Genomic DNA, 57032 nt, shown 5'->3' on the forward strand with positions numbered 1-57032 from the left:
TGGGTCGTTTCCGCGGCAGCGGACGTCATTAGCTGGTTTGAGATCTACCGGTTCGACTTCGTAGCGGCGCGACGATGGCAGGACTGGGCAGCCCCCTATCATCAGCGGACGAGCGGGCCGTTCAGCGTGATGTACGGATACTGCTGTGTCGGGATCGCAGCGAGAGAACAACTCGATATCGCGGCAGCCGAGGAAAACTTTCAGAAAGCACTTCACCTCGCCAGGGAATACGGCGGCAGCCATTCGTACGCGGTGAGGTTGGCGGGTGCATTCCTCGGCGAGTTGTTGTACGAGCGAAACGACGTTACCGCCGCCGAGCGGCTGCTGGACGAAAGCTACCAACTCGGATCCGAGGGCGGCGTAGTTGATTTCATGCTCGCCACGTATGCAATTGGGGCGCGAATCAAGGCGCTACGCGGCGATCTCGAATCCGCGGTGCGACGTCTGCACGACGGAGCAAGGACGGCTGAAGTTCTCGCGCTCCCGCGGTTGGCCGCCAGAATCAGGAACGAGGAGATAAGGTGGGGACTGTCCGCAACATCCGAAACCGATGCGAACCCTCGAACCTCACAGGATGTGCGCGGTGCTGACGCTGAACTGCGCCGACAACGAGACGGCATTCTGACGGTAACCGCCGAACTCCGCGAAGACTCGGCGATAAGGATACTTGTGGCGACAGACGAGCCCAACCGACTCGATCAGGCATGCGCACGAGCAGCGGCGCTGGTGAACTACCTCGAGGGCCAGGGCCGGCCGCGGGCGTTGCTACAGGCGCATCTTCTGCTTACAGGATGCCTTGCGGCGGCAAAGAGGATCGTGCAAGCCAAGAGAACGTTGGCCCCGATCGCGGCCCAGTGCGCCGATCTCGGCCTCGTCCGTCTCCTGTCCGATGAAGGTCCACACATACTCTCCATCATCGCAGCCCTCCAAGACGATCAACGCAGCGGTAACTGGCCACCGGAGTGGTCACCAATTCCAGTCTCGTTTCTGACAGAGGTCCTGACCGCCGAGCACGGATCTTGAAACTACTATTCTAGTGGCGAATCCCGTCGTGGGCATGGATGGTGCAGCAGGTGCCTGTAGGGCGGCGAGCAGCGTAACCGTGGCAGCGAGTGACTATTAGACAGACGCGCTGTATCCGGCATCGTCAACGCCCCTGGTGATTGGTGCGACGAGCACACGACCCGTCGTGCTCGTCGACCGCATCAAGAAGGTCACCACAGTGAGCATTGAGACGATGAAGGTGATCGATGCTCTCCGAACGGCATCGTCAACTTGAGTGATAGTCGCAGTGGTGCAGCCGGTTTGGCTTACTTCTGGTCCGGAAAGTGTTGGCTGGGTGCGTTGTTCAGGCCGCGGTGGAGGTCGCGGTGATGTCGTTCCACGCCGCGAAGCGTGCGGTCATCTCGCGTCGCCAGTCGGATGCCGACAACATGTGCCGCCGCAGCTGGAAGTGCCCCGTGATGCCGGAGAACGCGGACAGGAACCGTTGCGCCTGCCCGGGTGAGGCGAACCGCTTCATCCGGCGCTCCGTTGCCGAGTCCGAGTCGGCTGATGCGAGTTTTCGGCTCGATTGCTCAGATACTTCGACCGGCGATGCTCGACCGAGGGGGCTCGATCGGCCTGCGGGTCTTGGAGGTGACGGTGTCGTATTAGCTGGTGACGTAGGCGTCGGGCTGTTCGGGTGACTGCTATGAGTTGCCCGTTCTCGGTGATCGGGACCGTCGCGATGACCGCGCGGGTGGTGGTGTCGAGGGCGGTGGCGGCCGTTGGTGGGGGTGCTGTGCGATGTAAGCGGTTTGTCCGTCAGGTGCGGCGGCGATGCCGCCCGCGGATGCGGCCCCAGGGATGGTCGCGCTGACTGCGCGAGTAGTGGTGTCGATGATCGACCCCGAACCAGCGGTGAGCCCGTCCGTCTCGGTGACCTACGGCGTGCGGCCGTTGTCGGTGAAGTCGATCGCAAGAGGTGATGACCAGCAGCTGGTCGTGAGTCGAACACGGTTGTTGCGTTCTCTACGGCTCTCTAGCGGGCACGACACGGGGCTGCTCTCCGCGGCGTTCGTCGGTGTGGGCGTGGCACCAGGATGTTTGCCGGCCAGGTGGCTAGCCTCGGGGAGGTGAGCGGGAGCGAGCGGGTGGTGATGGTCGACATCGACGGCGGTGTGGCGGACCTGTCGGCATTCACTCACCTCCTGACCGCCGCTAACTCGGATGGGAGCCGCCGGCAGGCGTGGCAGCGGTTCTTCGACAATGTCGGACAGGCGGCAGTGGTCGAGGCGGGCCGGGATGTGGTGGAGGCGGTGGCCGGGCTGGGGTTCGTGGTGGTGTATTCGACGACCAGGCCCGTCTCGTACGCGGAGCAGACCCGGATGTGGCTCGGGGAGAACGGCTTTCCACCGGGGCGAGCACTGTTGTGTCGGGCTCGTGGCGATCACCGTACGGCCGTCGAGGTCAAGGCCGGCCATTGCCGGGCCGTCGGGCGATGGTTGTCGGCGTTCGTCGACGACGAACCGGAGACCGTAGACGCATTGCGGTCCCGCGGGGTGCGGGCGCACTCCTTCGAGGAGCTGTCCGGGCTGCGGGTGCAAAAGCTGCGCGCCACGCTGACCGCCGGGGCAGGTGGGAGACCGACCGGTCACAGGATGCACCGACCACGCGGTCAGGGCCACACGGTGCGCCGCACCGCAGGCGCGGCACGCTGACACAGGGAGAGGACTGAGCCGTCCTGCGGACCGGTGGGCCGCGAGCGGAGCGGAACCACGCGGGCGCTGGTCGCCGTGTCACCGGCCCCAGCGGCGCGACGGGTAGAGGGGCCCGCGCTGAGCTGTTGTGGCGTCCTTTACTGCCTGGAACTGCGGGTATAAGACTACTTATCAAGGAGGTGTGGGTTATGACGATCATGGTGGACCGGGACCGGTTGTTCTCGAGCATGGCCGAGAACCGGGCGCGTGAGGTGGTCGCGCATATCGGGTTCCTGCGTAACCTGCGGCAACTGTACGAGGGCGGGGTCACCCAGACACGGTTGGCGCAGGTCAACGGCGTCAGCCAACCGGCGATCAGCCAGATGCTGCAGCGGGCCCGAGTCGAGGCACCGGATGTCCGTCCGGGCACCCACGGCGGCACCGCGTATGAGGTTGCCGCGCGGTGCGCGGCCGGCGAGATCGATCCGGCGACGATGCGCGCCGAGCTGATCGGCTGGGAGTACGACAAGCCCTGGTTGACACACGGGGTGTGCAGTTTCAGGCCGCGTGTGCGGTCTGATGGAGCGTCTCATATTCGACGGGTGTCAGTCGACCGAGACCGCGTTGCCGGCGCCGCCGGTGGTAGGTCGTCTCGATCCACCCGACGATCGCCAACCGTAGTTCCTCACGGCTGCTCCAGCGGCGACGGTCGAGAACATTGCGTTGCAGCAACGCGAAGAACGATTCCATCGCGGCATTGTCACCACATTGACCGGCTAATCGCGGCCCAGTTTGTGCCGATCGAGGTCAGAATGGTTCATCGTCGGGGCGGTGGATTGCGGCGAAGGCGGCGCAGTTGTTCTTCGTGTTTGGTGACGGTGGCGGCGAGCGCCTCGACCACGGTGCGAAGGTGCGCGACCTCGGTGGCGAGACCGGTCAGGGTGCGGGCGTCGGTTTGTCGGGTGCGGTGTTCATCGACGACGGCGCGCAGTTGCTTGTCCCGGTAGAGCGTCGCCCGGCCGATCTGGGCCTGTTCGGCGACGGCGGTGAAGGTGATCGGCTGTCCCGTGGTGGCGAGTTCGGCGCAGATCCGTTCAACCCTGACCAGGGCGTTCTCGCTCATGCGGTGTCCGATTGCGCGATGAGCGCGTCGAGTCGGGACACGAGGGTGTGATGCCGCTTCGCCTCGTCGATCCATCCGCGCTTTTCCGCATCTTCGGCGAGATCGTGAGCATCCACGCGTTGTGCAGCGAGTACTCCGAGGTGGGTGGAGTCGGTGTGGAAGCTCGGGCAGTGCTCGCAGATGTTTGCGTAAGGGCAAGAGCCTTGCGCGGGTGCCCGCAGGCAGTAGCCGCCGGCCAGGCGCGATTTGATCGCCGGTGCGTCCTTCCACCCGCCGTCGGTGATGTCGGTGATCGGGAGCTGGGTTCGGCCGGTGGGCATCGGCCCGATGTGGCTTTTCGCCAGGTTCAAGGCGCGTTCGTATTCGGTGCGCACGGTGCTGTCGAAGAGATGCGCGTAACGCAGACTCATTTGGCTCGAGACGTGTCCGAGAAGTGCCATCAGCGCTTGCAGTGATACCCCGGCGTTAATGAGCGCGGTGGCGTAGGTGTGCCGGAGTTGGTGCGGCGTGACGTGCCCAAGGCCTGCCGTCTCGGCTGCTCGGTCCAGTTCTGCTCGCACCGCGTTCTGCGAGAGCCGCTTTCCGTGGTGCGTGAACAGGAAATCCGCGGGCGCCCCGGTGCGGGGATGGCGCATGGGTCGGCCGGGTGAGCGGGTGGCGGTGATGCGATCGACGAGGGTGAGGACCTCCTCGTCGAGCGGAACCATCCGTTCGGAGTCGAGTTTGCCGAGGGGGACCTTCAGCCAGGATCCCTGGCCGGGTATTTCGTGGATGCAGTCGAGTTCGAGGTCGAGGAGTTCACCGATCCGCAGCCCGCATGCCCGCTGCACCAACAGTGCATCGGCTGCCAGTCTGTAGGGCGAGTCCGACAGTGCTGCAGCAAGTTTGCGGTCAGCATCAACGGGTAGGTATCGAGGGAGGAAACGTTGCGGACGGGGCAGATCGGTGCGGAAGATCAGCCGCCGCGCGGGTACGTCGTCCCAGCCCCATTCGGTGATCTCGGCGAGAAAATTGCCGACCGCATGCACGCGCCGGATCCGGTCCGCGACGGTGATCGGCTCACCGGTGACGGTGTTGACGGTGGTGGTCAGTGAGGTGATGAACGGTTCGATGTGTCGGCGCCGGTCCAGCGCGGACAGCGAGGCGATGTCGGGGTCGATGGCGGCGAGGTACCTGCCAAAGTGCGCCAAGCGGGTGGCGAGACTGCTGACCGTCTTGGCCACGCAGGTGGCGCGTTTGCGGTGCAGGTAGGCCACGAACGCCGGACGCAGCGCCGCGGGGACGTCGGCCATCCGCTCGTCGAGGGTGAGCGGCGTGACTGCCGGTCGGGCTTCACTGTCGAGGATCCCGAGGTGAAAGAGAATCTGCCGCGCGCTGTGGGTGGTGCTCCGGTAGTGCCTCGCACCTCGGCCGGTGCGCATCTGGCGAATATCGCACGCGTCCAGCAGGTCCTGCACATCGCTCTCGCGTAGATCGGCCAGGGGACGTTCGGTTTGAATCAGCAGCCTCGCGATGATTTGCGACCCGATGGCCGATGCGACGCGCTGGGTGAATCCCAATTCCAATGCTGCGGAGATGAACTGATTCAGGTCCGGTGCGAGGCAACTGTCGGTCAGTTCGTGCCAGAGGCTCGCGAGTTTGCGGGAGACGAGGTAGTCGTAGCCCGGTTGCAGCCTTCGGCTGACCATCAGGAAGGTGATGAACGGACGGGTCGAGCAGTTCGCAGCCAACCGTGTGTCGAGGGGCAGGTCGGCCCACCGCTGGACCTGCGGCCAGCGCCGCAGGAACGAGCGAGCGGCTTGGGTGTAGGCGGTGTTGCCGCGACGGCGCCGCTCGAGGTGGACCAGGTAGGCGGCGTAGATATCCGCCGGACTCTCAGGTGCGGGCGCGTAGTCGTGTGCGGGCTGCATCGTATTCCGCCTTGACATGTGTTGGTGCCAAATGGATGTAGCGGGCTGTGCTGTCGACGTGCGCGTGCCCGAGCAGTGCTTGCATCACTGCCAGATCCACACCGGCTTCGGCCATCGCGGTGCCGAAGGTATGACGGAGTGCGTGCGGGTGCCCGGCGGGCACTCCGGCTTTGAGCCGGTGATACCGGAAGATGGTGCGCAGCCCGGCCGCCGTCAACGGCTTACCTCTGTTCGGGCCTTTGGCGACGAGGAACAAGCGAGTGCTCGACGATTCGGGCCGCTCGGTGAGCAGATACGTTTGGATCAGCCCTGCGACCTCCACATCGAGTGGCACCCGGCGTTCCTTCGCGCCTTTGCCCACTACTCGTATCCAGCGGGCGCCGATGTCAACGTCGGTAACTTCGAGGGTCAACAGTTCTCCGGATCTCAACCCGGACAGCAACATCAGACCGGCGAGGGATCGGTCCCGCCACGTCCGCAGGCTGGAGAGCAGGTCGGCTGTTTCCCGGCGATCCAGGGACCGTGGTAGTCGCCGCGGCTCCCGCAGGCGTAGAACCGATCGGCGTTTCGGTCGCACCAGGTGTCCGAGTAGACCGCTGCGCTCCTCGGCGCTGACTCTGCGGGCTTCCCGTCCGCTGGGCATCGGGTTGCGCAGGTCGGGTTCGCGCAGCGTGCGGAAGGTGAACAGCCCGGTCAGGGCGGCGAGCCGGTGATTGATGGTGGTCGCCGAATAATGGTCGAGGCGCTTGCCGGTCATCGACAGCACGTTCGCGGGGCGTCCCACGATCGAGGTCTCGCGGCAATGCCGCATGAAGTCCAATACCGTGTTGGTGGTGACCGATTCGAGGTCGTAGTTCCGGGATTCGAGCCAGCGGCAGAATGCGAGCAGATCGTAGCCGTAGGCGCGCAGGGTACGTGGTGAATAGTTTCGGTCGGCGAGGTAGCCGAGGTATTGGTTGACCAGCGGGTAGTTGTCGGCATTGGGCCCGGACAACATCCAGGCGACGTCGGTGCCGGCCTCCAGACGCAGCGTGTGCTGATTCGTCATGAGACAGGTGTAACGCCACCGTCGATGGGGGTCAAGTATTTCCGTGGACGGCGTGTCGATTCATGGGTAACGATCCGGTGGATTAGCCGGTTAACAGGCATGCCCCCACCTTCCCCATAGAACCTTGTAAACCATTGCAGGCCAACAATTCTACGAAGATTCCGGAACGGAACTGGCTGCCGCGATCGGAATGTACGACGGTGCCGTCCGGGTTGCGGAGCGCAATGGCATTTCGCAGCGCCGAACATGCCAGGTCTGCGGTCATCCGGTCGGCGATCGAATAGCCGACGATCCGGGTGGAGAAGCAGTCCTTGATCGCGCAGAGGTAGAGCTTGCCCTCATCGGTCCAGTGCTCGGTGATGTCGGTCAACCACACCCGGTCGGGCTGCTGGGCGGTGAACTGCCGCCTGACCAGGTCGTCATGGACCGGTGGCCCGGATCGACGAGCAAGGCCGCGCTTCTTCGCGAACACCGAGAAGATCCGGTGCTGCGAACACAGCCGGTGGACGCGGTTCTCGCCGGCGACGATGCCGTGGGTGGGTAGTTCGTCGGCGATGAACCGGTATCCGAACTCCGGGTCGCCGGCGTGGATATCGAGTGCGGCGTTGATCAGATGGGCATCGTCCCAGTCCCGTCGGGACACGGGATCGGTGTTCCACTTGTAGAACGCTTGCCGGGAGAATCCCAGCACCCGGCAGGTCACCGCGACGGCGATACCATCGGCGGCAAGTTCACGGACCAGCGGGAACATCATTTTGGGTTGACATCGCGCGATAGGTAGGCCACCGCCCGACGCATCACCTCCGCCTCCTGTTCGAGCAGCCGGATACGTTTGCGGGCCTCGCGGAGCTCGTCGGATTCGTCCCGTGTGAGGCCGGGTCGGGTGCCGTCCTCGATGTCGGCCTTGCGCAGCCAGTTCTTCAGACAGGTCTCGGAGATCCCGAAATCCTTCGCGATCTGCTCCAGCGGGGCTTCGCGTTTGCGGGCCACGGCGACGACGTCGCGGCGGAACTCCTCCGGGTACGGCTTCGGCATGTCGATCATCCTTCCACCGTGAGGGCGGATCCCTCACAGGTCAGGTGTCAACCAGAGCCGGGGCAGTCCCATTCGACCTGCTTCTTGCTCCGACGCAGTGAACTCGGCTAGCTCACCGCTTCGGGCTTTGCACCACCGAACCGCCCTCTCGAACAGTTCTTCGTAGAAATTCGCAGTTCAGGGGTGCTCTCAAAGGTGGGCGATGTCGTCGCCTCCAAGCCGATACCCGTGAAGTGCTCCGGCCCTGTGGCTTGCGCCCACCGTTCGTTCCATTGTTCGGCGAGCCGAGTCCGGTCGACCGATGCCACTACAGCGGGAACCGCCGGCGTGAGAGGAGGCAGATTCGGTTTCACTATGCCGCCGATATCTGCCGCGTCACGGATGTACAGCATGACGGCTAGACCGAGGGGGTCAGCGATCCACGCCCTCCAACTCACACTCTCAGCGAAGTGCACCAACCAAGTGTGCTCCCACGTTGCAGATCGTGTCGATCTCATCCAACCTCAGGTTCGGTGTGGACCAGTACGCGATCCGTTTGCGGAACGTATACGCCAGGTACGCCGTTAGCCTGATGCGATGACGCAATGGGGGATCGTCGGGGTCGACCATCACCAGTTCGTGATGGGATCGCGGCAAGCTGACACCCTCGACGTTCAACAGCGCGGAAGTCTGCTCGAGGTCGGCCCCGGATTCGCCACGGTGCACACCGGTATCGCCTTCGGACCGGTGCGAGTCGGGGTCGAGGTCCTGGAGTCGGCGCCGCACGCTGAGGCATTCCTGGAGTGGGAAGTTATCGAGGAGGCCGACCTCGAGGTGACGACGGGACTCGTCGTCATGACCCTCACCGGTGAGCTCGCTGACGGACTCAAGGCGATACCGCAGCTTTCACCCGCCCGGTATCGGCTTCGCGCGCATGCACGGGGACGGGACGCCAATTGGGATATGGATGTCAGCGAACCGTCAGAGGAGTACTGGCTGCAACTGTGGCCTGCCACCGGCGAAAGCAACTTCGCCCAACTCAAGAAGGAGGACTCGGTCTGGAGTGACGGCGACGAACCCACGGCGAAGAATTCGATGCCCGATCCGGCTGCTGATGCCACACTTGCGTCCGCCGGCCCCGCTAGGGCGGTGCTGTCCGATCCCCATCGGAGTCTCGCTGAGAAGTTTGCCGAATGGGGTGGTCGCCCGCCCCCCGAACGATTCCGGCTATTCGACGATCGCGCCATCCGTGAGGCGGCGAAGCGACTCGCTCAACTCGACCGGGACCTCTTCGATCAACTGATCGAACTCCCGGAATCTCAGCAGGATGCCATTGCTCGTTGGGCAGCGAAAAGTGCATACGAGCGGGCCGGCCTCGCTGATATGGGTTGGGTCGCACCCGCCCTGACCGCACTCGACAAACACGAGCCACTTCCACCGCCCTTCGACAACGAAGCGCGTGCCCTCGAACGCCTCTCCAGAGACCCGGAGGCCCCGCAACAGATGTCCCTCCACGCGGACGGGCATGAGTACGTGCAATGGATCTATGCCGCCTCCTCGATCTTCCGGGCGCTCGAGACGAAGGAACTGGCGATGCTGCAACCCCTCATGCTCGCCGCTCTCACCTACGGAACCGACCATTACCAGGAACTTTTCGACGAGTTACGGCGAGCATTCGACCTTTGATCACACCCGCTAGCCGAACCTGCACCGGAACGAAGTGGCGTCCCAGCGCATGCCCGGCGGCAGTCGGCCCTCGTTCCGTAAGCGGATCGGCTACCGGTCGGAGGCGTCGTTCAGCTCGGTGTACTTCGCGAGGACTTGTGCCCGCTCGACACCGAAGGGGTAGCCGGCAACGAAAGTGGCCCCTATCCGAAGACCAGCTTCGCGTAAAGCACGGTAGAGAGTGTCTTCGATGGTTCCTGCGTCGCCTTCGCCTCGGATTCCGATAGATATCACCACGTCGGGACGCTGATGGCCTGTTTCCGTCCCTCCCGCAGTGGCGTCGTCGTCCAGGTCGAGTGGTCTGGGGCCAATAATCTGCCACTTGGCTCGGCCGGCGAGAAGTTCGGAAAGAGTGGCTCTGAGGACGCCGATGAATGCGGTGGCCTCTGTCGCGTTGGTCTCAAGCTGGAATTCGATGATCTCGGAATCTTGGATCGGCCAACGATCGAAGGCTGGTTCGCGAGGCATGCCATGAAGCGTAGGTAGGCCGGGCTTCTCAAGCGTGGGAATTCCGGAGTAGCTAGCGCAGCCTCCGATTTTGGCCAGTTGCTGGTCGACCGGAAGCGGAACCTGCACCGGGACGAGTTCGGCGATGTCGGATGCCGGCAGCAGTCGGTGCTCGTTCCGTACGCCGATCCGCCGTTGGGACACCAGTCGGCAGCGTAAGCGCGACAATGGGTGAATGACCGAGCTGCAGATCCGCGAGGCGACGTCGGACGATGCCCAGATGTGTGGGCGCGTCCTGTTCGACGCCTTCGAGGGGCTCGCCACGCGCCATAACTTTCCGATCGAAGCGGGCACGCCCGAATTCGCCGACTTCCAGATCAAGGCGATGCTGGCCACCGACGGCATCTACGGTCTGGTTGCCGAGCGCGACGGTCACATCGTCGGCAGCGCCTTACAGGACGAGCGCGGCAAGATCGTCGGCATAGGGCCCGTGGCCGTTGACCCGGCGGTGCCGGACGCGAGGGTGGGGCGTGCGTTGATGAATGCGCTGCTCGAGCGATCGCGCGAGCGCGACGTCGCCGGTGTGAGGCTGGTACAGACGGCGTACAACTACCGGTCCTTCTCCCTGTACGCCAAGCTCGGCTTCGCCGTGCGTGAGCTGTTGTCCGTCTTCCAGGGAACGCCACGCGGGTCCGCGATTCCCGGCGCAGTCGTGCGTCCGGCGACACCGGACGAGATCGCCGCCTGCGACGAGATCTGCCGGCAGGTGCACGGCCACGACCGCCACGGCGAGCTGCAGCACTGGGTCAATATCGGCACCGCCCGCGTGGTCGAGCGTGGCGGCCAGATCACCGGCTATGCGACGGGTTTCGGTTACACCGGGCATGCGGTCGGCAAGGCCGACGACGACGTCATCGCGCTGCTGGCCAGCGCCGACGAGTTCACCGGCCTCGGGTTCCTCGTGCCGTCACGCAATACCCGCCTCATGGCCTGGTGCTTCGATGCTGGGCTGAAGATCGTCCAGCAGTCGACGCTGATGACGAGCGGGCTCTACAACGAGCCGCAGGGCGCGTGGCTGCCGTCGATCGGCTACTAGTCTTAAATGCGTGGCATTTCCTCTGGCGAAGGGCTTCCAGCGCATCATCCACGAATTCGGTGCCAACTCCGAAACCCTGCGCAGCCGCCAAACGGGCTGAACCTATCCTAGCGATGGAGAAACGGCTCGGCTTCGCGGTCTATCTCCCTGAAGCCCCGGGATGACTGTCACAATCTGGTGAGACCCCGAAGAATCCTCGCAAATGGGATGCTCGCCGCCACGCCCTTTCGCAGGCTCGGTTGCAGCGTGCTGAGGTTGCAAACGACGATGTAGCGCACTCCGTGGTCACGCCATTCTGCTGCTTGCTCGATAACTTCGTCGGGTGTCCCGGTCAAGAGGCATTCTTTCAACAGTGACGCCGGAACTTTCGCTGTGTAGGCCAGCGCCGTCTGCTCGTCCATGGTTTGCGGGATCAGATCCTGTGCGCCGGAGAAGTCCGCTCCGAGCGGATGCTGTACGCCATGGCGCGCCCAGTCCTTGGCGGATACGTTAAACGCGAACGATTTCGCGACGTCGGAGTTCAGCGCTTCGTCTACGTCGTCGCGGGTGCGGCCGGTGAACACGAACAGCCAGATGGCCGGCGTGATGGACATGGGGTCCCGACCAGCGTCGGAGGCCGACGTCCGCACGGCCCCTAGACGTTGTTCATACTCATGTGGTCGCTGCGGAAAGGCCGGGAACCAGGCGTCGGCGTAGCGTCCAGTGGCTCGCAGCATGCGCGGCCCATGGGCGGCGATCCAGATTTCAGGCCATTTCCCGCGGTAAGGCGGAAGGTCGAACACGGCGCCGTGCAGCGGGAAGTAAGGCGAGTGGCGCGAGATGAGCTCGCCGCCGGAGTCCCACAGCGCGCGGATCGTGGCAATGGCTTCTTCGAACCGGGCCACCGGCTTGTCCCAGTCCACCCCGTAGGGTTCATTGCCTTCACGTTCGCCGACGCCGATGCCGAGTATCGCCCGCCCGCGGGTCATCAGATGCAGGGTTGCGGCCGCCTGCGCGGTCACCGCTGGATTGCGACGGCCGGCATCAGTGACGCCCACGCCGAGCCGCAGCCGCCCGATCCGGTTGCGGGCGGCAAGGTGGCCGAGCATCGTCCACGGTTCGAGGGAGGCGTCGATCTTTGGTATCAGTTTCGCGGCGCCGAGGTGCTGCGGCGTTGCGATCGTCCGCGGCATCAAGGCATTCAGATGGTCGGGCACCCAAAACGAGTCAATACGGCTCGCGACAGCGGTCAGATAGTTGGCTCGCACCAATACAGTCGGGGAATGGCGAGCGTTCAGGAGCTGGTCTGCGAGACCGACTTTGAATCGAGAGATCCTTCTCACGACCTTTCATCGGCGTGTTCTTGTCTAGTACAAGCGATCTAGGAGTCCTCCTCCGCAGCGTTCGGCCCCCCGTACTTGGGCACGGATCGGCGCAAGGCGACCATCATGAAGGGTATTCCTACCTCGGTGAGAGCGCGCTCGAAACATGGGTTCCTGCCCTGAATCGGAGGGAATTCACCACAATCATCACGCTCGGCCGGGTCCCAACCGTCACGACACGCCGCGTCGACGGAGGTGCCCCAGAAATGGTGGTTCGCGGGAGCTGGCCTCATGAAACACCGCAAGGGGATCGGCGTACGGAACGAGCACCGACTGCTGCCGGCATCCGACATCGCCGAACTCGTCCCGGTGCAGGTTCGGTTATCGGTGACGATTTACGCCCCTCCGCCCCCAGCTCCTCCGCCGCTGCTATTGAAGGGAAAAATATCGGTATGCGTGCCGTCCATACGGCGAGGAGAGAGTGATGAGTATGGGCTCGGTTCTCGATCATGCATTAACCCCCGCAGGACCAACCGCAGCCCTCGGAGCATCCTCTGGAGCCAGTTTCCCGAATGGACCGGCGCTGCCGAGGACCCGTACGGAATTGGCTCCCTACGAACGTAGTGCTCCATATGCCCAGCGTAGTCAGCACCTGATACACACGTGCCCGACTGCTCCGCGTGCAACAACACCGTGATCAATGTCCTCTGGGGCATCCGCTATCGGTGACCGTCAATCGCTCCCGACAGGGCGGTCGGCCACCCCGCCCATTCCGTCGGCGATTCCTTCGCCGGGTCGCTCAAGCGGCACGGATACTGACTGTGTGGAGCGGGACGAGGCGATCGCGACGAATCGGATACAGCGCGGTACGCCGGTGGCCTACAGGGGGGAGGACACCGACCGCGACACAATCCGGCGTCGCGACCTGCCCTGCTATTTCATGGACATCCAGGGCGAATCACCGACCCGACGCTGCAACACGTCCAGGTGGATTGGGTGGGTCTCGAGGATGAGCCAGCGAGCTTCGCCGTCGGATTCTGCCCGGCCACCGTCGACGGTGGATGGGCCGGTCCTACGGTGCCGGGGTTGGCAGAGATTTCGGAGGACGAGTTCAGGGTGCGGAAGCAACGAATTGAGAGCGGCCAGCGCCCCCTGCCGTGACCCGCTCCAGGCGGTGTCCGGTCATGGATCGTCATTCGGTGCTCCGATAGGCGTTCCTGTTGCCGAGCGTGTCTCGACAGCCACGCTGCCGGTTGATCAGGATTTGATGAAATGAGCGTTGATCACGACGTGGGTGGCGAGGCGCGAGCCCTTTTTCGTGTAGGTCAGGCCCCAGCTGCAGCGGTCGAGGTGTACTTCGGCGGTGACCGTCGCGGAGTCACCGGGGTAGGGTCATCGGTGTAGTGGACGGCACACAACCCGGGTCGGGACTGCGCTTCGACGTGCTCGGCCCGGTGCAGATGACGATCGACGGGATCGCCCCACCGCTGGGTGGGCCGAAGCAGCGTGCCGTCCTCGCCGCCTTGATCATCAACCGCAACCACCCGGTGTCCGCCGACGCCCTCGCCGACCGGGTGTGGAATCATCGGCCGCCGCCCGAGGCCCGGGCGAGCCTGCAGGTGTTTATCTCGAATCTGCGCCGAATGATGCGCCACGCCGGGATCGATGCCCGGGCGGTGCTGGCCAGCGCGCCGCCGGGGTACCGGCTGATCGTGCCGGACCAGGGTTGTGATCTGGGACGATTCCTCGCCGAGAAGCGGGCCGGAATCCAGGCCGCCGCTGCGCGTCGATTCGAGGACGCGAGCGGGCACCTGGCCGCCGCGCTCGCCGAGTGGAAGGGCACGGCTCTCGCCGATCTCCGGGATCTGGAGTTCGCCGAGACGTTTGCCGCCGCGCTCGAGGAGGAGAGGGTGTCGGCCCTCGCGGCCCGCGCGGAAGCCGAGATCGCGTGCGGGCGCGCCGAGGCGGTGATTCCCGAGTTGGTGTCCCTCGCGTCCGTTCATCCGCTTCGTGAGCCGGTGTGGGGTCAACTGATCACCGCACTGTACGTGTGTGGTCGACAGTCCGACGCCCTCGAGGCGTGTCGCCGGCTGCGCTCGAACCTGGCCGAGGAACTCGGCATCGATCCGGGCCGTGACCTGCTGGAACTGGAGGGCCGCATCCTGCGGCAGGAACCGTTGGCGGTGGTCGAGACCGCGTGGGCGACCGCCGCCCATACGGTCACCGTCCTCGAGACGCTCGAACGCGCCCTGGCCGCGCAGCTGCGTGATCGTGAGGGCCGGGCCTTTCGAATCGGATCGGCGGGGGTCAGGATCGGCCGGATGCCCGACAACGACATCGTGCTCGCCCAGAGCAAGGTCAGTCGGCACCACGCGATCATCGTGGACACCGGGATGAACTTCGTGTTGCGGGACCTGCGGTCCTCGAACGGTGTGTATGTGCGCGGCAACCGCGTCGTCGAGAGCGTCTGGCTCACCGACGGTGACATCATTCGGCTCGGCGACACCGAGCTCGAATTCCAGATCGTGGTCGAATAGCGCCGCACCTCCCCACCCCCGACGGGTGCAGGGTCATGACACCCGATCGGTACCCCCGCCTCGTCGGCATTCGCCGCCGCAAACGCTCCGGGTGCCGGTCGCGGCAGCCACCGTTGGGGGAGAGCACCGAGGGGCACACCCCGCCGAACCGGTTTCGCCCCGGGTGCGGCACCCACTCACCCGGGGCGTGCGGTCGGCGGCATCAGATCGGGAGCGCGTAGGTGTACTGCGGGCAGTACACCGTCACGGCGTCGGCGATGATGAAGCCCACCTGGTACGGCGAGTAGGAGGAGGACTCACTCAGGACATCCAGTCCGATGTCGTAGAAGCCGTAGCCGCTCTCGAAGTCCCCGCAGACCGCGTAGGCGGCCGCCACCATGTAGTAGGCCGAGCCGTAGGGGATGCCCTCCTGGTCGAGGGCGGTGAGGTAGACCTCTTCCGGCGCGCGATGGCTGGTGGCGTTGGCGACCCCGAGCCCTCCCACGGCGGCGACGCCGAGCACGGCGGTGACGGCGGCGACGCGAGCGGCGGACTTGACGGTCTTGGGGAACATGGCGGGTCCTTTTCTGGGAGTGCTTGGCGGGTACGAAAAGGATCTGGGATGTCGCTTGTCGGATTCTGAACGAAAACTTGTGATGGTCTCCGCGAACTCGACGCGGCCTGGCGCCGGTCACAGCGGGAGGACCGCCGCGTCGATGTGATGCCGCGTCGCCTCGGCGCCGTGGTCTCGTCGGATCCTGAGCCGAATTGTCCCGGGTCGGATGTGCCGCGCGGCCGGGTCGATCCATTCAGCCGTGCTTTGGATACGCGATGCGCGCCAAGCCCGGTCTCACCGTGCGCCGGACGATGCCGGGGAACCGAGCTGGGTAAGCGGCCACGCCGGGGTCGAGTTCTGGTTCAGGGCGAAGGGGTCGTGGCGCTGGTGGAACGCCGTGGGCCGGCGGATGCACCCGGCTCTGCCGCTACGGCCGAGGTGAACGATGTGGGCGACCGACTCTGCCGCCCCGTGAGTCTGCGGAGTCCTACACTCCGAGTGGCTCACAGACAGCGCAGCGGTCCGACCGAAGGCGGTGGTGCCGATGGGTGGTGCGGAACTCGAGCCGGGTGACGTGTTCGCCGGCTACACCATCCAACGGGTGTTGGGTGTCGGCGGGATGGGCGCCGTGTACCTCGCTCGCGATCCTCACCTGCCCCGGAACACCGCCCTCAAATTGCTGGACCGGAGCCTGACCACCGACGACTGTTTCCGCTCCCGCTTCGAGCTCGAGGCCGACCACGCGGCACGCCTGGAACACCCGAACATCGTGTCCGTCTTCGACCGCGGGCAGGAAGGAAATCAACACTGGATTGCGATGCAATACGTCGCCGGAACCGATGCCGCGGTGGCGCTGCATGAGGGTCCGATGGACCTAACGCGTGCCGTGCACATCATCGCTGAAACGGCCAAGGCCCTGGACTATGCTCACGAGAACGGCGTGCTGCACCGCGACGTCAAACCGGCGAACATTCTGTTGGGCACCTCGGGCACCGGGCAACCCGAGCGGGTCCTGCTCACCGACTTCGGTATCGCCAAGGCCCTCGACGAGACCCAGCACCTGACCAGAACCGGGTCGCTGGTGGCCACCCTGCAGTACTCGGCGCCGGAAGTCTTCGCAGGCATTCCACTCGACGGTCGCGCAGACGTGTACTCGCTGGGATGCACACTATTTTGCCTGCTCACCGGCCGCCCGCCGTTCACCGGAAGCACGCAGGAAGTCATGCGCGGTCATCTCAATTCACTCGCGCCGCGGATCAGTGCTGTGCGCTGTGATCTTCCGCCGGCCATCGACGACATCGTCGCCGCAGCGTTGACGAAACGCCGCGAAGACCGGCTGCCGACCTGCCGCGCACTCGCGGCAGGCGTTCAGCTCGCCCTGTCGAACGTGCAGTCCTCGCATACGGCCCAGTCCACCAGTTGGCCAACGCAGACGACGAACGTGCACGGCACACCTCATGCCCAGACGACTCGGCGGCCGACCTCACCACAGCATGGACCACCACCGCCCCGGCCGACACCGCAACCACCCCCACCGCAGACGGTCAGCGTTCCACAGCGGCGAAATCGGGTGCGCGTTCTGCTTGCGCTGGCCGTCCTCACACTCGTGGCCGTCGGTGCCGCAGTTGCGTTCATCTACTGGGGAAACCGGTCACCGACGCAGACCACGCTGCCGTTCAACGGCCTCAACTCGCCCGTCGGCGTGGCCGTCAACACCGCCGGAGATCTCTTCGTCGCCGACACCAACAACAATCGAATCCTCAAACTGGCCGCGAACTCCGACGACCAGGACGTACTCCCGTTCACCGATCTCGACCACCCCTCGGGGGTCGCGACCACTGCCGCCGGCGACGTCTTCGTCGCCGACACAAAGAACAATCGGGTGCTGAAACTCGATGCCGGAGCCGAAACCCAGACGGTGCTCCCGTTCACCGACCTGGCCGGACCCGCCGGAGTGGCGGTCAGCGACGCCGGACACCTTTTCGTCGCCGACAACAACAACAACAGGATTGTCGCGCTACCCGCCGGCGCCGCGAACCAACAAGTGCTGCCGTTCACGGACCTTCACGGTCCGGTCGGGGTGGCGGTCAACACCACTGGAGACGTATTCGTCACCGATACCGACAACCACCGCGTGGTCTTTCTTCCCGCCGGCGGAACCGACCAGACCGTGCTGCCGTTCACAACGCTGGCCTCCCCTACCGGTGTGGCGGTTGATTCCACGGGTGATGTGTTCGTCGCCGACTACCAGAACCGTCGTATCGTCGAACTTCCAGCGGGTGCCGACACCCCGACGGTGGTGCCGTTCACCGGTCTGCACCGCCCGATCTGGGTCGCGGTCAGGGCCACCGGTGATCTCTACGTCACCGATGGCAACACGGTGTTGCGACTGCCGAACGACCGTTGATGTCGTCCTTCCGACCGGTCACGGTCAGCCGCCACCATCTACTTGGAACGAACCTGGCCAGCTTCCATAGCCCACGGACGTGACGCCGTTCGATGTCGAACCTTCGTACGAGCTGAGACCCGGCGAAATCTGGATTATCACTATTCCGCCTGCCTGCTGGGAAATCACTCCCGCATGCACACCGGCCGTGCACACGCTGGAGTCATCCGTGTAGGTGCCCGAGCCCCACACGGTGCCGAAAGCTCCACCCGGCGGGCACTCGAACGACGCTCGTCCTCCGTCCTGGCCCCGGAAAGCCTCGGCCGTCATACTCCAGTCAGCTGATGGCGGAGGCTGCGTGACCGGCGGCTCCACGGTCGTCCTCGGTGGTGGGGGCGGCTGCGTCCGCTGGGGTGGCGGCGCGACCGTCGTCCGCGGTGGGGGCGGCTGCGTCTGTTGAGGCGGCGGCGCGACCGTCGCCCGCGGTGGGAGTGGCGGCACTGTGGTCCGCGACGTCGTCGGTTGCTGCTGCGGTGTCCCGCTGCCGACGTTGATCACCACAGGTGCCCCCGTCACTATGTTGATGACCGTGAGCTGGGTGACCGGCGCGGGTGCGGGCTGCACGACGATGATCTTGTCCGGCGCGAAACCCGGCCACCGCTGCCCGGTGTATGTCGGGGCTGCTGTGGTGGGCTGCGGCGGCAACAGCGGGTTCCCGCACTGGCACCGAACCCGTGGCACACCGCGGTCGTCGACGAGAACTGCCGTCCCGGCCTGCAGCACGGACTGCAGTGCGGTCGGTCGGTCATTCTCGTACCCGTGGTTCGTCACCCGGGTGTCGGAACCGAGAATCACGGGCGTGAGCGACTCGACATAGGCGCGGATGTCGGTGACAGTCAACACTTCGCCGAACGCGTTCCGCTGTCCCGGATTCTGCTCGAGGAATCCGATCAGTTTCAGCTTGTCGCAGACCGACAACTCGAGGGAGCCACCGTAGATTCCGGTTCGGTCGCCCGGCACGGCAATCAACCCGGGCCGGCCCGGATCCGGCGCACCGGCAGCCACCGTCGGCATCGACTCCGGCAGCGTGGTCGGCGCATCGGGGGGCACCACCGGCGGCGTCCACGGAAACGGCCCCTCGGATGCCGCCGCCTCGAGCAACACCTCACCCTCATCCGCGTCGCCCCTCACGAACAGCAGATAGCCGCCGACGAGCACTCCGATCAGCACGGCGGCGAGCAACCCGAACAACAGAGGCCACCGGCCACCACCCCGCGAACGACGAGGTGGCGGTGGGGGACCCGGGGGACCCGGGGGCTGCCCACCGGCGGGCGGCCATTGCTGGGCGTGCGGTTGCCACTGCTGGGCGTGCGAGTGCCACTGTTGGCCCTGAGGTTGCCACTCGGGCCCACGGGGTTGCCAGTGCGGACCGCCTGGCATACCCGGATCGTCGCTCATGGTGCACCGCCGTCGACCATGCCGCCGTATTTTCGCCAACGATACCCCCGAAAACCGGGTCCCACGAGACCCGGTGTCGATGGGCGCAGGGTGGCTCTCCGGCGTGCGCGGGCGGTAACTAGCAACCCTGTCAATGAGTCCACGGACCCGTTGACCGCGCCTAATTCCCGATTCCTGCGGCAGCGACGCCGGCGGGTGAGGCGTGCACCGGACTTTGCGGCGAGGTATTCGTCGCTGGAAAACGCCTCCCGACCAACCGTCGCTGCGGGCGGACAGTCGGTCAGGCAAGGACATCGTGTTCGGCGAAGGAGGCGTCGGCGGGATATGGGTGACCGGACTGCCCACCAGAATCCGGTGACGCCACCTCAGGTGACCGTGACCGTTTGGGCGACGGCTCCGCTGCTGTCGCACACCACAGTCACGGTCTGGTCGCCGGGAGGAGTGCCGAAATACAGAGTGAGAGAGCCGGTGTCATCCGCCACTCCGTCGAGGAAGAGTGCCTCGTTCGCGTCGGTGGTGGCTATGCATGTCTCCCCGGGCGCAGCGCCGGTAATGAATATGTCGGCACCGCCGGGGCCGCCATAGATGTTGGCGTAGTAGCCCTGGGTGGGTCCGGGTCCGGGCGCGGGTGCTGGTCCCGGACCGGGGCCGGTGGGTGCGACCGTGACCCATTGGCCGTAGCCCCCGCTGCTGTCGCACGCCAGAGTCACCTGGTGGTCGCCGGGCTCGGCTGGAATAAAGATGGCCAGAAACCCCGCGTCATCCACCACGTCGCCAAAGGTGTAGCCGTTGTCGGTGACCAGGCAGTTCTCCCCGGGCGTACCGTCGGTTACATACACTTCAACTTCGTCGGCACCCCCATAGACCTCAACGGTTGCGGCCGAGGATATCCCGTGACCGAGCAGCACCAGGGGAACCGTGGCGCCGACACACACCGCGGCGCGAAGGCCGGTGTGTTTCATGATCGAACCGGCGATTCGGGGAGCCGGTGTGGCGGTGGCGACGCGAGCGGCGGACTTGACGGTCTTGGGGAACATGGCGGGTCCTTTTCTGTGAGTTGCCTTTGGCGGGTACGAAAAGGATCTGGGATGTCGCTTGTCGGATTCTGAAGGAAACCTTGTGATGGTCTCCGCGAGCTCGACGCGGACCCGGTGCCCGGTCCAAGCGGGTGGCCGGCGGCGTCGACGGGCTCGGGTTCGATGCCGCCTCGCATCGGCGCCGTGGACCGGAAGGTCTCGGCGGAGATCCTTGACGCGGCACGTGCCAGCGTCACCACATCCCGTGCCCGCGTTACGATCAGCGCGCAGACCCGTCGACCCCACCGATCGAACGGTGCGCCCCGTGTTGTCGCCGCCTCACCGAACGCGTGCCGACCGAGCTGGCACCGAGCCGAGTCCTCGGCATCGAGGAGACTCGCCGCGAAAGCCCGGTGCGAGCACCGCACCCAGGCCGGGCGGTGAGGGCGGGGTGACCGGTGGGACACAGGGTTCGTCGATCTCGACGTGCATCCTGGGGTTGCTGGGGCAACCGACCCGCCGCACCGGGGCCGCCGCCGCCGGCTGGCTGCCCGAACGGCGGTCCCGAGTGCGCGACCCGATCGAGTTCGCGGCCGTATACTTCACGCAATGCCGCACACCGACCATAGAGTTTGGGCGGATCCACGAAAACCTTTCGAGACCCCGCCGCCCTCCGCCGGCACGGCAGGTAACCCGCCACCGAAGAGGTTTTCGTGACTCGCCCACCGCACGGTCACCAACAGTGGCCACCCGGCGACGCCCCGCGGCCCGGGCCGAGGGGCCCATTGCCGCGCACGGTGAGGGTGGTCGGACTCGCCGTGGTCGTCGGACTCGGACTCGCCGTGGTCGTCGTCTCGGTCGGCATCGTCGTGCTCGTTGCCTTCTTCTCGACGCCAGGCGAGGTGAGGCCCGTCCTCGCCATTGGCGACTGCATCCGGATCCTGAAGATTTCCGATAATACCGTGTCGGAGATCGAATCCGGCGAACGCGACTGCTCCGATGTGGAGGCGACGTTCGAAATCGTGGACAAGCTTCCCGGATCTGCGTATTGCGGTACGGGGTACGCCAACCAACCCCTCCAGGAGTACACCACCGAGTTCTTCGATTCATATCATCTAGTCGGAACGTTGTGTCTGATGCCGAATCTACGGGCGGATACCTGCTACGACATCGAACGCGAGGTTCGCTACTTTCCCGCGCCGTGCGGATCGTCGCCCACCGTGGTGAAAGTTGCGAGCCGCGCCGACGGCACGGCCGATCAGTCCGAATGTGTCGGGATCGAGACCATCAAAGTTGCTGTCTACGAGAAGGATCCGAAGAGAACTTACTGCCTCGTCGACGCGCACGGTTGATCGGTGCTCGTCTCGCACCCCGCCGCCGCGCAACTGTGATGTCTGTGGACGTTGCAGTTGTCGAGAACGTGACGAGCGGGGCGGGTGTGGCCGCTCCTGCCGGTGGGGTGTTCCCGGCGGATGGGGTGTTCGTCGAGGTGCGTGAGGGTGAGGCGTGGACGGCGGGCTGGCTGGTCGCGGACCGCACCGACGTGGCGGCGTTGTCGGTGAACGGTGTCGCCGAGGCCAAGCGCCTGGTGTCGGTGGCGTTGGTGCCGCTCTCGCCGGATGCGCCGGTGTGGCAGGGGCGGGTGCGCCCGGATCAGGTGGTGGTCGCGTCGTTGCAGCGCCCGGTGCCGGTGTGGTGGGAGCGGATCGCCGCGTCGTTGGCGGACGCGATGCGCGATCGCCGGGAGGTGGCGTGGTTGCGTGAGCACCTGCAGGCCAACCAGAAAGCACACGCGGACTGGGTGGAGCACATCGCGAAGGACGCGGGCACCTGGGCGGACGAGAACAAACCTGTGCAGTGAATTCGATCGGTTCATGGAGGAGCACGGGCTGCCGCCGCGCAGCCGGGAGTTCACTGTCGAGGCTTTGGTAACGATCACCACGAAGGTGTCGGTGTCGGTGTCGGCCCGGTCCGAGGAGGTCGCCGAGGACGAGGTGCTGGCGCGGGCTTTGGGTCGCCGGATCGGTGGGTTCCGCCGTCACGGCCTGGACCTGCGGGAGTACACGGTGACGGAGGTGCAGGGATGAGCGCGCCCGCCAGCACGGTGACCGCGCAGGCGGTGCGGATCGGTGTGGACGGGCGTCTCGAGGTGATCGACCTCGGGGTGTGGGAGAGCACCGGGGCGGCGATCCGGTCCGCGATCGGGTGCCGTTGGTTCGACCGGCTGGGCCGGGAGCTGGATATGTGGGTCGACGACGAGGGCGCTATGCAGGCCGATGCCCAGGTGAATCTGATGGCGACGGCGATTGCGCGCGCCCACGGGGCGATCTGGCAGCCGTTCTGCGGGGCCGTGGTGTTCGGGCGGCCCATGACGGCAACGGGGCCACGGTGGGCATGTCTGACGCCCAGAAGGATGCCCTGCTGACCGGTGCGGTGTTCGCGCCCACCGTGAACCACTGACCTGGGAAGGAAACCCCACGATGACAACGACGACGAACACGAATATCCCGACCCCTGCCGAGGTCTACATGTCGCAGGGCGAGCGCGCCCTCAATCGCGGCACCCACTTCATCGAGGAATCGATCTGGGTCTACCTGATGCGGACTGGGACGGCATCGATCGGTGGGTGCTCGATCCGGTGACGGTGGACGGCTGCGCGCTGGACTTCGGCCTCGAGGACGGTGCCCGCAACAGTGAGTGCGCCGGGTCGGCCTCGAGGCGGCGGAAGGTGCGGGTGACCTTCGCGGCGGTGACGGTAGATTGACGGCGACGGTGCTCTTTCCGACGCACCTATCAATGTCCGTTTTGCCTGTAGTTCACCGCGGTGAACTACAGGCAAAACGGACAGCATTCTATGTTGGCTGCATGCGCAGTCGGACGCGTATGTTTTCGACTCTCCGGGTAGTGGTGATGGGGTACCGGCGGATGAAGGACTGTCCGGCTCGCTAGCTATCAGGGCGGTGGTGCTGCCGCGAAAACCTGGGGTCGGTGATCATCCAAGGTGATCGCCGGCAGGGGTAGACCTTCCTGAATTGTTTGGCGACTGCCGCGTCGCAGCCGAACCCCGCGATGATTTGCCAGAGCCTTTCCGTGAACAGCGTCGGCGGTATCCCGAATCGGATGAAGACTTCCTCCTCCGGTGCGCCGCCGAATGGTGCCCAGACGTGGGCAATTCGAGGATGTCTTCCGCGTCCTTGCTCGGCCGCGGCCGCCCGCTTCGATGTGACTCGGCCCCTCGCCGGTCGCGCCATCGTCGGTACCTGCGGAGATCCGATTCGAAGGACCCGGCGTCGTGGGGGCAGGCGCCGGAGTCTCGCGGAACCTCGCGCTCCACCCGGTAGGGTCCCCTGACTGGCTGTTCGAGCATGTGATCACCATTGTTCATCCGGATAGTGAAGGGACGTCAACGTGTTGCGGCCCCGTTGCGGGTCCCGGCCGCCTGGTAGGTCACGCCGCGGGTGCGTTCGGAGATCTTCTGTCCCTCGTGCGGTCGGTTCGCTCTCCGGTCCGGCGAGAATTGACGCTCCGTACCCCTGTCGAGGTGAGCGAGGCCCCCTCGGCGCGCTTGGGCCGAGGGAAGCGCACCGCATCGGGGAGTCGATGTCGGGGTTCGCCGTCGCCGAATTCGGTGAGGATCTTCCGTGTGGGCGACCCGCCGAGTGGGGCCGCACCGTCGCACGGTCGGGTATGTCGTCGTCGGCGTGATGCTGCGACACAACCTGTCTCCCCTTCTCGTGGCAGGGCGGGATCTACGCGCTGGTGATCTGGTCCCAGCCGTCGACGGATTCGGGGGTGCGGGGTGCGGGTCCGGTGTAGATGGCGGCGGGGCGGACGAGCTTGCCGAGACGTTTCTGCTCGAGGATGTGGGCGCACCAGCCGGCGGTGCGGCCGCAGGTGAACATCGCGGGCATCATGTGCGCGGGGACCTCGGCGAAGTCGAGGATGACCGCGGCCCAGAATTCGACGTTGGTTTCGATGGCCCGGTCGGGGCGGCGTTCACGCAGTTCGGCGAGGGCGGCCTGCTCGAGGGCGGCGGCGGCCTCGTAGCGGGGGGCGTTCAGGCGTTTGGCGGTGGCGCGCAGCACCCGGGCGCGGGGGTCTTCGGCGCGGTAGACGCGGTGCCCGAAGCCCATCAGCTTTTCCTTGCGGTCGAGGATGCCCTTGACCAGGGCGCGGGCGTCGCCGGACTTTTCGGTGTCCTCGATCATCGGCAGGACGCGGGCGGGGGCGCCGCCGTGCAGGGGGCCGGACATCGCGCCGATCGCCCCGGACAGGGAGGCGGCGACGTCGGCGCCGGTGGAGGCGATGACGCGGGCGGTGAAGGTGGAGGCGTTCATGCCGTGTTCGGCGGCGGAGACCCAGTAGGCGTCGATGGCGGCGACGTGGGCGGGGTCGGGGTCGCCTTTCCAGCGGACCATGAACCGTTCGGTGACGGTCTTGGCCTCGTCGATCCGTTTCTGCGGGACGGCGGGCTGGTAGATGCCGCGGGCGGACTGGGCGACGTAGGACAGGGCCATGACGGAGGCGCGGGCGAGTTGTTCGCGGGCGGTGTCGTCGTCGATGTCGAGGAGGGGTTGGTATCCCCAGATGGGGGCGAGCATGGCGAGGCCGGCCTGGACGTCGACGCGGACGTCGCCGGTGTGCACGGGCAGGGGGAACGGTTCGGCCGGGGGTAGTCCGGGGCCGAAGCGGCCGTCGACGAGCAGGGCCCACACGTTGCCGAACGTGACGTGCCCCTCGACGAGTTCTTCGATGTCGACGCCGCGGTAGCGCAGGGCGCCGCCGTCCTTGTCGGGTTCGGCGATGTCGCTGGTGAACGCGACCACACCTTCCAGACCGGGGTTGAAATGCTCAGGTACTTCGGGAGTTCGATTGGTGAAAATCGATGGTGCGCTCATCATGGTATTTCTTTCACTCGTGGTGGCTTGGGCGACTGCTTTGCGCCACTGGAAACAGAGCAATAGCTGCGACTCGTGTCGTGATCTCTGCCCGTTGCGGCACCGGGGTCTCGTGAGTCGAAGCAGTCGGCGGTGCGATGACACTGTTGATGCCAGCCTGCAAGGGCTGGCATCCGAATGGAGGGCGCTGAGAAGTCATGCTGGACACACGCTCTGGGTTTGTCAGCGTGGCGACATGCGGATTGCGCCGTCGAGTCGGATGGTTTCACCGTTGAGCATCGGGTTGGAGACGATATGCGCCGCGAGTGCTCCGTACTCGGAGGGATCTCCCAGGCGCGCCGGGTGAGGGACCTGCGCTCCGAGCGACCTTTGCGCCTCCAGCGGTAGTGAGGCAAGGAGTGGGGTCTTGAACAATCCCGGGGCGATGGTGACAACGCGGATCATCAACGATGCTAGGTCGCGCGCGACGGGCAAGGTCATGCCGGCGACTCCTCCTTTGGAGGCGGAATACGCGGCTTGACCGATCTGGCCGTCGAAAGCGGCAACTGATGCGGTGTTGATGATGACGCCGCGTTCGCCGTCGATGGGTTCGGTCTGGGCGATGCGCTCGGCGGCGAGACGCAGGACGTTGAATGTGCCGATGAGGTTTACCGAGATAACTTTTGAGAAGTCGGCGAGCGGAAAGGGACCGGACTTGCCGACGGTCTTGATGGTGTTGGTGATGCCGGCGCAGTTGATTGCCACGCGTACCGGGCCTAAGGTCTCCGCCACATCGAGGGCGGAGGAGATTGCTTGTTCGTCGGTGACATCTGCGGCTACGAATCTGACTCGCTCACCGAGTCCTTCGGCTATAGACACGCCGTGTGAGGTGGGAAGGTCGACGATGACCACTGCTGCGCCTTCGTGGAGAAGTGACTTCGCCGCGGCCAGGCCGAGGCCCGAAGCACCGCCGGTGATCACACAGACACTGTCCGGAATGAGCATTGTTGCGACTCCTGTTATGGGATCTGATCGGTGCGCCATCGGTTCCGAAGAACAGGTGACGGATGGGCCCGAGCAAGGTGAAGGATCGGTCGGATCGGGCTGGATCGACGTGCTGGTTCAAGCGATCGACATACCGCCGTCGACGGCGATTGTCTGCCCGGTGACGTATCCCGCAGCGGGAGAGGCCAACCACACCACGGTCGCGGCAAGTTCGTCGGGAGTCCCGATGCGCCCGAGGAGCATCCGCGGCTGCAGACTGTCCAGGTACCCGGGCTTGTATTGTGCGGTCATTTCGGATTCGAAGAATCCTGGGGCGACGGCGTTGACACGGATACCCTTCCGTGTGCCCCACTGTTGCGCGAGGTCGCGGGTGAGACCGATGACGCCGGCTTTGCTGGAGCTGTAGGCAGCCTGTGGAAGCGCAGCCGTTGTCAGGCCTAGGATGCTCGTGATGTTGATGATGGCGCTACCTGGCTCCATGACGGATGCCGCTGCTTGCGCGGCCCAGTACGTCCCGTGGAGATTGATTTCCATCACTGAGGTGAACTGTTCGGGTGTTTCCCGCAGCGCTGGCACCGCGGTTCCGATACCGGCATTGTTGATCAGCACGTCCACGCGGCCGAAGGTGTCGATCGCGGCGTCGATCATGGCCGTGCAGTCCTGCGGTGAGGTCACGTCGGTGACCACGGCGTGTGCTCGTTGTCCCGTCTCTTCGACCATGGTTGCGGTGGTAGCCAGTTTGTCGGCGCGGCGTGCGGCGAGGACCAGATCAGCGCCTGCCTCGGCGAACGCCCGCGCGAACGCGACACCTAGTCCCGAGGATGCTCCGGTGACGACGACTACCTTGTCGTCGAAGCGAAATTGCTCCAAGATCGGCATTGACGATTTCCTTTGTAGCGGTTTGCGGGTGGAAGCGCGTCTAATCACGAAAGCTTTGTGTAAAGCAGGCCTTCGGCAGTTCGTCAGGATGGAAGTTCGAAGGTGATGGTGCCGTCCGAGATCGACGATGTGCCGTCGGTGTCCTGGACGTCGAAGGCAACGGAGTCCTCTGACAGGGCCGCCGTGCTGACCGTGAGCGTGGCGCCGGGAAATACCGGTCCGGTGAACCGGCAGCCGATGCCGGTGATCACTGCCCCGGCTGGGAGAGCGCGGGCGCGAGAAATGGCGGAGACCGCCCGCGCGAGGGTCTCGGTACCGTGCAGGACGGTGTCGGGAAGTCCCGCAGCGCGCGCCACGCGGATGTCGGTGTGGATGGGATTCCAAATCCTCGCGCACTCGGTGTAGATGACCGCGTTGGTTGTGTCGACCGTGAACTTCGCGATGGGGGCGAGGTCGGTGCCGGGTCGTCGGGTGATTTCATGCGGATGGCCGGGTGTCTTGGAACCTTCGAGGCGTACGCCCCGGTAGAGCATGTGGAGGAGCGTCGTGACGAGCAACTCGCCATCTGAGGAGTAGGTCCGAAACCTGGTGGCGATGAGGGTCGCGTCGGTGCGCGCCTCTGCCAGGTACAGCTCGGCCTCGGTTCGTACCCGTTGCGCCGGACGCAGGGGAGCGTGCAACCGCATCTGATGGGACACATGCAGGCCCAACCTCAAAGTGTTGACGGTCAGTTCTATTCCCGGCGCGCCGTGTTCGACGAGCGGCCACTCGATGCAGACAGGAAAGACCGGATGGCCAACGATTCCGCCGGTGTGCTCGAGGTCGAAGAACTCGGGCCGGGTCTCGCCGACCGACGCCGCGAAGGCTCGAAGCCACCGGTCGTCGATCTCGTGCTCGACCGTTCGAACGAGGCCGGGGGTGTCCGCAGGTAGCACGCGGATGACGCGATCCTCGGTGATCACAGCACGACGCCCCTGTCAGCGGGTCCAAGGGGTTGAACGAGGCATGCCGTCGAGCATCGGAGCCGGGTGCCGTGGGTCGGGGCGTCGCGCCTGCAGCAGGCGAGTACCTGATGGGAAGTGCGTTTGCTCATGGTTCCCCCGGTTGTCAGGTGGTGAGTTGGCGTAGCCCGCGGGCTACGAGGACACGGACGGCTTCGTCGAGGCTCAGCGAGCTACGCTCCGCCATGTGCCCGTCGGTGAATCGGGCGTCGACTCCCGCGAGGATCACCGCGAGCTTCATCGCGCCCATCGCGAGGTAGAAGTTCAGATTGTCGAGATTGCGGCCACTGACCGTGGAGTAGTGCTCGGCGATGTCAGCGGCGGACATGAACCCGGGGTGTGCAGTGACTCCGAGGGCGACCGGGATGAGCGCGCGCTCTTGGTCGTCGAGATCGTGCCAATAGGTCAATGCCAGTCCAAGATCGGCGAGTGGATCGCCGAGGGTCGACAGTTCCCAATCCACGATCGCGTTGATGTGTGGATCTCGCTGGCCGAGGTCGACGATCATGTTGTCGAGGCGGTAATCGCCATGAACAATGGCGACGTCATTCGTCGAAGGGATCTGGCCGCCGAGATTAGTGAGGAGCTTGTCCATGTCGGGCAGTTCCTGTCGACTCGATTGCTGCCACTGAAGTCCCCATCGCCGCACCTGACGCTCGTTGAATCCATTGGGGCGGCCGAAGCCGCCGAGACCGACTTCGTCCGGAACCAGGGCGTGCAGATCCGAAAACGCGTTGACGAGAGCTGCGCAAAGACGCTGACGTTGCGGCGCCGCCAGTGCCCCGGTGTCCTCCTGAGTTCGAAGCACCGCGCCGGCGACGTCGGACATCACGTAGAAGGTACCGCCGAGAACGGAATCGTCACAGCACAGGGCGAGGGGTTCGGGAACGGGCACGTGCGTGTGATGTAGGGCGGCGAGCAGTGTCCATTCGCGCTGCATGTCGTGGGCGCTGGGCAGCACGCCGCCCAGCGGCGGTCGCCGCAGGATGACCGATTGGCCCTGGAACCGCAGTCGGTAGGTCAGGTTGGACAGGCCTCCGGAGATGGGTTCGGCGTACCAGCCTGCGAGATCGAATCTGTCCCCGACGGCGGATCTCAGCCAGCGGTCCACCGACGCCCGCGGAAGCCCGACGACTTCCTCTCGGTGTTCTTTCATGTTCTCGGCTACCCTTCTGTCACGACTGAATGATCGGTACACTAAGCCGCGACGACGAAACTCGTCAAGGTTCGAATGTTAGGGACAATAATTACTGTACGATCGGTACAGTCACGCGAACGTGAGGAAACCAACGTGAAAGCAATACAGATCTCGACGCTGGATGGCCCCGGTGCGGTGGAGTTCGTCGATCTCGACGAGCCTGTCGCGGCGGTCGACGAAATTGTCATCGACGTGAAGGCTGTAGGTGTGAGTTTCGTCGACGCCTTGATGACGCGCGGCAAATATCAGGTTCGTCCCGAACTGCCGTTCGTTCCGGGAGTGGAAGTCGCGGGTCTGGTGCGTTCCGCCCCGGACGGTGCGTCCGTCAAGGCCGGTGACCGATGTGCCGCGTACATCCCTCGCGGGGGATATGCCGAGGTTGTGGTGGCCAAGCCGTCGGTGACGTTTCCGCTGCCGGACGAGTTGTCGTTCCACCAGGGCGCGGCATTCGCGATGAACTTCCAAACCGTGCACTTCGCGCTGGTTCGGCGGGGGCGTCTGAAGGCGGGGGAGCATGTGCTCGTGCACGGAGCCGCCGGAGGTGTGGGCACCGCGGCCATTCAGGTCGCGAAAGGTCTGGGAGCGACGGTGACCGCTGTCGTCGATTCTGATGCCAATGTCGTGGTTGCCGAGTCCGCGGGGGCCGACGCCGTGGTGGTCGCTGGCGACGGGTGGGCCGAGTCCGTGCGGGCCTGTGCTCCAGGAGGCGTCGACGTGACGGTGGACCCGGTGGGAGGTGACTTCTTCGCTGACTCGATCCGACTCCTGCGTCGGGAAGGCCGCCACTTGGTAATCGGATTCGCTGCCGGCGGCATCCCCGAGATCGCAGTCAATCGGCTGCTGCTGAAGAATATCGATGTCGTGGGCGTGTACTGGGGCGGCTTCATCGAGCAGGACGAGTCCATCGCGGCAGAGTCCGCCGCCGAACTCACGCGGTTGGCGCGTGAGGGATTCATCCGACCTGTCGTGGGAAACGTGTACCCGCTAGCCGACGCTGCGCAGGCGCTCAGCGCGATGGAGCAACGTACCGCTTCCGGAAAGGTGGTTCTCGCGGTCGACGTGGTGGACTAGTCGATCACCGTGCTGAACTACTCCGAGTGATGAGGGCTCGCGGCCCGATATAGACAAGCGAAGGGACCATCAAAATGTCTGATGTCAAGCTGGGTAGTTCGACGCGTCGAACTACCCGCATCGGCGTGGAATCCCGGCAGCGCATCATGGACGCCGCGGCCAAACTCTTCGCCGAGAACGGCTATCACGGCACCGGTGTCGAGGAGATCTCGAAGGAAACCCAGCTGGGCAAGGGTGCGTTGTATCACCACATCGGGAACAAAGAAGCTGTGTTGTTCGAGATCTGTCACACGCGGATGTCGGATCTGCTGACCCAGTCGGGCCGAGTTCTGGCGATGGACAGCACCTACCAGGAGCGGTTTCGGGTACTGATGCGTGTGGCGTTGCGCAACATCGCCGACAACGTGGTGGAGTGGACGGTGTCGTTTCAGGAGTTCAAGGCTCTGACTGGGCAGCGACGCGTCGTGATCCAGGAGGCCCGCGAACGATACGAGAGCATGGTGGTCGAGGTGTTGGAGGGCGGTGTCAGGGCGGGGGAGTTCCGGGCACTGGACCCCCTGGTCACGAAGGGTATTCTCGGTCTCTATAACTACTCGTACTCGTGGATCCGCCCCGACGGTGACCGGACCCCAGAGGAAATCGCGGACCTGTTCAGCGATGCATTGCTGGAGGGAGTGCTCGAGCGTTGACCTTCGAGAAGACGGTGATCCGCTCGCAAATGTAGCCACTGCACACAGTCGATGAGAGGCCCCGGGCACGTCGCCCGGGGCCTCTCATTCGTCATCGGCTATCTGGTCTGCGGCACAGGCACATACGCATCACCACACGGTTTCGAGCAGCTCGTACACCACCGTCTCGTCCACCAGCCGAGGCGACTCCCGCACCACGATGTCGCCCAGCGTGGCCCGCGCCACTCCGTCCATCTTCTCGCGCCCGACCCCGAAGTCGGAGACCCGACGAGGAACCCCGAGCTCGTCGAGGATCCGTTCGAGCCTGTCGGCCGCCGGAAGGTCCTCGCCGTCACCTTGAACCTGTGCGAGCGATTGGGCCATGCGTGCCTGTTCGGCGGACGTCACCGGCTCGAGGAAGCGCATCACGTGGGGCAGCATGATGCACGAGGTCACTCCGTGCGGGATACCCACGGCACCGAGCTGATGACCGATCGCGTGGGACAGACCCAGTGACACGTTGTGGACGCCGATGATCGACATCCACGCTGCCTCGAGACATTTCAGCGCGGCGTCGTAGTCGTGCGGATCCTTCACCGACCGAGGCAGATTTTCGGCCAGCATCGTCAGGGCCCCATTCGCCAACGCCGTGGTGAAGGGGTGCGCGTTCTTGGCATAGGCAGTCTCCACCGCGTGGTCGAGCGCGCGAACTCCGGTGGTCGCCCAGAGGTCGCGGGGGGTGTGAGCGCAGAATTCGGGATCGAGGAAGACCACCTGAGGCGTCGCTTCGAGGTAGACGGTCAGGTCCTTGGTGTCGCGGGTGTGGTCGACCGAGCCGGCGAAGCCGTCCCATTCCGCCGCGGACAGCGTCGTCGGCACCGCGAAGACGGGCATCGGTTTTCCGGTGAGGGGCCGCTGTCGAATCGTGTTCGGGTACTCGAATACCAGGTAGTTACGAGCAAGGTCCTCGACCGACTCCGAACCTTCGCAGAGCCCGATCGCCGCCAGCTTCGCGGCATCGACCGGCGACCCGCCGCCCACGGCGACGAATGCCTCTGCCTGCGCGGACTTCGCCGCGGTGATCAGGTCGACGATGAGTTCGACGGGATTGTGTGCCTTGACCTGGTTGTATGTCCCGACCACGCGGTCGCCGAGGTCGGCCGCCAGTGCTGCGAAGGCCTCACTCGATCCCACCGAGTGGCCTGTCACCAGAAACACACGCTTGAGGTCGCGGCGGTCGAGTTCGGCGCCGATTTCGCGCACCGCGCCAACCCCTTGCACGACCGTCTCCACTCGCGGCATTTCGAATTTCACAATCTCCGGCATGACCAAACACTCCAAGTCTCTGTGCGTGAACGCATGGTTGCGTGACCAAAAATGTACCGTTCATTCAAGGGAGAGTCTATGGTATCTGCCGAAAAACTGTGACTCTTGACACGGGACCCGGTTCATGCGACCGTACTGATCGGTCCACTCGCAAGGGTGGCCTTGAGCGGGGGCTAGCGGCCAACTGGAGGAAATGACGTGTTCAAGAGAGCGGCTCTCGTGGGAGCCATCGCCATAGTGTTCGGAACGGTGGGATGCGGTTCCGATGGTGGTGCGACGAGCTCGGGCGCGGGCGATAGCGAGTCTGCGAGGGCCTTCCTCACACACGCTGAACAGGTGGCGAAAGCCGCGTCGGGCGAGATTGCTCTGACTGTGCCGACAAGTGGACCTCCCGCAGTCAAGGACAAGACGATCGTCACTATCCCGTGTTCTGCTGCTGCGCAGGGCTGCAAATTCGCGGTCGATCAGTTCGCAGAAGCCGCCCAGGCCATCGGCTGGAAGACGATCATGATCGACCCGGCCGGCGACCCCGCCAAGATGGCCGATGCTGTCAATCGGGCAGTCAGCATGAAGGCGGATGGAATCTTCACGGTCGCGATCGACTCCTCCACGATTCAGGCTCCACTCAAGGCGGCGAACGAGGCCGGTATCGATACCATCTGTTTCTCGTGCATCGACGAGCCGGAACTGTTGGTCGACGAACTTCCCGCAGCCACCCAGCACGAACAGGACGGTTACGCGCTCGCTGCGCAGGCCTTCATCGACAGTGGCGCGAACCTGAAGGCAATCCTGCTGCAAGACAGCGAATTCGGAAATACCATCCGCCGCCAGCAGGGTGTTGTGAAATTCATCGACGAGTGCAAGGCTGCGGGTGCCAGCTGTGAACTGGTCGGACAGCAGAACTTCCTCGTCCAAGACATCAGTACGTCACTGCCCAAGCAGACCGTCGCCCTGCTTCGGAAGAACCCGGGATGGAACGCGCTGTTCGCGCCGTACGACGCGCCCCTGACGTTCGTACTTCCTGAACTGCGGTCGGCAGGACTGGTGCAGGATGGCCAACGCGCATACGGCTTCGATCCTATCGACCTCAATGTCAAGTGGATCCGCGACGGGGACGTCGAGGCCGGTACGGTGGCCTCGCCGTACAAGTGGATCGCCTACGCGGGCGTCGATCAATTCAACCGCGTGTTCGCCGGCGAACAACCCGTCGACCAGGGCGTCAAGGACAAGCTCGTGATCAAGAGCAATGCACCCGGCGAGGGCGAGACCTATCTCGGAGACAGCGACCCCGCCGCCGCGTTCACCCAACTCTGGGGCGTCTCATGACCTCGGACCCGGCAGTAGGCGGAGTGCACGCTGTCGAGATCCGCTCATTCTCGAAGACCTTCCCCGGCCAGCGGGCGCTCACCGACTTCGCTCTTGTGCTCGAGCCCGGCGAGATTCACGCACTCGTCGGTGAGAACGGATGCGGAAAGTCCACCTTCATCAAGTGCCTGTCCGGCTACCAAGCCCCGGACGGAGGCGCCGAATTGATTGTCCGCGGTGAAGGACTTGCGGTCCCGTACACCGCAGCCCAGGCCGTGGAACGAGGACTGGTCTTCGTACACCAAGACTTCGGGATTGTGCCGACCCTCAGCGTCATGGAGAACATGGCACTCGGTGCCGGGTTCGCAACCAGGGGCGGTCGGATCCAGTGGCGCACGCAAGCGAACAAGACAACGGAGGCGCTGGCGATACTCGGACGAGAGGACATCCCACCCCACGCGCTGGCCTCGACACTGTCAGCGAGCGAGCACGCGACCATCGCAATCGCACGTGCACTGGCGAGCGCGAAGGACGGCGCAAGTCTCATTGTGCTGGACGAGCCCACGGCCGCTCTGCCCCAATCGGAGGTGGACGCCCTGTTCCAGGTGATCCGACGTCTCGCAGAGCAGGGAACGGCCGTCCTCTTCGTGTCCCACCGCCTGCAGGAAGTCTTCGATGTCGCCCATCGCGTAACGGTGCTCCGCGACTCCAAGAAGATCGGCACGTTCGACATCGCCGACCTCGACGAACGCACACTGGTACAAAAGATCGTCGGTCGTGACCTGGTCACGCTGTACCCCGAATCCGCACCGAAGGCCCGTCAGAGCGTGGTGCTCGAGGTCGAGGGACTGACCGCAACCCGGGTCTCGGACGTCTCGTTCACGGCGCACCGAGGCGAGATCCTCGGAATCGCCGGCCTGCAAGGATCGGGTCGCAGTGAAATCATCCGGTTGCTCTTCGGCGCGCAGCAACGCCGAAGCGGACGCATTCGACTCCACGGCCAGGACGTGGACTTCCGCCATCCCGCGAGCGCCATCCAGGCTGGAATCGCCCACGTCCCCGAGGACAGGATCCACCACGGTGTGTTCGGGCGCATGACGGTCGCGGAGAACCTCTCACTGCTCACGGTCGGCCGCTACTGGAAGTACGGGCGGATCCAAGTGGGACCCGAGACGAAGCGCGTTCGAGAGCTCATCGGGTCGTACGACATTCGCCCGGGCAACGCCGCGCAGATGATGGGCCGACTCTCCGGTGGCAACCAACAAAAGGGTGTCCTGGCCAAGTGGATCGAAATCAGCCCCACCATTCTCCTGCTCGATGAGCCCGCACAAGGCGTCGATGTCGGGTCCAAGAGCGACATTTACCACCTGATCGAACAGTGGGTCGCCGAGCACGGCTCCACTGTCATCATGGTCAGTTCGGATTTCGAGGACCTGAACGCACTCTGTCATCGAGTGCTGGTTCTGCGGGACGGGCAGTTGGTGGCAGAACTCGAAAACGAATCGAAGACGGTCGATCGAATGGTCGAACTCGCATACTTGAAGGACGCGGGATGAACACACCACAGACGGAAACCAAGACGTCACCGGTTTCGGCCGCCTCCACGGTCGAACCGCGTCCGCTCGCGCGCACTGCGCCGACCCCGACGAGTGTTCGCGCCGCCCAATGGGCACTACCTGTGATCTTGCTGGCGTTCATCGCTCTGTTTTCCATGCTGCAACCGGCAACCTTCGCGACCCAGGGGAACTTCACAACCCTCCTCGGATCCGAGGCGGTGCTCATTCTGGTCGCGCTGGGGGCGATGCTTCCGCTCATCGTGGGCCAGTACGACCTGTCGGTCGGTGCCAACATGGGCATGGCGTCGATTGCGGTTGCGATGGCGACGAGTGAACTGGGTTTCTCGACCGGCGGAGGTATTGCGGTCGCGATTGTCCTGTCGACCCTGCTCGGGTTCGTCAACGGGTTCCTGGTCGCCAAGATCGGCATCAGCTCATTCGTGGCGACCCTCGCGGTCAGCTCCCTACTGTCAGGAATCGTCATCTGGAGCACCGACGGAACGGTCATCGTGGACAACATCCCGAGCGCACTGACCGACATCGGGCGTAGTTCCATCTTGTACATCCCGATCCCGTTCCTCCTGGTGATCGTGATCGCGCTCGTGACGGGGTACGTCCTTCGGATGACCCCGACGGGACGGTATCTGTACGCGGTCGGCGGCTCGAGCGAGGCGTCAAGGCTATCCGGGTTGAGCGTGGATCGCCTGACCATCATGACGTTCGCCGCATCGGGATTGCTGTGCGGTATCGGCGGCGTCCTGCTGGTCTCCAAGTTGGGATCGGCCAACCCCACCACCGGGCCCGAGTTCCTGCTACCGGCTTTCGCAGCCTGCTTCCTCGGCGCCACATCGATCCGACCCGGCAGCTTCAACGTCACCGGCACAATCCTCGCGGTCCTTGTGCTGGCCGTGGGCTCGACCGGATTGCAGCTGATCGGTGTGCCGTTCTACATCGAACCGATCTTCGCCGGCGTCGTACTGCTCATCGCAGCCCTCGTTACTCGCTTTCTTCGAAAGGAACAGTCGTGACTACGGATCCGCGAATCCCCCCTCGCGACAGACTCGTCCTGCGGTACCTGCTCGAGCGTCGCGCAAGTGAAGATCCGGACAAGGTGTTCGTCATCTTCGACGGGGGTCCGACCTGGACCAGGGCGGAGTTGCTGCAGAACGTACGACAGACAGCGGCCTCACTGGAGTCCATCGGTGTCCGTCAGGGTGACAACGTCGTGTGTTGGTTGCCCAACGGTCCCGACGTCCTGCGCTTCTGGTTCGCAATCAACTATCTCGGTGCGGTGTTCGTGCCGATCAACACCGCTTACCGGGGCGGCGTGCTCTCGCATGTGCTCACCAACTCCGATGCGGAAATCGTCGTCGCCGACGCGGAACTGTTGCCGCGCCTGAACGAGATCGACGAACGCGGCAGAATCCGCCTCGCAGTACAGGTCGGCGGCGATCGCACCACCATCGGCGGAATCACGATCGTGACCGCCGACGAGCTTGCGGACGTCGGCGGCGAGCCGTCGGAACCGATCACGCCGATCGAGCCCTGGCATACCCAGGCAATCTTGTACACATCCGGCACCACGGGCCCGTCCAAGGGCGTCCTGTCCTCCTACATGCAGGCGTACGCCATGTTCGGACCGGAAACGATGCCCATCATGACGGCCGATGACCGTTTTCTGATCAACATGCCGGCCTTCCACGTCGGTGGGGCGACGCTGCTCTACGCGATGCTGATCAACGGCGGGTCGGTCGCGGTCGTCGACAGGTTCAGCGGCGAGCGCTTCTGGAGCCAGATCCGCGACACGCACAGCACCATGGTGTTTCTGCTCGGCGTCATGGCCAACTTCGTCGATCGCCGGCCACCCCGAGACGACGACGCCGACAATCCGCTCACCAAGGTGTTCATCGTCCCCCTCCTCGACGACATCGCGGCCTTCTCGGCACGATTCGGTGTCGACGTCTACACGATCTACAACATGACCGAGCTCTCGGCGCCGATCATTTCCGGCCCCAACCCCACCCAACACGGAACCTGCGGCAAGGCACGCCCCGGCGTCGAGATCAGGCTGGTCGACGACGCCGACCGGGAGGTGCCCATCGGTGAAGTCGGCGAAATCATCATCCGGACCGATGCCCCCTGGGCGATGAACCACGGGTACTTCCAGATGCCGGAGGCAACAGCCAAGGCCTGGCGCAACGGGTGGTTCCACACCGGTGACACCGCGCGACGGGATGCCGAAGGAAACTACTACTTCGCCGACCGGCTCAAGGACGCGATCCGGCGACGCGGGGAAAACATCTCCTCGATGGAAGTCGAAGCCGAAATCATGGCACATCCGCACGTCCGCGAGGCGGCCGTGATCGCGGTCGCCAGCGAAATCTCCGAGGACGAAGTGATGGCAGTCGTAGCGCCAGTCCCCGGCACCACACTCGACCCCGTCGCCCTGATCCGATTCCTCGAACCGAGAATGGCGTACTATATGATCCCCCGATACATCCGGCTGGTGGACGAGCTACCGAAAACTCCCACCGCCAAAATACAAAAGACCTCCCTTCGCGAGTGGGGCATCACCCCCGACACATGGGACCGGGAAGCCGCGGGCATCAAGATCGCGAGATGAGTCGGGAGACCGAATCCCACACCCTGCGGAGCCGCAGAGGTCGACGGCATAGTCAACGCCTCGACGAACACCCCCGAACTACTCGCACCACCGGGCAGGAGCTCACATGTCGCTTTTCGAATTCTCGGACCGTACGAAGAAGTATCAATCCGACCTGCTCGAATTCATGGACTCGCACATCTACCCCGCCGAGACCATCTACGACCTGCAGATGCGCGAATCGGGAGATCCCCATTTCCAACCACCGATCCTCGAGGAACTCAAAGCCGAGGCACGAGTACGTGGGCTGTGGAACCTCTTCCACCCGCACCCCGGCACAGGCCCCGGGCTGAGCAACCTGGAATACGCACCGCTCGCAGAGATCATGGGTCGCAGCCACCTTGCATCAGAGGCGTGCAACTGCAACGCACCCGACACCGGAAACATCGAGGTGCTCGAGCTATTCGGAACCGACGAGCACAGAGAAAGATACCTGAAGCCGCTCCTGGACGGAACCATGGCATCGGCGTTCGCGATGACCGAACCGGCAGTGGCGAGTTCCGATGCCACCAACATCGAACTGACCATGGAACGCGACAACGACGAATATGTACTGAACGGCCGTAAATGGTTCGCTTCCAACGCGTTGCACAAGAACTGCAAAGTGATGATCGTGATGGGAAAGACGGACCCCACCGCGCCCAAACACCGGCAGCAAACGATGATGGTCGTCCCCCTCGACACCCCCGGGGTCACCGTCCTCCGCGGACTCCCCGTCTTCGGCTATCAGGATCGGGAAGGCCACGCCGAGATCGACTTCACAGACGTGCGAGTTCCCGCGAAAGATGTCCTCAAAGGTGAGGGCGAGGGCTTCGCGATCAGTCAAGCCCGGCTCGGACCTGGACGCATCCACCACTGCATGCGGTCGATCGGTATGGCAGAGCGCGCACTCGAGCTGATGTGCACCCGTGCCCAATCCCGAACCACCTTCGGGCAACCACTGAGCGAACGTAGCAACATCCAGGACTGGATCGCCGAGGCCCGCATCGACATCGAGATGATCCGGTTGCTCACGCTCAAGGCCGCGCACCTCATGGACACCGTAGGAAACAAGGCAGCTCGCACCGAGATCGCGGCAATCAAGGTCGCTGCACCTCACATCGCCCTGAAGATCGTCGACCGAGCAATCCAAATACACGGCGGAGGAGGCGTCACCGACGACTTCCCGTTAGCCATGGCGTACGCGCACCTACGCATCCTGCGCCTCGCGGACGGTCCCGACGAGGTGCACAAGCGCGCAATAGCCAACTTCGAATTGCGCAAGTATCACAGTCCACGTGCCATCGCCGCGGAGACCGATGTCCTGCCGACGACCAACCGCAAGGTAGCGGTTGGCTGAATATGGTGACCCGGAGTCGGCCGGGCTTCCCCGAGGCAAACACACCCCGGAAGCGGGTGTCCGACGCCCGCGTCTCACTCCCACGTTATTGATTGTTATCGACTCAAGGAGCACAAGGATGAAAGCCGTCATCTACACACGGACAGGCGGCCCCGAAGTTCTGCAGCTGGTGGACAAAGCGATGCCGCAGATACCTGACGGCCATGTCCGCGTCCGCCTTGTCGTGTCAGGGGTCAACCCGACAGATTGGCGCAGCCGATCGGGCCAGTCGGCAGGAATGAAATTCGACGAGCAGGTACCGAACCAGGACGGAGCCGGATTCATTGACGCACTCGCCGACGACGTCGAAGGATTCAGTGTTGGGCAACGAGTGTGGCTGTGGGATGTGGCCTATGGGCGGCCATCAGGCACCGCCCAGGAATACGTGGTCATTCCCGCCCGCCACGCAGTAGCACTCCCCGATACCGCCAGCTTCGACATCGGTGCGTCGCTCGGCATCCCCGCTTTGACCGCGTACCGCACACTCACTTCAGCGGAAAGCGGCCCCAGCCAACTCCATCCGGGCGCACTCTCAGGCAACAGTGTCCTGGTGCACGGCGGAGCCGGCGCCGTCGGGCACGCCGCAATTCAACTTGCCGTGTGGGCAGGCGCAACCGTCATCACGACCGTGAGCAGTGCGGAAAAAGCGCAGCTCGCCCGCAACACTGGCGCTCACCACATCATCAACTACCGCACAGAGGACGTCGCCTCACGCATCGCCGCGCTGGCACCCAACGGCGTGCAACGAATAGTCGAGGTCGATCTGGCAGCCAATCTCGAAGTTGATGTCAACGTGATCGCACCGAACGGGACCATCAGCGTCTACACATTCGTCAACGGCGAAACACTGCGGACACCCTCACTTGGGCTACTCGTCAAGAACGTGCACATCAGCTTCACATACACCTATACGACAAGAGCCAACCAGAAGGAACTCGCAGTGGCCGGCGTGAACGCTGCCGTCGCTGACGGCGCAATGAAGGTCGGTACCGAGCACGGCCTACCACTCGAACGCTATGACCTCGACCGGACCGCGGAAGCTCATGCCTCAGTCGAACGAGGCACCATCGGCAAGGTACTCATCGACATAGGCTCGCACTAGTTCCGCCTCAGAGGATCGAGGCCCCCTACCGACAGATCTCCGAACCGCTCAAGAGTTCACTGATCCCAAACCGCCATCAGCCCTGGAATTGCCATGAATACAGCTCGACCCTCACAGAATCGACCCTCATCCACCACTGGGGTGGACCGGAACCCGATAATTATCGATCAGGTGCGTTTCCATCGATCGACTCGCTATCGAAGGCTCAGGCAGAAAAAGGCTAAGGAACGACACCGCCAGAGTGAGGCACAAGAAATCATCCGCTTCGCCCAGATCTGGATTCCCTTCGGCGGAGCCCCCACCGTCGAGATATTCCAAACATTTGGAATGTCTAGACAGCGATTCATCCAAAAGCTCTGGCAAAGCGTCCAAGACTTGGAATGCGACCCAACGTGCAGCGGCCAACTCGCGGAAACCTACCCCGTAGAGATCGCTCATCACCGAGAAGCCGAACGCTCCGATGTCCACCGGTAACCCCGAGCACGGCGAACTGCTGCAACGTGCGTATCGAGGTGCAGCGTGTAATAGCGTCATACGCCCCGAATTCGTTCCATCGAGAGCGTTCCCCGCTCACGGCGGTTCCGTAGAACATCAGGTCCGAAGCGGCCATTCAACGATGACTCGACCGGCCCGCTGGAACCTGCCACCCTCGACGAGAGCTTGCAGGTGCCGCCGTCCGCGCAACGAATGCGCAAGAACCGAGTCCGCGAGCCGCCGGATACCCGTAGAGGTGGCCTGGAGATGTCTACGGTGAGGAAATGCATGGTCGGTAACCTCCCGCACGAGTTGACCAGTTTCGTCGGACGCCGCCGCGAACTGGCGCAGACAAAAACGTCTGTTGTCAGTCACGCGACTGGTCACCATCACAGGGACCGGTGGAATAGGCAAAACCCGGTTAGCGTGTCGCGTCGCAGCGGAGGTGTCACGCGCCTTCGACGACGGTGTCTGGCTGGTTGACCTCAGTGAAGTTCCCGATGGCTCGTCGGTTGTTGCTGCAGTCTCCGTCCTCGTCGGCAAGCCTGCCGAATTCAACGAGCACACCGCCCTGAAACTTGCGGAGTATCTCGCGCCCAAGACCGCGTTGCTCGTGCTCGACTGCTGTGATCACTTCGTCGCATCGACCGCCACCCTGTGTGCCTTCCTGCTGCGAAGTTGTCAAGGACTACGGATACTCGCCACCAGCAGGCAAGCTCTCGGTATCGGTGGGGAGGCCGTATTCCGCGTCCCGCCCATGACAGTGCCGAGGGACGAACTGCAGCTACCGGTGCGGGGCATCTCACAGTTCGAGGCGATCACCCTATTCAGGGAACGGGCGGCAACTGTTGTCCCCGAGTTCGGACTCACTGATACCAATCTCGCTGCTATATACGAGATTTGCCGTCGCCTCGACGGGATCCCACTAGCGATCGAACTGGCCGCGATTCGGTTGCGGACAATGTCCGTCGAACAGATCCTGCAGAAGCTACCCGACTCCCACAGCCTGCTGTCGGTAGGCACGAGGGGTGCGCCCGCACGCCAACAGACACTACGGCAGTCTATCGATTGGACTCGCGACCTGTGTTCCGCCGAGGAACGGGCGCTCTGGGCACGATTGTCAGTCTTCGAGAAAAGCTTCGACCTTGACGCAGCCGAGGGGATCTGCGCCGGCAACCTCGCCGCGGACGAGGTCCTCGACCTCCTCACGTCGCTCATCGACAAGTCCATCCTCATCAGAGTGGACCACGGTGCCACAGCGCGGTATCGCCTACTGGGAACCCTGCGCGACTACGGAAGAGAACAGCTGCAGGACAACACTGAATATCTATCACTGCGCCGGCTGCACCGTGACTGGTATGCCCGACTGGTAACACAAGCAAACAGTGAGTGGATCAGTCGACACCAAGGTGACTGGATCGTTCGGTTGGAGGCGGAACAACCGAATCTGAGAGCCGCACTCGAACACTGTGTCGCCGAACAGGACGACGTCGGACGGAGCGCAGGTTTGCAAATTGCCGTTGCGTTATACCCCTTCTGGTGCGCTCAGGGCATGCTGGGGGAGGGGCGGCAATGGTTCGCAAGGGTGTTGGACGGAGCACATGGCCGTCCAAGCGCTGACCGGATCGAAGGGCTCTATGCTGCAGGTGTCCTCGCCGCCCTGCAGGGCGACATACCGGCAGCGAGAGCACTCATTGATGATGGAATCAAGCACACTGCCCACGCAGCTGACAAGCACGTGGTCTTGCTCGACTTCTATGCCGAAGGACGTCACGCAATCCTTCGAGGCCATTTCACCCGAGCGAAAATGTGCTTCGGCAACGCCGTATCGGTCAGCCGGAACCACGGGACCCCCTTGCAGCAAGTTTGCGCGTGGCTCGGACTTGCGCTCGCGAGCGGACTGTCGGGCGACACAGTACGTGTGCAGCTGTGCCTACGCAGCATCTCCGAAATTGGCGACAGTCGAGGAACGGAGACCTATCGTGGGTGGATTCAATGGATATCAGCGCTGACGGCCTTCCAACACGGCGACCTCGAGCAAGCGGGCAGCATGGTCAAAGACTGCTTGCGGTCCGCCTCGCGGGTTAACGACCGTCTGGGTATCACTGGTTGTCTTGAGATTTCAGCGTGGATAGCGGTTCGGAAACGAGACGCTCGCCGAACGGCTGTCCTCCTTGGAGCGGCACACGCCGTCGGCGAATCATGTAGCGTCTTCCCACAGCTACTCACGTACCACGCGCATTGCGAGCAGCAGGCAAGACGTGCACTCGACGATCGAGCTTTCGAGGTAGCGTATTCCAACGGATCGGATACATGTGTCGACGACGTTGTCGCGTTCGTTCTCGGAGAGACACAAACGACCAACCCGAGCCGCTCAGGTTCTGACACGACGCTGACACGACGAGAACGGCAGGTCGCGCACCTGGTTTCGAAGGGGATGACCAACAGGGCAATCGCTTCCGAACTGGTGATCTCTCAACGCACCGCTCAAGGCCACGTCGAACACATTCTTGCCAAGCTTGGATTCAACTCCCGAAGCCAGATCGCGGCCTGGATAGCAGAGCAGGGATACCGATCCGAGGCGCCGAATCAAGCGCTCCTCACCCGCCGGGCTGGATTCGAAGACTGCGAAAAGAGAGTTTCGTAGGGGACTGTCGCTTGCTCCTCTAATGAGGGCTATCGACTCCATCGTCAGGCATGGTGGATTCGGTAGTCGCCGGTGCGTGAGCACCCAGCTCCTCTGGGCCGTGTTCGAGCTCTATTGACAAATCGTGCCCCTGGCCGGTGGCAGGGCCGAGGTTCGGGACCGTCGTGAAGGGTTCGAGTCCGCAGATTCCGCGATTCTATATCGCCTAGTTGGCATAATATCACTTATCGGTAGTGCGAAAGTGCCTTTCTTGCAGTCTATTTGGCGCTCCTGTGCAGTTTGAGTTCTACGGGTGATTCGCCGCAATTCTGATCCGGTTGCCTGCGGGGTCGGTGATCGTCGCTGTCCCGTCGATGATCGTTTCCGGGATGATGTCGTGGTGCTCGAGGTCGGCGAGGACACCGTCCATGCCGTCTACGGCGAGCGCCACAATGGAGCTGCCGGCGCCGTACGGATCGAGTACCAGTTGCAGGGCCGCGTCACCGGTGAACCGCCATTCGGCGAGATCGGGCAAGTGACGGTCGGCAGGTCGGCCGAAAAACGTCGTGTACCAGGCAACGTTGGCCTCGACGTCGACGACGGAGACTACTGCGTTTACACGGCTGGGTTTCATGGACGGTCATTCTCCCAAGTGGACCCGGATGCATCGATTCGACCCTCGACGCCGGTCAGCGTCATCGGTACTCCGAACTCGCCGACATGCTGCTGGGATACTGCGATTTGCTCCCTACCATCGGATGCGTGCGCGCGTCTCGATCGGGGGTGGATGGAGGGTTTTGATAGAACAGGGGGTGATACCGATGGTGAGCCTTGAGGGGGCGCGTGCGTTTCAAAGATGAGCACCCAGAACTGTTTCGCCAGCTACATCCGACCCGCAATACTGGGTTCGATCTTGATTCGATCACGAACTCGTCCCACGAGATGCTGTGTTGGCGATGCCCCGTCGGTCACGAGTGGCGAGATACGCCGTTGCAGCGGCGATCGCACGCGACGTGGAAGAATGGGAATCTCACCGCCTGCCTGTACTGCGTAGCTCCCGGCTGCATTGTTCACAGTTGCGGTCACCGCAGGCTCCGGCCCAGCGAGTCCACCTTCCGTGTGCTCGTCTACCCGTGCGACAAGTGCGAGCTCAAAGAGCACACCCGCCTGATCCTCGACGCGCTTGACGATTCTGCCGCCGCCGCGATCCGCCTCCTCGATGACAGCCCCCTCTACGCCCTATTCTGCGGCAAGGCGGCCGAGACAGTCGAGTGGTGGGACGAGATCTTTCCGCTGGTGGAGGCGTACTTCGTGCGGATGGTCAGCGTGTACGTCGCGATCGCGACCGTCGAGCATCGTCCCACTTTGAGCTACCCGACATCGAGCGTGCTCGGCGCGTGCATGCTGCGCATCCTCGACGCATTGCCACCGGGGGTGTTCACCTATGGCGAGCAATGATACGGGCCTTGGTAGCTCCGCGAACTGACTGTCGGGTAATCACACTTAGGAGGGGCTTCCGATCACACCTGATTCCGCTTGCTGCGACACCTTCGCGCACTACCGCACTACCTGCGAACGGTGGTGATCGCTGCAGATCGTCCTCGTGGGCGCAGTGCGTCTTGAAGTCGCATTTTCACCGGGTTCTCAATCCGACCAGCAGTGCCGCGGATGCGAAAACGCTCCCCAGCGAGAGGGAGTGCGTCACCAAGTCCGGATGCCGGACCTGTGCGCGTAGTCCGGCGGTGTGGCTGTTCGACCGACCTTGTCGAGGGAAGCCGTAGAAATGGTGACCTACCTCCAAGCGGGGCGCAGTCCGACCTCCGTATCGTTGTCGCGGCTGCCCCACCGGCCCCATTCCGTATTGTTCTCGCTTGACTCTCCTGAGCCGCCGATGAGGCGCGCTGGCGGGGGGAGTGGACTGCCTCACCGTTCGTGTCCCGAGATTCAAAGTCTTGGGTTGAATATAGGCCTGCAAGGTGGCCGCTCATGACAACTTCGTCGGGATCGTCTTCCGTCTGACTACTAACGGGCACGGGCACTACACGATATTAGTGGCCCGCAGTCCATCGATGACGGCTGCGGTGTAGCCGAGTTCGCGCAACACCGACGTGGTGTGCACGCCGAGTGCGGGAACTGGATCGAATCGTGGTTCGATGCCTGAGAGGTTCGCCGGCGGGAGTAGCGCCCTGACCGGGCCACCGGGCGTGTCGACCTCCCGCCAGCGATTGCGGCCGGCGAGGGAGGGGTGAGCGAGGAAGTCAGAAACCGAGCCGAGCCGGCCGTTGGCGATTCCGACTTTCTCGAGCAGCGCGAGCGCTTCCTCTGTGGTCATCTGGCGAGTACGTTCGGAAATCCGTGCATTGCACTCCTTTCGATGCGCGACCCGCGCGGAGTTGCGGCAGAAGCGCGGATCGTTCTCAAGCGCCGGGTCGTCGAGCAGTTCGGAGCAGAAAACTGACCACTCCCGCTCGTTCTGGACCGACAACAGCACCGTGCCATCGGATGTGGGGAATGCACCATAGGGGGCGATGGTTGCGTGTTCGGCACCCACCCGACTCGGTTGCCGGCCGCCGTACTCGGTGTAATAGGCGGGAGAGCCCATCCACTCACCCAGTGCCTCGAACAGAGCTACCTCGACTGCACGCGCCGTTCCGGTCGTTTCCCGGGTGAACAACGCGGCCAGGATACCGCTGTAGGCGTACATTCCGGCGGCGATGTCGGCGATCGAGATGCCGACGCGGGACGGGCACGATTCCGGTCCGGTCAGGGCCATAACCCCGGACTCGCCTTGCACCAGCATGTCGTAGGCCTTACGTTCCGACCACGGACCCATATTGCCGTACCCCGATACATCACATGGAATGAGTGAGGGATACCGCTGTTGCAGCGATTGAGCGTCGAGGTCCATCCGGGCCGCGGCGCCGGGAGCGAGATTTTGCACGAAGACATCGGCTGTCGCTAACAACTTCTCTAGGATTTCGCGACCCGCTGCCGACTTGAGGTCGAGGGTCACCGACTCTTTGGACCGGTTGAGCCACACGAAGTAACTCGATTGTCCATTGACGGATTCGTCGTAACGACGTGCGAAGTCGCCGGTGCCGGGACGCTCGATCTTGATTACCCTTGCCCCGAGGTCGGCGAGTTGGCGCGTCGCGAACGGCGCCGCGACGGCCTGCTCGATACTCACGACGGTAATGCCCGCGAGGGGCAGTGCGGTGTGGGTTGTCATGCTTTCACTCTCCTAAAGAGGCTCGGCCGCTCCGCTTTCCGCGGTGCCGATAACTAGCTTGAGTGGAATGCGCACTTCCGGTGGAATATGTTCTCGGCACACTCGAATGTGGTATCTGCGTATGCAGCGAGGCGTTGGTTCGGTAATCGAATGCACCTCCACCGCCGGGTGACCACCCTCGAGCCGGCACCGTGGCAGGGGTCTTCTCATCTCGGTGTCAAAAGATATGGAGCGGAGAGTCGTTGTCCGCGAAAGGCGTGGTGGGTGAGTCGCTCACCCCTGTCGCGGGCTCATTCGGTAGTCCTTCCGAGCAGTTCGTCGGAGATGATGCGCATCTGGATTTCGCTGGTGCCCTCGAAGATCTTCGTCAGCCGCGCGTCCCGCCAATGCCGTTCCACCTGGAAATCGGTGGTGTACCCGGCGCCGCCGTGGATCTGCACCGCCTCACTGGTCACCCGCTCCGCCATCTCCGTCGCCACCAGCTTGCACATCGACGCCTCCAACGAACACCGCCGACCGGTATCGATATCGGTGGCCACCGAATACATCACCATCATTCGGTGATGGGGTGGAGTCCGGACGCGCAGCTTCTCGAGAAGGCCGGTGCGCAGGTTCAACGGCTGGGCGGCTGCTGCGGGTTGGCCGGCAACTTCGGCGTGGAGAAGGGGCATTACGAGGTGTCGGTGGCTGTCGCCGAACAGCAATTGCTGCCCGCCGTGGCCGGGGCCGATGCGGACACGACGATCCTGGCCGACGGCTACTCCTGCCGGACCCAGTTGTCGGATCTGACCGATCGTCGCGGTGACCACTTGGCGCAGTTGCTCACCGCTCAGCTCGACGCCGATCCTGCACGGCACTGTCACGTTGATTGAGAAGTGTAGCGGGCACAGTTGGCTTTGGAGCGCTGCTATGGAACGCTGGCGGATTGCTCTCTTTCAGGCGGCAACGTCGGTGGCGGTGACCTCCCGCCAGACCGCGAAGCGGTCGGCCATCTCGGTACGCCATTCGGAGAGCCGGTGCCGGCCGGGCCGGAAGTGCGGTGAGATGCCGCTGAACGCGGACAGGAACCGTTGCGCGCGCCCGGGTGATGTGAACCGCTTCATCGCCCGCTCGCGCTGCCGGGTCGGTTGGTCGCTAGGGGAGTCGGATGACAGCGCTGCAGCGGCGCCGGAGAAGCGACGATAGATCACAGTCCGACGGCGGGGGCTCGTCTCTGATCGGCCGACGCCGTGAGTTTCTCCGTACAATACGCTCGGAGGTACTGCCTCGCCGGAAACTCCAGTTCCGTGACGAATCGCTGTTCCAGCAATGCCAGCACTCGCCGGTAGAACATTTCCGGCGTGAGCCCGAACTCGGTGAAGATGTCCTCGTCCCCACCTCCGAAGTTGCACCACCTCGTGGTGTAGTCGAGCAACGCCTTGTCGTATGAATCCATTGTCCCTCTCCGTCACAAACTCGGGTGCGATGGTGCGCAGTTGTTGGGCGCCGCCGGCGGGTGGTCCGCCCGCTGCTCCCCGACAAGCGCGGGCGAGACCACCACCCGTGGTCACGTCGATCGCGCGCCACCGCACCGTGCGTGGGTTCGAGCAGCCTCCTATGAGGCTGTTGCTTCCTATTCCCCTACAATCGGAAACAGCAGTGAGATACGCAGTTTCGAGTCGATCGTCTGTCCGAGGGAGAGGGATTGGTCCAGCAGTGGCGCGAGGGCTTGGACCTTCGCGTCGGCGTCGGCGAGGGTGTGTACGATCTGCTCGGCGGGGACGGCGGCCGCGTTGGCCTGGTCTGTCGCGGACTGGCCGGCGTCGATGATGCCGCCGAGGGGGGCGTCCGCGGACTTCAGGGCGTCACCGAGCGCCTGGAGTTGGGTGCCGAGATCCCCGAGGGTCTGGTCAGCGCGGGTGAGGGAGTCGAGCACCCCGATGACTTCTGGAAGGCCTTGGTTGATGGCGGCGTTGGCGGGAGGCAATTCCTTCGCCCCGGACAGTGCGTCGTTGGTGGTCTTGTCAACGGTTTTCGCTTGATTGACACCGTCTTTGAAGATGTCGTTGGTGATGCTCAAGTCTCGTGTGACGATGAGGATGCCGCATAGGAGTGCGATGGTGGATGCCAGGGCAATCGCCCAGGAGAGCCGAAACATGGTGTGTGTTCTGCCTTTCACTCGTTCCGTGTCATTTCCTGACCAGTCCGAGCGTTACGGGGTGGGGGTGGTCGCGACGCCGAGAGGGGGGAGGTTCAGGGAGTTGACCGGGGGCCCGACTACCGCGAGCAGCGGTCCGAGTTCCTGGATGTGCCGGGCTTCTTCCTCGACGTTCGCGAGGGTCGCGGCGATGGCGGTGGCCTTGGGGCCGAGCGTGCCCAGGGTGCCTTCGATCGTGGTCAGTCCGGTGTTGATGGCCTCGAGTTGGGTGGTTACTGACCCGACGGCGGTCGACAGTCCTGCGACCGTCGGGCTCGCTTGGTTGGCGCGGTCGGTCACGTTCGCGACGAGGTCGGGTAGCGGCGCAGCGATCGTGCTGACATCGCCTGTGGAGGCGTTGAGTGTCTTGGCTTGACCGGCCAGTTCCCCTGCCTTGTTGGTGAGGCCTTCCAGGTCGTTCGCCAGTGGATTCAGGGCCTGGATGTCCGAGGACAACTGAGCGTGCTTGGGCACGAGAATGGACGTCAGGGTGTCGAACTGGTCGGCCGAATTGATGACCTCGAGGCTCAGCTGGGACGGGCGGCCGAGCGGGTCGACGACGTCGTCGGCTCCGGGAAGGAACCCGTTGACGGCGCAGAGCAGCACGGCGGGCGCGAGCCCCAGCCCGAGCACTACCCCGAGCCATGCCTTTTTGGTGATCATCAGTTCCCTCCCGGTGCAGGAATGATGGCCCCCTGCTCGGGAACCAGCGCGAGTTTGTTCGTCGTCCGCGTCAGCTCCGCGTTGAGTGCGTTCACGAGATCGATCGCCGTGGTGAGCTCGTTGTTCACGTCGCTGACGGTGGTGTTTGCGTCCGCGGAAATTTGGTGCAGCGACGCGGCCGAGCCTTGCAGTGTGTTGGCGACCGTTTCGAGCTGTCCGGCGATCGCGGTGTCGCCCTGGCCGGCGGTAAGCAACGCGCGCGCGTCGGGCAGCAGCGCCGAGAGGTGATCGACGTCGGTTGCGGTGGCGGTGTTGAGCTGGGCCAACACCCCCGCCAGCTCGTCGAGTTGCTTGTGTGCCGTGGCCGGGGCGGTGAGGTCTGCCCGTTGGGCGAAGTAGTCGTTGGTCAGCCGGAAGTTATCCACGATCGTGCGTGCACTGTCCTGCACGAGCTGACCCTTGTGGATGGCCGCCAACACCAGCCCGAACAGGACAACGGCCAGGACCGCGGCGAGGCGGCCCATCCATTCGGTGGCTACGGCGAACCCGGTGGAACTCGGTGTCGCAGTGGTGGGTATGTCCAACCGGTGGGGCAGTATGCCCTTTCGGTATGGCAGCGCCGATGCCGGGATATCGAGTCGCTGAAGTCCGGCCAGGCCTCGGCGGGGGTACGCCTCTGGCGGTAAGTCGGTGCCCTGCTGCATGTCACGTCCAGTCGAGAGTAGGTACAGATCGGTCGGGGCAGAGAAGGTGGGTTCAGCCCGGGAGCGGAAGCATCTGGTTGATGGTCTGCGCGGCCGCGACCGAACCTTGCAGGTCGCTGACGAGGCCCTGAACGATGGCCAGTAGCTGCCGCCCCTGGTCGCCGAACGCTTCCGCGGATGACACGAGCGGGAGCACGGTGTTCTGGACCTCGCCGAGGATGCCCTGGATGTTGGTCAGCTGCTCGTTCGTCAGCTGTGCGCCGTCGGTGCTGCTGGCAAGCATCTGCGCGGCCGGGGTGATCGCTTCATCCAGCTTGGTCAGCAGCGGCCCGAGTGCGGCGGTGGCATCGAGCGCGGTTTGCGCGGTGTGGGTGAGTTCAGTCAGCTGCTGGAGCTGATTGGTCAGTCGGTCGTTGACGTCGACGATGCCCTGGGAGGCGGTGATGCTCGTTTCGTTGGCCTTCTGCTGGTTGTCGAGTCGGGTGTTCAGGTTGAACACGACGAAGGCGAGCAGGCCGAGAACCCCGACCGCGACGATCGACAGGACCAGGCGCGCCGGTCCGCCGCGGCGTCCGAAGAAAATCAAGGTACTTCTCCTACTTTCCAGACAGGTCGTTGGCGGATTCTTCCGCCGACAAGCGGGCGCTGTGGACCTTCGCGGCGGTGGATCGTGCGTCGGTGAGGATGGCGTCCAAGGTGGCGCGGTCGTCGGTCAGGGCCGCGGTGGCGCCGTCGACCGGCGGCTGGAGTGAGCTGATGTGCTCGGTCAATGTGTCGAGTGAGGCGACGAGATCGGTCACGTTCGCGCCGGCGAGGTCGAGGGTCTTCTGCACGTCGCCGGTGATTTGTCCGGTGAGGGTGTTCAGTTCCGCCGTCACCGCCGCATCGGTGGTCAACACACTCGCCAGTGATGCCTTCATCTTGTCGAGCGCGTCGAACGCGGACAGCGTGACCTTCTCGTGCTCGACGATCTGGTTCAGCGCCGGGTTGTAGTTGCCCGCGGACACCACGGCCTGGTCTAGCCGGTACGGGGTGGCCGTCAGGTCGTAGATCCGGGGATACAGGTAGAACACCCCGACCGGGATCAGCGCGAGCACGAGCAGTCCGCGTGCGATATTCATCGCCTTCGACGCCCGTGGCGGTGCGCCGTCATACCAGGCCTCGTCGAGGTCCTCGGGCAGTTCGAAGCGGTCGGTCCGCTCGTCGATTGCGTGGGTGGTCGGGCGGTTGCGGCCCGAGATCGAGGTCATGACTCGACGACCGAGACCAACGCGATGGTGCGCAGCGCGGTTACGGTGTGGGTCAGCAAGCCTTTGACGATGAGCTTGTGCTTCAGAATTTCGCCGAGCACTGACATTCCCCGGCTGGTGAAAAAGCCGACCGGGATCAACCCGCCGGCCTTCATCGGCAGCTGGGAGACCTCCAGTATCTGGTCGACGGTGGCCATGACCGTCACGCTGGGTTTGCCGACGATGTCGTTGTAGACGACCGCCTCGTCGGTGCCGAACACGATCGTACAGGCGCTAGCGGTGTCGGTGCTGTAGATCGTGACGGGCCGGGAGATCCTGCGGGCGAACTTGATCCGGGACGGGAAGTTGTCGAGATTCTGCCCGAGCAGCATCCCGACGATTCCGGCGACGCCGTTGGCGTCTTGCCCGTCGTACAGTGTGACGGTGTACGCGCCGTGCTCGACGGTTGTCATGAGTGTTGGCCTTTCCAAGCAGGTGGACGGTGGGACGTGTGGTACTGCACGGGGACTCGACTGGTGGAGACGGACGAGTCCCCGCGCGAGGGCGTGACCGGGTTACACGTCCCAGTCGGTGGGGATCTGGCCCCAGGTACGCACGAAGTTGTTGATCGCGCCGGCGTTCTCGATCGCCGCGGACATCGGGCCCTTGGCGAACTTTATCTGCCCCTTCATCAGCAGTTTCCCGGCTTCTTCTTCACCGGCGGCGGCGCTCTGCCAGGTCTCGAAGCTGCCGTTGATGATCAGCCACAGCTCGCTCTCGTCGAACGTGCGCGGCGTCCAGGAGATGATCCTTCCCTCTTTGAATTCGAGGTGGCTGGCCACGTCGCCCCGCCCGAGGACGCCGAACTCCATCCTGTTGGTGAACGTTGCCGGATCCTTGAAGCCGGCGTACATGGCGTCGTTCGCGTTGGCCGCCTCGAGCGCGGCATCGCACCACTCCTGCGAGAAAAACTTCAGCTTGTCGGTCATCGATCCAATCTCCTTTTCCTGTTGGTCAGCGCGGGTTTGCGCCGGTCGTTTCCTTGCGGATTGTGTGGACGGGCCGTGCCTCCCACGGGGGGCGGACCGCCCGGAGCCCACCGCTCGATCACTTCCGAGACCGGCAAGGCGGGTGAATCACTACACACCTCAGGGGTTTCGGAGAATGTCGCCGCGGGTAGTGGCAACCGTGTCGGCGGAGCCCGATCGGCGGTGGGACGCTGGGGGTCTCGCGGAGCCTGGTCGGGCTTCGTCAGAAGTTGGTCAGGGCTCTTTCTCTCGGAACGGGGACCGTCTCCGCTCCGGCCGGTTGGGCGGCCATCCCGACACCACCCACCAGAGCAGTGCCGCGCCGGGAAGCAGGAACCACCAGGTCGACGTCGTCGTGGCCGCGGCGGCGGTCGGAATGCTCGAAGCCTGCTGGAAGCTGCCGACGTTCTGCTCGATTCCGGATGTCCTTCCCCGGAACCGGGGAAGGATCTCGTTCCTTTGCGCCATCCCGCTAGCGACATCGGGGAAGCTCAGGGCCATGAATCCGTGGAACTGTTCCGGGTCGATCTCGAGGGCGCCGGTCAGGGCGGGAGCGGTCTGTGTCTGCAGCTGATCGGACATCGTCTGGATAACGGCCATGTCCGACCGGGCCGCGGCGGCTCCCTCGTGGGTGACGGTCGATGCGAAAGTCTGCGTCAGTTCATCGACGGCTGTGGCCTTGGCCGGAGTGGGCAGTGCGGGCGGAGCTCCGACGGAAACCAGGCCGACGGCATAGCCGGCACCGATCGCCGCTACGGCGGCCGGTGCCGCCGTTCTTGTTGATCGCATTCCTGTACTCCTCGATCTGAGTTCCCGCAGCGGACACAGGCTTTCGTGTTGTCGCGCGGGCGTGGTTCGGTTCTCGAGAATTGCCTCAGCTTCTGCGGCGGTGCCGTGGTGACATCGGGCGCCGCTCCTGTGATCACCGCGGCTGTCTCATTCCCCGACCACGGGCGCTCGGCACATCATCCTTTGTGAGCGCCCTCACATCCTGCGTCATGTGGTGGTGCTGGGTCTTGTCATTTCGCGCTCGGATTGTGCGAATATTCCGAACCAGATCGGACACGTCGAATCGCAGTATTTTCATTTGAGCTGGTGCCGATGTGCGTGCAGCACGAACTCGTGGTCGGCTCTGTGTTGGTGGGTGTAGGCAATGGGGATCACGAGAGATACGGGTGTGGCGTTTCGAGCGTCCGCCCGCGCCGCCGACCCGCCCGGCCAGGCCCGGGACGAGAACTGGCAGGAGGAATATCTGGCTGCCCTGCTACCTGGCGGTGAAGAGCTCGAGGATGTCAACCTCGATCACCTACCCTCCTTTACGTTTGGGACGTGCTGGCGCATTTGGCGACCGGAACATTCGTGGTGTAGGCGGAGAACGTGATCCTGCTCCGCCCGGGATCGGGAAAGACGCACATCGCATCGGGGTGGCTGTCAAAGCCGCGCGTGCGGGCTATTCCGTCCTGTTCGACACCGCCCAGTAACTGGATCGGCCGCCTCTCAGCGGCGCATCATGCCGGCCAGGCGGCTGAGCTGGATAGAGGCCTGTCCGTCAGTTCCTCCTCGGTGGGAAGTTCCAACAGATGCCCGAGTCGATCTCTTTTGGTGCGCAGGTAGTCGAGGTTCTCGGCCGTCGGTTCGGTCCCGGAGGCGATCCGCTCGCACACCTTCACTCCCAGTGTCGAGAGCGCAGTGATCTTCTCCGGATTGTTGGTGATCAATCGAATCGACCGCACCTGCAGTTCGGTCAGCATCGCGGCGGCCGCCCGATAGTCACGCACATCCACCGGCGAGCCGACCGCAAGATTGGCGTCGATGGTATCGAGTCCCTCACACTGTTGCACCCGATACGCACGAAGCTTCTGTCCCAATCCGATTCCGCGGCCCTCGTGCCCACGCAGATAGATGATGACTCCGGCTCCGATAGCGGTCACCATTCGCAAGGACTGCTCCAGCTGTGTTCGGCAATCGCAGCGCAGCGAGCCGAAGAGGTCCCCGGTCAGGCATTCGCTGTGCACGCGGACGGCTACCTCGGCGTGGCCGGCCACGTCACCGTGTACCAATGCCGCATGCTCGATGCCGTCTTCCCCGGAATAGGCCATCGCGTTGAACAGGCCGTACGGCGTGGGGATCCGGGCCCGCGCGTGCTCCGCTTGCGGGGGGCCGAGCTGGTCGGTGCGATAGGCGACGATCTCGGCGATGGTGATCACCTCGAGACCGTGCCGGTCGGCAAAGGCTCTCGCCTGCGACCCCCGAAGCATTTCTCGCTTGTCTGCGGTGACGAGTTCGCAGATCAGAGCTGCCGGCAGCACCCCGGCTGCGGAGCACAGATCGACTCCCGCCTCGGTATGTCCCGGCCGCTCGAGCACGCCATCGGCGCGGGCGCGCAGCGGCAGCACATGTCCCGGCCTGGCCAGATCGACCGGCTTCGTATCGGTCTGTGCGAGAGAACGAATCGTTGCCGCGCGATCAGCAGCGCTGATCCCGGTGGAGGTGCCGTGCACGAAGTCCACACTGTCGAGAAACGCCGTACCCATACTCTCGGTGTTGTGCTCGACCATCAGCGGAAGCTCGAGCTCGACCGCCCGGCTTTCGGTGATCGCTGTGCACAGAAAGCCGGAGGTGTGTTCCAGGAAGAAAGCAACGCTGTCGGTATCGACACACTGCGCGGCCATGATCAGGTCCGCCTCGTTTTCTCGGTCCCGGTCGTCGAGAACCACCACCATCGAGCCGGCGGCGATCGCCGCGAGTGCGCGAGGGACGCCGGCGCTACCGGTACTCATGCCGATCCTCCTGCGCCCGTGCCCGATCCGGGCGCACCAGGTGCGCCCGTATCGATTCTCCCTCCACCCAACCCTTTCCCCTGGCGAAGTCGATCATCGCTTCGAATCCTTCCGTGTTCGGTGTCCCGGCGCGCAGCCGGTCAACGAGGAGGAACGCGTGGCCCTCGCGAACGCGGCCGAAGCCTGTGCGTTGAAGAAGCGCATCGAGTTCGCCATTGCCGTACGAGGACCCGAGCCCTACGTGCAGGCCGGGGGAGTCCTCCGCATGCTTGATGCCGATCTCGTCCGGATTGACCAGTAAGTACATAGCTATCCTCTGCTCTCATTCGCCGAGCGGTAGTGCCGCCTGCGTCCCGAAGGTTCGCCCGTGATCGGTCAACGGGTCACTCTCGCAACGCTCGATCCGCTCGGCCGTGGCCGTCACGATGAGGTGGTCGCCGACGGCAAACCTTCACTGAGTGCACCCCCGATGAGGAGCGGAGCGGCGCCCAGGCGCGGCAACCCGTCAACGTCATTCCATATACTCAGTCGAACGTGTTGTGGCCCTTCCGTGCAAAGCGCGCGGCCATCGGTTCCTGCGTTGAGCTGTCAGCCGGCGAGGAACGCCTCAACGCTGGTGGCCAGTGCCACCGGTGTCTCGAACATCGCGTAGTGCCCGGCGTTGGGCACGACCTCCACCGACGCGTTCGGATAGTGCTGCATAAACGTCTGCTGCATGGCCTGGGCGCCAAGCACCGGATCGTGCTCGCCCACGATCACCTTGATCGGATGCTCCTTGCCAACGATCTCGTCGGCAAAGTCCGTCTTCGTCCAGGCAGTTAGGTAGTCACCGAACGCCGCTCGGTCCGACCGCTCCACGGAGTGCGCCACCACCTGGTCGACCCATGTGCGCGAGAGCCGGTTGCCGGTCGAGAAGTCAATGATGATCGCCCGGTTCGCGTCGTCCGCCGCTGCATCGGCGAACAGCGCCCACGACTGGTCGTCCAACGGCACACCCGTCGCGGGTGCCGGTGAGATCGCGACCAAGCCCTGTACCCGGTGGGGGGCGTCAGCGAGCACGCGCTGCGCGGCCATGCCTCCCATCGAGTGACCGATGATGTCGAACGTGTCCCAACCCAAGTCGTCGGCCAGCGCGAGCACGTCGGCAGAAATCTCCGCCATCGTGTGCTCGCCGTCCACATCCTTGCGTTCCCCATAGCCTCGGTAGTCGACGAACACGTACGTGAACCGCGATCCGTCCAGCAACTCCGGCCAGCTGCCCCAGCCGGTCGATGAGCCGAACCAGCCGTGCAGACAGATGACTTTCCGATCTCCAGTTCCAACCTGAACATGTGCTGCGGTCATGGTGGTCTCCTTGTGGTGTGAATAGGTCAGCGGACGCGCGCCCCGGTGCGCCCAGGGTCTTCTCTGGCGATTCGGCTTGGCACCCGTGGGCGAGGTCCCGGACCGAGGAACAAGTGATGCACCTGCCGGGTCATCGATCGCAGGCGTGACTACTCGCCCGAGGTGCGTCAGCCGCCCGGTGGGTCACCCACCGGCGAGCAGCCCTCCTCCCCCGGGCGCCACTGGTTCGAACCCGAGTTCACTCAGCGTGTGCCACACCGTTGCAGATGCAGCAGAAACAACCGGGATGTCGAAGCGCTGCTGGACGGCGTCCAGGACAGACAGAGACGGCATCTGAACGCAGGCGCTCAGGACCAGGGCGTCGGCCCGCGATGTGTCCAGGCGTTGGGCGAGGTGAATGAGGCCAGCTGGATCGAGCCGTCCAACGGTGAGGTTGTCGGCCACCTCGAGGCTGATTGAGTCGACCACCTCGAT

The 57032-nt window shown here is 64.2% G+C and carries 51 protein-coding genes and 8 pseudogenes (2 of these 59 only partly in view); 24 read left to right on the top strand and 35 right to left on the bottom strand.

Annotated features, from left to right (window positions below):
* Positions 1-1023 carry the 3' portion of a serine/threonine-protein kinase gene (locus OYT95_RS42595; RefSeq protein ID WP_268792538.1) on the top strand. It extends 2493 nt beyond the left edge of the window, so only the last 1023 of its 3516 coding nucleotides appear in the window; its start codon lies off the left edge, out of view; its stop codon occupies positions 1021-1023.
* Between the two features lie 325 nt (positions 1024-1348).
* Here OYT95_RS42595 and OYT95_RS42600 read toward each other — a convergent pair.
* Positions 1349-1608, bottom strand: a pseudogene (locus tag OYT95_RS42600) (IS6 family transposase); the annotation flags it as partial.
* A gap of 509 nt (positions 1609-2117) precedes the next feature.
* On the opposite strand from OYT95_RS42600, the gene OYT95_RS42605 reads away from it, so the two are divergent.
* On the top strand, positions 2118-2702 hold the full coding sequence (locus OYT95_RS42605; RefSeq protein WP_268792539.1) for an LNS2 domain-containing protein: 585 nt from the start codon (positions 2118-2120) through the stop codon (positions 2700-2702).
* 537 nt (positions 2703-3239) lie between these two features.
* Here OYT95_RS42605 and OYT95_RS42610 read toward each other — a convergent pair.
* The 5 genes and pseudogenes from OYT95_RS42610 to OYT95_RS42630 form a co-directional block, all read right to left on the bottom strand.
* Positions 3240-3455: pseudogene (locus OYT95_RS42610) on the bottom strand (IS3 family transposase); the annotation flags it as partial.
* A 43-nt stretch (positions 3456-3498) separates the two neighbouring features.
* Entirely contained in the window at positions 3499-3804 is a 306-nt protein-coding gene (locus tag OYT95_RS42615; protein WP_009480802.1) for a hypothetical protein, read from the bottom strand.
* Positions 3801-5714 (bottom strand): tyrosine-type recombinase/integrase, encoded by a 1914-nt coding sequence (locus OYT95_RS42620; RefSeq protein ID WP_268789436.1) that lies wholly within the window; start codon positions 5712-5714, stop codon positions 3801-3803. The genes OYT95_RS42615 and OYT95_RS42620 overlap by 4 nt, the downstream gene beginning before the upstream one ends.
* Positions 5680-6762 (bottom strand): tyrosine-type recombinase/integrase, encoded by a 1083-nt coding sequence (locus OYT95_RS42625; protein ID WP_268789437.1) that lies wholly within the window; start codon positions 6760-6762, stop codon positions 5680-5682. The genes OYT95_RS42620 and OYT95_RS42625 overlap by 35 nt, the downstream gene beginning before the upstream one ends.
* A 97-nt stretch (positions 6763-6859) precedes the next feature.
* Positions 6860-7797 (bottom strand): annotated as a pseudogene (locus OYT95_RS42630) (IS3 family transposase); the annotation flags it as partial.
* Between the two features lie 576 nt (positions 7798-8373).
* Between OYT95_RS42630 and OYT95_RS42635 the strand changes: the two are divergent.
* Positions 8374-9462: a transposase gene (locus OYT95_RS42635; RefSeq protein WP_268792540.1), complete on the top strand. Its 1089-nt coding sequence runs from the start codon at positions 8374-8376 to the stop codon at positions 9460-9462.
* Positions 9463-9552: 90 nt separating this feature from the next.
* Here OYT95_RS42635 and OYT95_RS42640 read toward each other — a convergent pair whose 3' ends face one another.
* Positions 9553-10152 (bottom strand): hypothetical protein, encoded by a 600-nt coding sequence (locus OYT95_RS42640; RefSeq protein WP_268792541.1) that lies wholly within the window; start codon positions 10150-10152, stop codon positions 9553-9555.
* Positions 10153-10183: 31 nt separating this feature from the next.
* Between OYT95_RS42640 and OYT95_RS42645 the strand changes: the two genes are divergently transcribed.
* Complete coding sequence (locus OYT95_RS42645; RefSeq protein ID WP_268792542.1) at positions 10184-11044, top strand: GNAT family N-acetyltransferase; 861 nt, start codon at positions 10184-10186, stop codon at positions 11042-11044.
* Positions 11045-11211: 167 nt separating this feature from the next.
* Here the strand turns inward: OYT95_RS42645 and OYT95_RS42650 are convergent, their stop codons facing one another.
* Positions 11212-12357 (bottom strand): LLM class flavin-dependent oxidoreductase, encoded by a 1146-nt coding sequence (locus tag OYT95_RS42650; protein WP_268793245.1) that lies wholly within the window; start codon positions 12355-12357, stop codon positions 11212-11214.
* A gap of 1391 nt (positions 12358-13748) precedes the next feature.
* On the opposite strand from OYT95_RS42650, the gene OYT95_RS42655 reads away from it, so the two are divergent.
* Positions 13749-14882 carry a BTAD domain-containing putative transcriptional regulator gene (locus OYT95_RS42655; protein ID WP_328286577.1) on the top strand — a complete coding sequence of 378 codons (1134 nt, stop codon included), beginning with the start codon at positions 13749-13751 and terminating at the stop codon, positions 14880-14882.
* A gap of 202 nt (positions 14883-15084) precedes the next feature.
* Here OYT95_RS42655 and OYT95_RS42660 read toward each other — a convergent pair whose 3' ends face one another.
* Positions 15085-15435 (bottom strand): DUF732 domain-containing protein, encoded by a 351-nt coding sequence (locus tag OYT95_RS42660; RefSeq protein ID WP_268792543.1) that lies wholly within the window; start codon positions 15433-15435, stop codon positions 15085-15087.
* 526 nt (positions 15436-15961) lie between these two features.
* Between OYT95_RS42660 and OYT95_RS42665 the strand changes: the two genes are divergently transcribed.
* Complete coding sequence (locus tag OYT95_RS42665; protein ID WP_268792544.1) at positions 15962-17824, top strand: serine/threonine-protein kinase PknD; 1863 nt, start codon at positions 15962-15964, stop codon at positions 17822-17824.
* A gap of 24 nt (positions 17825-17848) precedes the next feature.
* Here OYT95_RS42665 and OYT95_RS42670 read toward each other — a convergent pair whose 3' ends face one another.
* The gene (locus OYT95_RS42670) at positions 17849-19054 is read right to left on the bottom strand and encodes an LCCL domain-containing protein (protein WP_268792545.1); all 1206 of its coding nucleotides are present in this window, start codon (positions 19052-19054) and stop codon (positions 17849-17851) included.
* A 572-nt stretch (positions 19055-19626) separates the two neighbouring features.
* Positions 19627-20298 (bottom strand): hypothetical protein, encoded by a 672-nt coding sequence (locus tag OYT95_RS42675; protein ID WP_268792546.1) that lies wholly within the window; start codon positions 20296-20298, stop codon positions 19627-19629.
* 821 nt (positions 20299-21119) lie between these two features.
* Here OYT95_RS42675 and OYT95_RS42680 point away from each other — a divergent pair.
* From OYT95_RS42680 to OYT95_RS42700, 5 genes are read left to right on the top strand one after another with little or no spacing between them, the layout of a single operon-like run.
* Complete coding sequence (locus OYT95_RS42680; RefSeq protein ID WP_268792547.1) at positions 21120-21629, top strand: hypothetical protein; 510 nt, start codon at positions 21120-21122, stop codon at positions 21627-21629.
* Positions 21630-21673: 44 nt separating this feature from the next.
* Positions 21674-22138 (top strand): hypothetical protein, encoded by a 465-nt coding sequence (locus OYT95_RS42685; RefSeq protein ID WP_268792548.1) that lies wholly within the window; start codon positions 21674-21676, stop codon positions 22136-22138.
* A gap of 13 nt (positions 22139-22151) precedes the next feature.
* Entirely contained in the window at positions 22152-22364 is a 213-nt protein-coding gene (locus tag OYT95_RS42690; RefSeq protein ID WP_268792549.1) for a hypothetical protein, read from the top strand.
* Positions 22361-22702 (top strand): hypothetical protein, encoded by a 342-nt coding sequence (locus OYT95_RS42695; protein WP_268792550.1) that lies wholly within the window; start codon positions 22361-22363, stop codon positions 22700-22702. Before OYT95_RS42690 ends, OYT95_RS42695 begins: the two co-directional genes overlap by 4 nt.
* A 55-nt stretch (positions 22703-22757) precedes the next feature.
* Positions 22758-22919, top strand: coding sequence for a hypothetical protein (locus tag OYT95_RS42700; protein ID WP_268792551.1), 162 nt, complete (start codon positions 22758-22760; stop codon positions 22917-22919).
* A gap of 1107 nt (positions 22920-24026) precedes the next feature.
* Here the strand turns inward: OYT95_RS42700 and OYT95_RS42705 are convergent.
* From OYT95_RS42705 to OYT95_RS42725, 5 genes are all read right to left on the bottom strand, one after another.
* Positions 24027-25175 carry a citrate synthase 2 gene (locus OYT95_RS42705; RefSeq protein WP_268793247.1) on the bottom strand — a complete coding sequence of 383 codons (1149 nt, stop codon included), beginning with the start codon at positions 25173-25175 and terminating at the stop codon, positions 24027-24029.
* Between the two features lie 222 nt (positions 25176-25397).
* The gene (locus OYT95_RS42710) at positions 25398-26159 is read right to left on the bottom strand and encodes a 3-hydroxyacyl-CoA dehydrogenase (RefSeq protein WP_268792552.1); all 762 of its coding nucleotides are present in this window, start codon (positions 26157-26159) and stop codon (positions 25398-25400) included.
* A 117-nt stretch (positions 26160-26276) separates the two neighbouring features.
* Positions 26277-27038: an SDR family NAD(P)-dependent oxidoreductase gene (locus OYT95_RS42715; RefSeq protein WP_268792553.1), complete on the bottom strand. Its 762-nt coding sequence runs from the start codon at positions 27036-27038 to the stop codon at positions 26277-26279.
* Between the two features lie 83 nt (positions 27039-27121).
* On the bottom strand, positions 27122-28000 hold the full coding sequence (locus OYT95_RS42720; protein WP_268792554.1) for a MaoC/PaaZ C-terminal domain-containing protein: 879 nt from the start codon (positions 27998-28000) through the stop codon (positions 27122-27124).
* A 145-nt stretch (positions 28001-28145) separates the two neighbouring features.
* Positions 28146-29195 carry a phosphotransferase family protein gene (locus tag OYT95_RS42725; protein WP_268792555.1) on the bottom strand — a complete coding sequence of 350 codons (1050 nt, stop codon included), beginning with the start codon at positions 29193-29195 and terminating at the stop codon, positions 28146-28148.
* Between the two features lie 135 nt (positions 29196-29330).
* On the opposite strand from OYT95_RS42725, the gene OYT95_RS42730 reads away from it, so the two are divergent.
* Positions 29331-30308 carry an NADPH:quinone oxidoreductase family protein gene (locus tag OYT95_RS42730; RefSeq protein ID WP_268792556.1) on the top strand — a complete coding sequence of 326 codons (978 nt, stop codon included), beginning with the start codon at positions 29331-29333 and terminating at the stop codon, positions 30306-30308.
* A gap of 74 nt (positions 30309-30382) precedes the next feature.
* Positions 30383-30997 (top strand): TetR/AcrR family transcriptional regulator, encoded by a 615-nt coding sequence (locus OYT95_RS42735; protein WP_268792557.1) that lies wholly within the window; start codon positions 30383-30385, stop codon positions 30995-30997.
* Between the two features lie 129 nt (positions 30998-31126).
* Here OYT95_RS42735 and OYT95_RS42740 read toward each other — a convergent pair whose 3' ends face one another.
* Positions 31127-32257 carry an iron-containing alcohol dehydrogenase gene (locus OYT95_RS42740; RefSeq protein ID WP_268792558.1) on the bottom strand — a complete coding sequence of 377 codons (1131 nt, stop codon included), beginning with the start codon at positions 32255-32257 and terminating at the stop codon, positions 31127-31129.
* A gap of 381 nt (positions 32258-32638) precedes the next feature.
* On the opposite strand from OYT95_RS42740, the gene OYT95_RS42745 reads away from it, so the two are divergent.
* The 6 genes from OYT95_RS42745 to OYT95_RS42770 all read left to right on the top strand — a co-directional run bounded on the left by OYT95_RS42745 (position 32639) and on the right by OYT95_RS42770 (position 40305).
* Entirely contained in the window at positions 32639-33628 is a 990-nt protein-coding gene (locus OYT95_RS42745; RefSeq protein WP_268792559.1) for a substrate-binding domain-containing protein, read from the top strand.
* Positions 33625-35163 (top strand): sugar ABC transporter ATP-binding protein, encoded by a 1539-nt coding sequence (locus OYT95_RS42750; protein ID WP_268792560.1) that lies wholly within the window; start codon positions 33625-33627, stop codon positions 35161-35163. The genes OYT95_RS42745 and OYT95_RS42750 overlap by 4 nt, the downstream gene beginning before the upstream one ends.
* Complete coding sequence (locus tag OYT95_RS42755) at positions 35160-36191, top strand: ABC transporter permease (RefSeq protein ID WP_268792561.1); 1032 nt, start codon at positions 35160-35162, stop codon at positions 36189-36191. The genes OYT95_RS42750 and OYT95_RS42755 overlap by 4 nt, the downstream gene beginning before the upstream one ends.
* Positions 36188-37786, top strand: a complete 1599-nt coding sequence (locus tag OYT95_RS42760; RefSeq protein ID WP_268792562.1) for an AMP-binding protein — start codon at positions 36188-36190, stop codon at positions 37784-37786. Before OYT95_RS42755 ends, OYT95_RS42760 begins: the two co-directional genes overlap by 4 nt.
* Positions 37787-37892: 106 nt before the next feature.
* Positions 37893-39164 carry an acyl-CoA dehydrogenase family protein gene (locus OYT95_RS42765; RefSeq protein ID WP_268792563.1) on the top strand — a complete coding sequence of 424 codons (1272 nt, stop codon included), beginning with the start codon at positions 37893-37895 and terminating at the stop codon, positions 39162-39164.
* A gap of 118 nt (positions 39165-39282) precedes the next feature.
* Entirely contained in the window at positions 39283-40305 is a 1023-nt protein-coding gene (locus OYT95_RS42770; protein WP_268792564.1) for an NADPH:quinone reductase, read from the top strand.
* Between the two features lie 126 nt (positions 40306-40431).
* On the opposite strand, the gene OYT95_RS42775 is transcribed toward OYT95_RS42770, so the two are convergent.
* Entirely contained in the window at positions 40432-40743 is a 312-nt protein-coding gene (locus OYT95_RS42775) for a hypothetical protein (RefSeq protein WP_268792565.1), read from the bottom strand.
* A 400-nt stretch (positions 40744-41143) separates the two neighbouring features.
* Between OYT95_RS42775 and OYT95_RS42780 the strand changes: the two genes are divergently transcribed.
* Positions 41144-43426: a LuxR C-terminal-related transcriptional regulator gene (locus OYT95_RS42780; protein ID WP_268792566.1), complete on the top strand. Its 2283-nt coding sequence runs from the start codon at positions 41144-41146 to the stop codon at positions 43424-43426.
* Between the two features lie 286 nt (positions 43427-43712).
* Here OYT95_RS42780 and OYT95_RS42785 read toward each other — a convergent pair whose 3' ends face one another.
* A complete protein-coding gene (locus tag OYT95_RS42785) occupies positions 43713-44039 on the bottom strand; it encodes a VOC family protein (RefSeq protein ID WP_268792567.1) in 327 nt (108 codons plus the stop codon).
* A gap of 209 nt (positions 44040-44248) precedes the next feature.
* Here OYT95_RS42785 and OYT95_RS42790 point away from each other — a divergent pair.
* Together OYT95_RS42790 and OYT95_RS42795 are read left to right on the top strand one after the other, a co-directional pair.
* Positions 44249-44443 (top strand): annotated as a pseudogene (locus OYT95_RS42790) (zinc-ribbon domain-containing protein); the annotation flags it as partial.
* An 81-nt stretch (positions 44444-44524) separates the two neighbouring features.
* Positions 44525-44863, top strand: coding sequence for a hypothetical protein (locus OYT95_RS42795; RefSeq protein WP_268793304.1), 339 nt, complete (start codon positions 44525-44527; stop codon positions 44861-44863).
* A 580-nt stretch (positions 44864-45443) separates the two neighbouring features.
* On the opposite strand, the gene OYT95_RS42800 is transcribed toward OYT95_RS42795, so the two are convergent.
* Positions 45444-46634 carry a CaiB/BaiF CoA transferase family protein gene (locus OYT95_RS42800; RefSeq protein WP_268792568.1) on the bottom strand — a complete coding sequence of 397 codons (1191 nt, stop codon included), beginning with the start codon at positions 46632-46634 and terminating at the stop codon, positions 45444-45446.
* Between the two features lie 290 nt (positions 46635-46924).
* Positions 46925-47185, bottom strand: a pseudogene (locus OYT95_RS42805) (acyl-CoA dehydrogenase family protein); the annotation flags it as partial.
* Here OYT95_RS42805 and OYT95_RS42810 point away from each other — a divergent pair.
* Positions 47183-47506, top strand: a pseudogene (locus OYT95_RS42810) (FAD-binding oxidoreductase); the annotation flags it as partial. The pseudogenes OYT95_RS42805 and OYT95_RS42810 overlap by 3 nt on opposite strands.
* A 63-nt stretch (positions 47507-47569) precedes the next feature.
* On the opposite strand, the pseudogene OYT95_RS42815 reads toward OYT95_RS42810, so the two are convergent.
* The 10 genes and pseudogenes from OYT95_RS42815 to OYT95_RS42860 form a co-directional block, all read right to left on the bottom strand.
* Positions 47570-47770, bottom strand: a pseudogene (locus tag OYT95_RS42815) (IS6 family transposase); the annotation flags it as partial.
* Between the two features lie 50 nt (positions 47771-47820).
* Positions 47821-48069: a hypothetical protein gene (locus tag OYT95_RS42820; protein WP_268792569.1), complete on the bottom strand. Its 249-nt coding sequence runs from the start codon at positions 48067-48069 to the stop codon at positions 47821-47823.
* Between the two features lie 177 nt (positions 48070-48246).
* Complete coding sequence (locus tag OYT95_RS42825; protein WP_268792570.1) at positions 48247-48771, bottom strand: hypothetical protein; 525 nt, start codon at positions 48769-48771, stop codon at positions 48247-48249.
* 54 nt (positions 48772-48825) lie between these two features.
* Positions 48826-49473: a hypothetical protein gene (locus tag OYT95_RS42830; protein WP_268792571.1), complete on the bottom strand. Its 648-nt coding sequence runs from the start codon at positions 49471-49473 to the stop codon at positions 48826-48828.
* The gene (locus OYT95_RS42835) at positions 49473-50177 is read right to left on the bottom strand and encodes a hypothetical protein (RefSeq protein WP_268792572.1); all 705 of its coding nucleotides are present in this window, start codon (positions 50175-50177) and stop codon (positions 49473-49475) included. Before OYT95_RS42835 ends, OYT95_RS42830 begins: the two co-directional genes overlap by 1 nt.
* Before the next feature lie 52 nt (positions 50178-50229).
* Positions 50230-50763, bottom strand: a complete 534-nt coding sequence (locus OYT95_RS42840) for a hypothetical protein (protein ID WP_009760375.1) — start codon at positions 50761-50763, stop codon at positions 50230-50232.
* A 10-nt stretch (positions 50764-50773) separates the two neighbouring features.
* Complete coding sequence (locus OYT95_RS42845; protein ID WP_268792574.1) at positions 50774-51427, bottom strand: hypothetical protein; 654 nt, start codon at positions 51425-51427, stop codon at positions 50774-50776.
* Positions 51424-51879, bottom strand: a complete 456-nt coding sequence (locus tag OYT95_RS42850; protein WP_268792575.1) for a hypothetical protein — start codon at positions 51877-51879, stop codon at positions 51424-51426. The genes OYT95_RS42845 and OYT95_RS42850 overlap by 4 nt, the downstream gene beginning before the upstream one ends.
* A 102-nt stretch (positions 51880-51981) precedes the next feature.
* Positions 51982-52395, bottom strand: coding sequence for a hypothetical protein (locus OYT95_RS42855; protein WP_268792576.1), 414 nt, complete (start codon positions 52393-52395; stop codon positions 51982-51984).
* Positions 52396-52668: 273 nt separating this feature from the next.
* Positions 52669-53223 (bottom strand): hypothetical protein, encoded by a 555-nt coding sequence (locus tag OYT95_RS42860; protein ID WP_268792577.1) that lies wholly within the window; start codon positions 53221-53223, stop codon positions 52669-52671.
* 430 nt (positions 53224-53653) lie between these two features.
* Between OYT95_RS42860 and OYT95_RS42865 the strand changes: the two are divergent.
* Positions 53654-53955: pseudogene (locus tag OYT95_RS42865) on the top strand (ATP-binding protein); the annotation flags it as partial.
* Here the strand turns inward: OYT95_RS42865 and ribA are convergent.
* The 4 genes from ribA to OYT95_RS42885 form a co-directional block, all read right to left on the bottom strand.
* A complete protein-coding gene (gene ribA, locus OYT95_RS42870; protein WP_268792578.1) occupies positions 53943-55214 on the bottom strand; it encodes a GTP cyclohydrolase II in 1272 nt (423 codons plus the stop codon). The pseudogene OYT95_RS42865 and the gene ribA overlap by 13 nt on opposite strands.
* On the bottom strand, positions 55201-55521 hold the full coding sequence (locus tag OYT95_RS42875; RefSeq protein WP_268792579.1) for a hypothetical protein: 321 nt from the start codon (positions 55519-55521) through the stop codon (positions 55201-55203). The genes ribA and OYT95_RS42875 overlap by 14 nt, the downstream gene beginning before the upstream one ends.
* Before the next feature lie 281 nt (positions 55522-55802).
* A complete protein-coding gene (locus OYT95_RS42880; RefSeq protein WP_268792580.1) occupies positions 55803-56558 on the bottom strand; it encodes an alpha/beta fold hydrolase in 756 nt (251 codons plus the stop codon).
* A gap of 183 nt (positions 56559-56741) precedes the next feature.
* Positions 56742-57032 carry the end of a maleate cis-trans isomerase family protein gene (locus OYT95_RS42885; protein ID WP_268793248.1) on the bottom strand. It continues 414 nt past the right edge of the window, so 291 of the gene's 705 nt are visible here — the last part of the coding sequence; the start codon falls outside the window, past its right edge; the stop codon is at positions 56742-56744.

It is taken from the genome of Rhodococcus sp. JS3073, assembly GCF_026810085.1.
Lineage (GTDB): Bacteria > Actinomycetota > Actinomycetes > Mycobacteriales > Mycobacteriaceae > Rhodococcus_F > Rhodococcus_F wratislaviensis.

Excerpts from the sequence above, each read along its gene's own strand:
- OYT95_RS42615 (WP_009480802.1), bottom strand. The coding sequence starts at position 3,804 with ATGAGCGAGAACGCCCTGGTCAGGGTTGAACGGATCTGCGCCGAACTC.
- OYT95_RS42620 (WP_268789436.1), bottom strand. The coding sequence starts at position 5,714 with ATGCAGCCCGCACACGACTACGCGCCCGCACCTGAGAGTCCGGCGGAT.
- OYT95_RS42625 (WP_268789437.1), bottom strand. The coding sequence starts at position 6,762 with ATGACGAATCAGCACACGCTGCGTCTGGAGGCCGGCACCGACGTCGCC.
- OYT95_RS42635 (WP_268792540.1), top strand. The coding sequence starts at position 8,374 with ATGACGCAATGGGGGATCGTCGGGGTCGACCATCACCAGTTCGTGATG.
- OYT95_RS42645 (WP_268792542.1), top strand. The coding sequence starts at position 10,184 with ATGACCGAGCTGCAGATCCGCGAGGCGACGTCGGACGATGCCCAGATG.
- OYT95_RS42660 (WP_268792543.1), bottom strand. The coding sequence starts at position 15,435 with ATGTTCCCCAAGACCGTCAAGTCCGCCGCTCGCGTCGCCGCCGTCACC.
- OYT95_RS42665 (WP_268792544.1), top strand. The coding sequence starts at position 15,962 with ATGGGTGGTGCGGAACTCGAGCCGGGTGACGTGTTCGCCGGCTACACC.
- OYT95_RS42675 (WP_268792546.1), bottom strand. The coding sequence starts at position 20,298 with ATGTTCCCCAAGACCGTCAAGTCCGCCGCTCGCGTCGCCACCGCCACA.
- OYT95_RS42690 (WP_268792549.1), top strand. The coding sequence starts at position 22,152 with ATGGAGGAGCACGGGCTGCCGCCGCGCAGCCGGGAGTTCACTGTCGAG.
- OYT95_RS42695 (WP_268792550.1), top strand. The coding sequence starts at position 22,361 with ATGAGCGCGCCCGCCAGCACGGTGACCGCGCAGGCGGTGCGGATCGGT.
- OYT95_RS42700 (WP_268792551.1), top strand. The coding sequence starts at position 22,758 with ATGACAACGACGACGAACACGAATATCCCGACCCCTGCCGAGGTCTAC.
- OYT95_RS42705 (WP_268793247.1), bottom strand. The coding sequence starts at position 25,175 with ATGAGCGCACCATCGATTTTCACCAATCGAACTCCCGAAGTACCTGAG.
- OYT95_RS42710 (WP_268792552.1), bottom strand. The coding sequence starts at position 26,159 with ATGCTCATTCCGGACAGTGTCTGTGTGATCACCGGCGGTGCTTCGGGC.
- OYT95_RS42715 (WP_268792553.1), bottom strand. The coding sequence starts at position 27,038 with ATGCCGATCTTGGAGCAATTTCGCTTCGACGACAAGGTAGTCGTCGTC.
- OYT95_RS42725 (WP_268792555.1), bottom strand. The coding sequence starts at position 29,195 with ATGAAAGAACACCGAGAGGAAGTCGTCGGGCTTCCGCGGGCGTCGGTG.
- OYT95_RS42735 (WP_268792557.1), top strand. The coding sequence starts at position 30,383 with ATGTCTGATGTCAAGCTGGGTAGTTCGACGCGTCGAACTACCCGCATC.
- OYT95_RS42750 (WP_268792560.1), top strand. The coding sequence starts at position 33,625 with ATGACCTCGGACCCGGCAGTAGGCGGAGTGCACGCTGTCGAGATCCGC.
- OYT95_RS42755 (WP_268792561.1), top strand. The coding sequence starts at position 35,160 with ATGAACACACCACAGACGGAAACCAAGACGTCACCGGTTTCGGCCGCC.
- OYT95_RS42765 (WP_268792563.1), top strand. The coding sequence starts at position 37,893 with ATGTCGCTTTTCGAATTCTCGGACCGTACGAAGAAGTATCAATCCGAC.
- OYT95_RS42770 (WP_268792564.1), top strand. The coding sequence starts at position 39,283 with ATGAAAGCCGTCATCTACACACGGACAGGCGGCCCCGAAGTTCTGCAG.
- OYT95_RS42775 (WP_268792565.1), bottom strand. The coding sequence starts at position 40,743 with ATGAGCGATCTCTACGGGGTAGGTTTCCGCGAGTTGGCCGCTGCACGT.
- OYT95_RS42785 (WP_268792567.1), bottom strand. The coding sequence starts at position 44,039 with ATGAAACCCAGCCGTGTAAACGCAGTAGTCTCCGTCGTCGACGTCGAG.
- OYT95_RS42800 (WP_268792568.1), bottom strand. The coding sequence starts at position 46,634 with ATGACAACCCACACCGCACTGCCCCTCGCGGGCATTACCGTCGTGAGT.
- OYT95_RS42820 (WP_268792569.1), bottom strand. The coding sequence starts at position 48,069 with ATGGATTCATACGACAAGGCGTTGCTCGACTACACCACGAGGTGGTGC.
- OYT95_RS42825 (WP_268792570.1), bottom strand. The coding sequence starts at position 48,771 with ATGTTTCGGCTCTCCTGGGCGATTGCCCTGGCATCCACCATCGCACTC.
- OYT95_RS42830 (WP_268792571.1), bottom strand. The coding sequence starts at position 49,473 with ATGATCACCAAAAAGGCATGGCTCGGGGTAGTGCTCGGGCTGGGGCTC.
- OYT95_RS42835 (WP_268792572.1), bottom strand. The coding sequence starts at position 50,177 with ATGCAGCAGGGCACCGACTTACCGCCAGAGGCGTACCCCCGCCGAGGC.
- OYT95_RS42845 (WP_268792574.1), bottom strand. The coding sequence starts at position 51,427 with ATGACCTCGATCTCGGGCCGCAACCGCCCGACCACCCACGCAATCGAC.
- OYT95_RS42850 (WP_268792575.1), bottom strand. The coding sequence starts at position 51,879 with ATGACAACCGTCGAGCACGGCGCGTACACCGTCACACTGTACGACGGG.
- OYT95_RS42855 (WP_268792576.1), bottom strand. The coding sequence starts at position 52,395 with ATGACCGACAAGCTGAAGTTTTTCTCGCAGGAGTGGTGCGATGCCGCG.
- OYT95_RS42860 (WP_268792577.1), bottom strand. The coding sequence starts at position 53,223 with ATGCGATCAACAAGAACGGCGGCACCGGCCGCCGTAGCGGCGATCGGT.
- ribA (WP_268792578.1), bottom strand. The coding sequence starts at position 55,214 with ATGAGTACCGGTAGCGCCGGCGTCCCTCGCGCACTCGCGGCGATCGCC.
- OYT95_RS42875 (WP_268792579.1), bottom strand. The coding sequence starts at position 55,521 with ATGTACTTACTGGTCAATCCGGACGAGATCGGCATCAAGCATGCGGAG.
- OYT95_RS42880 (WP_268792580.1), bottom strand. The coding sequence starts at position 56,558 with ATGACCGCAGCACATGTTCAGGTTGGAACTGGAGATCGGAAAGTCATC.